The organism is Halobacteriovorax sp. RT-2-4, from assembly GCF_047085445.1.
In the GTDB taxonomy this organism is placed as follows: domain Bacteria; phylum Bdellovibrionota; class Bacteriovoracia; order Bacteriovoracales; family Bacteriovoracaceae; genus Halobacteriovorax_A.
This window is the reverse complement of record NZ_JBKIXY010000001.1, coordinates 1623135-1679014: the sequence shown is the minus strand read 5'-3', so window position 1 is coordinate 1679014 and position 55880 is coordinate 1623135. Positions and strand designations below refer to the sequence as shown.

The 55880-nt window shown below is 34.2% G+C and carries 65 protein-coding genes and 1 tRNA gene (2 of these 66 cut by a window edge); 47 read left to right on the top strand and 19 right to left on the bottom strand.

Annotated features, from left to right (window positions below):
- Both ACMAYL_RS07980 and ACMAYL_RS07975 read left to right on the top strand, forming a co-directional pair.
- On the top strand, nucleotides 1-905 hold the end of the coding sequence (locus ACMAYL_RS07980) for a hypothetical protein (RefSeq protein WP_412470015.1). It extends 1282 nt beyond the left edge of the window; 905 of the gene's 2187 nt are visible here — the last part of the coding sequence; its start codon lies beyond the left edge, outside the window; it ends in the stop codon at nucleotides 903-905.
- A gap of 164 nt (nucleotides 906-1069) precedes the next feature.
- A complete protein-coding gene (locus ACMAYL_RS07975) occupies nucleotides 1070-1789 on the top strand; it encodes a hypothetical protein (RefSeq protein ID WP_412470971.1) in 720 nt (239 codons plus the stop codon).
- Here ACMAYL_RS07975 and ACMAYL_RS07970 read toward each other — a convergent pair.
- The gene (locus tag ACMAYL_RS07970) at nucleotides 1755-2129 is read right to left on the bottom strand and encodes a hypothetical protein (RefSeq protein WP_146037897.1); all 375 of its coding nucleotides are present in this window, start codon (nucleotides 2127-2129) and stop codon (nucleotides 1755-1757) included. The genes ACMAYL_RS07975 and ACMAYL_RS07970 overlap by 35 nt on opposite strands.
- Nucleotides 2130-2189: 60 nt before the next feature.
- On the opposite strand from ACMAYL_RS07970, the gene ACMAYL_RS07965 reads away from it, so the two are divergent.
- The 17 genes from ACMAYL_RS07965 to ACMAYL_RS07885 all read left to right on the top strand — a co-directional run bounded on the left by ACMAYL_RS07965 (nucleotide 2190) and on the right by ACMAYL_RS07885 (nucleotide 16600).
- Nucleotides 2190-2849, top strand: coding sequence for a hypothetical protein (locus tag ACMAYL_RS07965; protein WP_103218759.1), 660 nt, complete (start codon nucleotides 2190-2192; stop codon nucleotides 2847-2849).
- Nucleotides 2850-2862: 13 nt separating this feature from the next.
- Nucleotides 2863-3867, top strand: a complete 1005-nt coding sequence (locus ACMAYL_RS07960) for a radical SAM protein (protein ID WP_103218760.1) — start codon at nucleotides 2863-2865, stop codon at nucleotides 3865-3867.
- Nucleotides 3857-4072, top strand: a complete 216-nt coding sequence (locus ACMAYL_RS07955) for a hypothetical protein (RefSeq protein ID WP_103218761.1) — start codon at nucleotides 3857-3859, stop codon at nucleotides 4070-4072. The genes ACMAYL_RS07960 and ACMAYL_RS07955 overlap by 11 nt, the downstream gene beginning before the upstream one ends.
- Nucleotides 4072-5292 (top strand): radical SAM protein, encoded by a 1221-nt coding sequence (locus ACMAYL_RS07950; RefSeq protein WP_103218762.1) that lies wholly within the window; start codon nucleotides 4072-4074, stop codon nucleotides 5290-5292. Before ACMAYL_RS07955 ends, ACMAYL_RS07950 begins: the two co-directional genes overlap by 1 nt.
- On the top strand, nucleotides 5282-5845 hold the full coding sequence (locus ACMAYL_RS07945; RefSeq protein WP_103218763.1) for a hypothetical protein: 564 nt from the start codon (nucleotides 5282-5284) through the stop codon (nucleotides 5843-5845). The genes ACMAYL_RS07950 and ACMAYL_RS07945 overlap by 11 nt, the downstream gene beginning before the upstream one ends.
- A gap of 18 nt (nucleotides 5846-5863) precedes the next feature.
- A complete protein-coding gene (locus ACMAYL_RS07940; RefSeq protein WP_103218764.1) occupies nucleotides 5864-6472 on the top strand; it encodes a hypothetical protein in 609 nt (202 codons plus the stop codon).
- A 97-nt stretch (nucleotides 6473-6569) separates the two neighbouring features.
- On the top strand, nucleotides 6570-7259 hold the full coding sequence (locus ACMAYL_RS07935; protein ID WP_103218765.1) for a hypothetical protein: 690 nt from the start codon (nucleotides 6570-6572) through the stop codon (nucleotides 7257-7259).
- A 1-nt stretch (nucleotide 7260) separates the two neighbouring features.
- Nucleotides 7261-8181, top strand: a complete 921-nt coding sequence (locus tag ACMAYL_RS07930) for a hypothetical protein (protein WP_412470012.1) — start codon at nucleotides 7261-7263, stop codon at nucleotides 8179-8181.
- Entirely contained in the window at nucleotides 8171-9202 is a 1032-nt protein-coding gene (locus tag ACMAYL_RS07925) for a radical SAM protein (RefSeq protein WP_412470970.1), read from the top strand. The genes ACMAYL_RS07930 and ACMAYL_RS07925 overlap by 11 nt, the downstream gene beginning before the upstream one ends.
- A gap of 7 nt (nucleotides 9203-9209) precedes the next feature.
- Nucleotides 9210-10151: a radical SAM protein gene (locus tag ACMAYL_RS07920; RefSeq protein ID WP_103218768.1), complete on the top strand. Its 942-nt coding sequence runs from the start codon at nucleotides 9210-9212 to the stop codon at nucleotides 10149-10151.
- Nucleotides 10151-11089, top strand: a complete 939-nt coding sequence (locus ACMAYL_RS07915; RefSeq protein WP_412470969.1) for a radical SAM protein — start codon at nucleotides 10151-10153, stop codon at nucleotides 11087-11089. The genes ACMAYL_RS07920 and ACMAYL_RS07915 overlap by 1 nt, the downstream gene beginning before the upstream one ends.
- Complete coding sequence (locus ACMAYL_RS07910; protein WP_392990557.1) at nucleotides 11079-12008, top strand: radical SAM protein; 930 nt, start codon at nucleotides 11079-11081, stop codon at nucleotides 12006-12008. Before ACMAYL_RS07915 ends, ACMAYL_RS07910 begins: the two co-directional genes overlap by 11 nt.
- On the top strand, nucleotides 12008-12913 hold the full coding sequence (locus tag ACMAYL_RS07905; protein WP_412470968.1) for a radical SAM protein: 906 nt from the start codon (nucleotides 12008-12010) through the stop codon (nucleotides 12911-12913). Before ACMAYL_RS07910 ends, ACMAYL_RS07905 begins: the two co-directional genes overlap by 1 nt.
- Nucleotides 12910-14004: a hypothetical protein gene (locus tag ACMAYL_RS07900; protein WP_103218772.1), complete on the top strand. Its 1095-nt coding sequence runs from the start codon at nucleotides 12910-12912 to the stop codon at nucleotides 14002-14004. Before ACMAYL_RS07905 ends, ACMAYL_RS07900 begins: the two co-directional genes overlap by 4 nt.
- A 5-nt stretch (nucleotides 14005-14009) precedes the next feature.
- Nucleotides 14010-14849 (top strand): hypothetical protein, encoded by an 840-nt coding sequence (locus ACMAYL_RS07895; RefSeq protein WP_412470967.1) that lies wholly within the window; start codon nucleotides 14010-14012, stop codon nucleotides 14847-14849.
- Nucleotides 14850-15527, top strand: coding sequence for a hypothetical protein (locus ACMAYL_RS07890; protein WP_103218774.1), 678 nt, complete (start codon nucleotides 14850-14852; stop codon nucleotides 15525-15527). It abuts the gene before it with no gap.
- Nucleotides 15527-16600, top strand: a complete 1074-nt coding sequence (locus ACMAYL_RS07885; protein WP_412470966.1) for a DegT/DnrJ/EryC1/StrS family aminotransferase — start codon at nucleotides 15527-15529, stop codon at nucleotides 16598-16600. Before ACMAYL_RS07890 ends, ACMAYL_RS07885 begins: the two co-directional genes overlap by 1 nt.
- Here the strand turns inward: ACMAYL_RS07885 and ACMAYL_RS07880 are convergent.
- From ACMAYL_RS07880 to ACMAYL_RS07865, 4 genes are read right to left on the bottom strand one after another with little or no spacing between them, the layout of a single operon-like run.
- Entirely contained in the window at nucleotides 16593-17255 is a 663-nt protein-coding gene (locus ACMAYL_RS07880; RefSeq protein WP_412470965.1) for a PIG-L deacetylase family protein, read from the bottom strand. The two genes, ACMAYL_RS07885 and ACMAYL_RS07880, sit on opposite strands and share 8 nt — an antisense overlap.
- Nucleotides 17252-18163: a radical SAM protein gene (locus ACMAYL_RS07875; protein WP_412470007.1), complete on the bottom strand. Its 912-nt coding sequence runs from the start codon at nucleotides 18161-18163 to the stop codon at nucleotides 17252-17254. Before ACMAYL_RS07875 ends, ACMAYL_RS07880 begins: the two co-directional genes overlap by 4 nt.
- Entirely contained in the window at nucleotides 18153-18695 is a 543-nt protein-coding gene (locus tag ACMAYL_RS07870; protein WP_412470964.1) for a polysaccharide deacetylase family protein, read from the bottom strand. Before ACMAYL_RS07870 ends, ACMAYL_RS07875 begins: the two co-directional genes overlap by 11 nt.
- Before the next feature lie 19 nt (nucleotides 18696-18714).
- Nucleotides 18715-19674: an NAD-dependent epimerase/dehydratase family protein gene (locus tag ACMAYL_RS07865; protein ID WP_412470963.1), complete on the bottom strand. Its 960-nt coding sequence runs from the start codon at nucleotides 19672-19674 to the stop codon at nucleotides 18715-18717.
- A 117-nt stretch (nucleotides 19675-19791) separates the two neighbouring features.
- On the opposite strand from ACMAYL_RS07865, the gene ACMAYL_RS07860 reads away from it, so the two are divergent.
- Nucleotides 19792-21345: a tail fiber domain-containing protein gene (locus tag ACMAYL_RS07860; protein WP_412470005.1), complete on the top strand. Its 1554-nt coding sequence runs from the start codon at nucleotides 19792-19794 to the stop codon at nucleotides 21343-21345.
- Nucleotides 21346-21349: 4 nt separating this feature from the next.
- Nucleotides 21350-22540, top strand: a complete 1191-nt coding sequence (locus tag ACMAYL_RS07855) for a nucleotide sugar dehydrogenase (protein ID WP_412470004.1) — start codon at nucleotides 21350-21352, stop codon at nucleotides 22538-22540.
- Here the strand turns inward: ACMAYL_RS07855 and ACMAYL_RS07850 are convergent.
- Nucleotides 22537-23139, bottom strand: a complete 603-nt coding sequence (locus ACMAYL_RS07850) for a radical SAM protein (protein ID WP_103218781.1) — start codon at nucleotides 23137-23139, stop codon at nucleotides 22537-22539. The genes ACMAYL_RS07855 and ACMAYL_RS07850 overlap by 4 nt on opposite strands.
- A 124-nt stretch (nucleotides 23140-23263) precedes the next feature.
- Between ACMAYL_RS07850 and ACMAYL_RS07845 the strand changes: the two genes are divergently transcribed.
- The gene (locus ACMAYL_RS07845) at nucleotides 23264-24808 is read left to right on the top strand and encodes a carbon-nitrogen hydrolase family protein (protein ID WP_392990580.1); all 1545 of its coding nucleotides are present in this window, start codon (nucleotides 23264-23266) and stop codon (nucleotides 24806-24808) included.
- A 25-nt stretch (nucleotides 24809-24833) separates the two neighbouring features.
- Here the strand turns inward: ACMAYL_RS07845 and ACMAYL_RS07840 are convergent, their stop codons facing one another.
- Complete coding sequence (locus ACMAYL_RS07840) at nucleotides 24834-26426, bottom strand: GMC oxidoreductase (protein WP_412470962.1); 1593 nt, start codon at nucleotides 26424-26426, stop codon at nucleotides 24834-24836.
- A gap of 175 nt (nucleotides 26427-26601) precedes the next feature.
- Between ACMAYL_RS07840 and ACMAYL_RS07835 the strand changes: the two genes are divergently transcribed.
- The 6 genes from ACMAYL_RS07835 to ACMAYL_RS07810 all read left to right on the top strand — a co-directional run bounded on the left by ACMAYL_RS07835 (nucleotide 26602) and on the right by ACMAYL_RS07810 (nucleotide 29860).
- The gene (locus ACMAYL_RS07835; RefSeq protein ID WP_412470002.1) at nucleotides 26602-26886 is read left to right on the top strand and encodes a hypothetical protein; all 285 of its coding nucleotides are present in this window, start codon (nucleotides 26602-26604) and stop codon (nucleotides 26884-26886) included.
- Between the two features lie 160 nt (nucleotides 26887-27046).
- On the top strand, nucleotides 27047-27745 hold the full coding sequence (locus ACMAYL_RS07830; RefSeq protein WP_412470001.1) for a type II CAAX prenyl endopeptidase Rce1 family protein: 699 nt from the start codon (nucleotides 27047-27049) through the stop codon (nucleotides 27743-27745).
- Nucleotides 27746-27785: 40 nt separating this feature from the next.
- Nucleotides 27786-28151 (top strand): cupin domain-containing protein, encoded by a 366-nt coding sequence (locus ACMAYL_RS07825; RefSeq protein WP_412470961.1) that lies wholly within the window; start codon nucleotides 27786-27788, stop codon nucleotides 28149-28151.
- 48 nt (nucleotides 28152-28199) lie between these two features.
- Entirely contained in the window at nucleotides 28200-28997 is a 798-nt protein-coding gene (locus tag ACMAYL_RS07820; RefSeq protein ID WP_412469999.1) for a hypothetical protein, read from the top strand.
- A gap of 34 nt (nucleotides 28998-29031) precedes the next feature.
- A complete protein-coding gene (locus tag ACMAYL_RS07815) occupies nucleotides 29032-29460 on the top strand; it encodes a hypothetical protein (RefSeq protein WP_412470960.1) in 429 nt (142 codons plus the stop codon).
- Nucleotides 29461-29584: 124 nt separating this feature from the next.
- The gene (locus ACMAYL_RS07810; RefSeq protein ID WP_392990588.1) at nucleotides 29585-29860 is read left to right on the top strand and encodes a DUF4242 domain-containing protein; all 276 of its coding nucleotides are present in this window, start codon (nucleotides 29585-29587) and stop codon (nucleotides 29858-29860) included.
- 392 nt (nucleotides 29861-30252) lie between these two features.
- On the opposite strand, the gene ACMAYL_RS07805 is transcribed toward ACMAYL_RS07810, so the two are convergent.
- Nucleotides 30253-30329, bottom strand: a tRNA-Ile gene (locus ACMAYL_RS07805).
- 132 nt (nucleotides 30330-30461) lie between these two features.
- Between ACMAYL_RS07805 and dapF the strand changes: the two genes are divergently transcribed.
- The 4 genes from dapF to ACMAYL_RS07785 are packed head-to-tail and all read left to right on the top strand — an operon-like array spanning nucleotide 30462 to nucleotide 32949.
- Entirely contained in the window at nucleotides 30462-31250 is a 789-nt protein-coding gene (gene dapF / locus ACMAYL_RS07800; protein WP_392990592.1) for a diaminopimelate epimerase, read from the top strand.
- Complete coding sequence (locus ACMAYL_RS07795) at nucleotides 31243-31632, top strand: hypothetical protein (RefSeq protein WP_103218791.1); 390 nt, start codon at nucleotides 31243-31245, stop codon at nucleotides 31630-31632. The genes dapF and ACMAYL_RS07795 overlap by 8 nt, the downstream gene beginning before the upstream one ends.
- The gene (locus tag ACMAYL_RS07790; protein WP_103218792.1) at nucleotides 31632-32417 is read left to right on the top strand and encodes a TlyA family RNA methyltransferase; all 786 of its coding nucleotides are present in this window, start codon (nucleotides 31632-31634) and stop codon (nucleotides 32415-32417) included. The genes ACMAYL_RS07795 and ACMAYL_RS07790 overlap by 1 nt, the downstream gene beginning before the upstream one ends.
- Before the next feature lies 1 nt (nucleotide 32418).
- Entirely contained in the window at nucleotides 32419-32949 is a 531-nt protein-coding gene (locus ACMAYL_RS07785; RefSeq protein WP_103218793.1) for a TIGR00730 family Rossman fold protein, read from the top strand.
- 16 nt (nucleotides 32950-32965) lie between these two features.
- Here the strand turns inward: ACMAYL_RS07785 and ACMAYL_RS07780 are convergent, their stop codons facing one another.
- Nucleotides 32966-33808 carry a hypothetical protein gene (locus tag ACMAYL_RS07780; protein ID WP_412470959.1) on the bottom strand — a complete coding sequence of 281 codons (843 nt, stop codon included), beginning with the start codon at nucleotides 33806-33808 and terminating at the stop codon, nucleotides 32966-32968.
- A 205-nt stretch (nucleotides 33809-34013) separates the two neighbouring features.
- Between ACMAYL_RS07780 and ACMAYL_RS07775 the strand changes: the two genes are divergently transcribed.
- Both ACMAYL_RS07775 and ACMAYL_RS07770 read left to right on the top strand, forming a co-directional pair.
- Nucleotides 34014-34808, top strand: coding sequence for a biosynthetic peptidoglycan transglycosylase (locus tag ACMAYL_RS07775; protein ID WP_103218795.1), 795 nt, complete (start codon nucleotides 34014-34016; stop codon nucleotides 34806-34808).
- Nucleotides 34798-35394, top strand: coding sequence for a hypothetical protein (locus ACMAYL_RS07770; protein WP_412470958.1), 597 nt, complete (start codon nucleotides 34798-34800; stop codon nucleotides 35392-35394). The genes ACMAYL_RS07775 and ACMAYL_RS07770 overlap by 11 nt, the downstream gene beginning before the upstream one ends.
- On the opposite strand, the gene ACMAYL_RS07765 is transcribed toward ACMAYL_RS07770, so the two are convergent.
- The 4 genes from ACMAYL_RS07765 to ACMAYL_RS07750 all read right to left on the bottom strand — a co-directional run bounded on the left by ACMAYL_RS07765 (nucleotide 35391) and on the right by ACMAYL_RS07750 (nucleotide 38891).
- Entirely contained in the window at nucleotides 35391-35963 is a 573-nt protein-coding gene (locus tag ACMAYL_RS07765; protein ID WP_392990601.1) for a hypothetical protein, read from the bottom strand. The genes ACMAYL_RS07770 and ACMAYL_RS07765 overlap by 4 nt on opposite strands.
- A gap of 7 nt (nucleotides 35964-35970) precedes the next feature.
- Nucleotides 35971-36543, bottom strand: coding sequence for a hypothetical protein (locus ACMAYL_RS07760; protein WP_412463049.1), 573 nt, complete (start codon nucleotides 36541-36543; stop codon nucleotides 35971-35973).
- 73 nt (nucleotides 36544-36616) lie between these two features.
- Nucleotides 36617-36961 carry a hypothetical protein gene (locus tag ACMAYL_RS07755; RefSeq protein WP_392990605.1) on the bottom strand — a complete coding sequence of 115 codons (345 nt, stop codon included), beginning with the start codon at nucleotides 36959-36961 and terminating at the stop codon, nucleotides 36617-36619.
- A gap of 340 nt (nucleotides 36962-37301) precedes the next feature.
- A complete protein-coding gene (locus ACMAYL_RS07750; RefSeq protein ID WP_412469995.1) occupies nucleotides 37302-38891 on the bottom strand; it encodes a methyl-accepting chemotaxis protein in 1590 nt (529 codons plus the stop codon).
- Between the two features lie 176 nt (nucleotides 38892-39067).
- On the opposite strand from ACMAYL_RS07750, the gene ACMAYL_RS07745 reads away from it, so the two are divergent.
- Nucleotides 39068-39253 (top strand): hypothetical protein, encoded by a 186-nt coding sequence (locus ACMAYL_RS07745; RefSeq protein ID WP_412463047.1) that lies wholly within the window; start codon nucleotides 39068-39070, stop codon nucleotides 39251-39253.
- Between the two features lie 51 nt (nucleotides 39254-39304).
- A complete protein-coding gene (locus tag ACMAYL_RS07740) occupies nucleotides 39305-40048 on the top strand; it encodes a hypothetical protein (RefSeq protein WP_412463046.1) in 744 nt (247 codons plus the stop codon).
- Nucleotides 40049-40053: 5 nt separating this feature from the next.
- Here ACMAYL_RS07740 and ACMAYL_RS07735 read toward each other — a convergent pair whose 3' ends face one another.
- From ACMAYL_RS07735 to ACMAYL_RS07725, 3 genes are all read right to left on the bottom strand, one after another.
- Nucleotides 40054-40296 carry a DUF6868 family protein gene (locus ACMAYL_RS07735; RefSeq protein WP_412463045.1) on the bottom strand — a complete coding sequence of 81 codons (243 nt, stop codon included), beginning with the start codon at nucleotides 40294-40296 and terminating at the stop codon, nucleotides 40054-40056.
- Nucleotides 40297-40306: 10 nt separating this feature from the next.
- Nucleotides 40307-41056 (bottom strand): hypothetical protein, encoded by a 750-nt coding sequence (locus ACMAYL_RS07730; RefSeq protein ID WP_412463044.1) that lies wholly within the window; start codon nucleotides 41054-41056, stop codon nucleotides 40307-40309.
- Nucleotides 41057-41293: 237 nt separating this feature from the next.
- Nucleotides 41294-41668, bottom strand: coding sequence for a VOC family protein (locus ACMAYL_RS07725; protein WP_392990625.1), 375 nt, complete (start codon nucleotides 41666-41668; stop codon nucleotides 41294-41296).
- A 131-nt stretch (nucleotides 41669-41799) separates the two neighbouring features.
- Between ACMAYL_RS07725 and ACMAYL_RS07720 the strand changes: the two genes are divergently transcribed.
- From ACMAYL_RS07720 to ACMAYL_RS07680, 9 genes are all read left to right on the top strand, one after another.
- Nucleotides 41800-43194 (top strand): hypothetical protein, encoded by a 1395-nt coding sequence (locus ACMAYL_RS07720; RefSeq protein WP_392990627.1) that lies wholly within the window; start codon nucleotides 41800-41802, stop codon nucleotides 43192-43194.
- Between the two features lie 3 nt (nucleotides 43195-43197).
- Nucleotides 43198-44547 carry a hypothetical protein gene (locus ACMAYL_RS07715; protein ID WP_412470957.1) on the top strand — a complete coding sequence of 450 codons (1350 nt, stop codon included), beginning with the start codon at nucleotides 43198-43200 and terminating at the stop codon, nucleotides 44545-44547.
- 68 nt (nucleotides 44548-44615) lie between these two features.
- A complete protein-coding gene (locus tag ACMAYL_RS07710; protein ID WP_392990630.1) occupies nucleotides 44616-44783 on the top strand; it encodes a DUF4266 domain-containing protein in 168 nt (55 codons plus the stop codon).
- Nucleotides 44770-45933, top strand: coding sequence for a DUF3570 domain-containing protein (locus ACMAYL_RS07705; RefSeq protein ID WP_412470956.1), 1164 nt, complete (start codon nucleotides 44770-44772; stop codon nucleotides 45931-45933). Before ACMAYL_RS07710 ends, ACMAYL_RS07705 begins: the two co-directional genes overlap by 14 nt.
- 49 nt (nucleotides 45934-45982) lie before the next feature.
- The gene (locus ACMAYL_RS07700; protein WP_412470955.1) at nucleotides 45983-46387 is read left to right on the top strand and encodes a TlpA family protein disulfide reductase; all 405 of its coding nucleotides are present in this window, start codon (nucleotides 45983-45985) and stop codon (nucleotides 46385-46387) included.
- On the top strand, nucleotides 46384-47343 hold the full coding sequence (locus ACMAYL_RS07695; RefSeq protein ID WP_412470954.1) for an FAD:protein FMN transferase: 960 nt from the start codon (nucleotides 46384-46386) through the stop codon (nucleotides 47341-47343). Before ACMAYL_RS07700 ends, ACMAYL_RS07695 begins: the two co-directional genes overlap by 4 nt.
- Before the next feature lie 169 nt (nucleotides 47344-47512).
- Complete coding sequence (locus ACMAYL_RS07690) at nucleotides 47513-49183, top strand: methyl-accepting chemotaxis protein (RefSeq protein WP_412470953.1); 1671 nt, start codon at nucleotides 47513-47515, stop codon at nucleotides 49181-49183.
- Nucleotides 49184-49343: 160 nt separating this feature from the next.
- Nucleotides 49344-50276 carry a hypothetical protein gene (locus tag ACMAYL_RS07685; protein WP_412470952.1) on the top strand — a complete coding sequence of 311 codons (933 nt, stop codon included), beginning with the start codon at nucleotides 49344-49346 and terminating at the stop codon, nucleotides 50274-50276.
- Between the two features lie 4 nt (nucleotides 50277-50280).
- On the top strand, nucleotides 50281-51057 hold the full coding sequence (locus ACMAYL_RS07680) for an MBL fold metallo-hydrolase (RefSeq protein WP_412470951.1): 777 nt from the start codon (nucleotides 50281-50283) through the stop codon (nucleotides 51055-51057).
- Between the two features lie 26 nt (nucleotides 51058-51083).
- Here ACMAYL_RS07680 and ACMAYL_RS07675 read toward each other — a convergent pair whose 3' ends face one another.
- The 3 genes from ACMAYL_RS07675 to ACMAYL_RS07665 all read right to left on the bottom strand — a co-directional run bounded on the left by ACMAYL_RS07675 (nucleotide 51084) and on the right by ACMAYL_RS07665 (nucleotide 54207).
- A complete protein-coding gene (locus ACMAYL_RS07675; protein ID WP_412470950.1) occupies nucleotides 51084-52655 on the bottom strand; it encodes a flotillin family protein in 1572 nt (523 codons plus the stop codon).
- 19 nt (nucleotides 52656-52674) lie between these two features.
- Nucleotides 52675-53235, bottom strand: a complete 561-nt coding sequence (locus ACMAYL_RS07670; protein WP_392990644.1) for a hypothetical protein — start codon at nucleotides 53233-53235, stop codon at nucleotides 52675-52677.
- Between the two features lie 441 nt (nucleotides 53236-53676).
- Nucleotides 53677-54207, bottom strand: a complete 531-nt coding sequence (locus ACMAYL_RS07665; RefSeq protein ID WP_412470949.1) for a hypothetical protein — start codon at nucleotides 54205-54207, stop codon at nucleotides 53677-53679.
- 570 nt (nucleotides 54208-54777) lie between these two features.
- Here ACMAYL_RS07665 and ACMAYL_RS07660 point away from each other — a divergent pair.
- Nucleotides 54778-55524, top strand: coding sequence for a TIGR02147 family protein (locus ACMAYL_RS07660; RefSeq protein ID WP_412470948.1), 747 nt, complete (start codon nucleotides 54778-54780; stop codon nucleotides 55522-55524).
- Nucleotides 55517-55880 carry the beginning of a hypothetical protein gene (locus ACMAYL_RS07655; protein WP_412470947.1) on the top strand. 1217 nt of this gene lie beyond the right edge of the window, so only the first 364 of its 1581 coding nucleotides appear in the window; its start codon is at nucleotides 55517-55519; its stop codon lies off the right edge, out of view. Before ACMAYL_RS07660 ends, ACMAYL_RS07655 begins: the two co-directional genes overlap by 8 nt.

Sequence of the window (55880 nt, the reverse complement as noted above, 5' to 3'; positions counted from 1 at the left end):
TTCCACTTCTTGCACTTGGAAAAAATAAATATAGCCTTATTCCAAGTGAAAAAATGTTTGAAAGACCCATGGATGAATTAGTAAGTGTCTTAGATGATCTTGATGCAGTTGTAACACGTGATGAAAAAACATGGTTTCAAATCCAAGGTCCAATAAGTATTTCTAGAGGAGTCTATGAAGTTGACTGTAGTCGATCAACGCAGTTTGCTACAGGTCTTGCTATGGCCTTATCTCCACGTGATATTGATGTTGAGCCAGTTAACTTAACAACGAGTCGCCCATATTGGGACATGACTCTAAATTTAATTGAACGATTTAAAAATGGTGAGCAAGTCTTTGAGGTTCCTGTGGACTTTAGTTCTCTTGGTTATCCATTAGCTTATGGGTGTTTAACAGGCCCTGTGCTCGTTGAAAATTGTAAAGGTATCGACCGTTTTCAAGCAGATAGTAAGTTTATTGGTTTACTAGAGGAGCTTGGAGGTCAATTTGACTTCACATCAAATGGTTTACTCTTTAATGGAATGGATAATCTAAATGGATTTGAGATCGATTGTCGTGATTGTCCGGATCTTATACCGACATTATGTTTCCTTGCTTCATATGCTAATGGAGCAACAATTATTAGAAGTGTTGAAGTCTTAATTCATAAAGAATCAGATCGCTTAAGTGCTGTAATGGACTTAATGGAACTTTACGATATCGAACATCACTATAATGAAGCAGAAGATTTTCTAGAGATTATAGGTACCAAGCCAGATGGACGAATTGTTGATATTGTACCACCTCGTGATCATCGTATGGTTATGGTTTCTTACCTCTACCAATTGGTTAACGGCGGTGGAAATCTTGAAAATAAGGATTGTGTCGAGAAGTCGTTTCCTGATTTCTTTGAGGTAATCGCCTAGTGAAAAAGATTGAAGTCATAATTGTTTCGGCCTTTATTTCGATTTCAATCATTTGCGAAATATTTGGTTATCGTGGAAATATTTATCCATTTTTTAGTTGGAATCTCTTTAGTGTGTCGAGGACTAATTAAATGATTAGTAGTTTCTCTCAGATATTCTACTTAATGACATTTTCAATTATCAGCATGTTTTTATATGAGAGTTTTCCATCTCAAAAACAAACAAATTGGATATCTTCATTTCTTCCAGTAAGTTTTCTTTTTCCAATTTTATGCTTATGGACTATCTCTACATTTGGGGCCATAAGTGATTGTTGTCGAAAATATTTTCGTATTCTCTATTCAATATTACTCTTTTTAATAATAGGAATGACAAATGGTGCTGATATCGACCACGATTTATTCTTATGGCTTTATATTTCGATAATTCTGATTTTTGAAAATAATAATAAAGATCCAAGTTATGATGTTCTAAATTTATCTAAACTTCTAACTGTTCTAGTATATTTTATGTCTGGGTTTTGGAAGGTTTTTTATTCTCTCACAAGTTTCTTTTCCGAAGGACAAGGCTATCTTCATTTAAATGGCTTACATAAAATTATATATAATTATAATTCTAGTATTGGTTATAGCTGGCCAGTTTTAGATCAAGTACCAACGTTTATATTCTTTATTTTTGGATTACTTATCGTTTTCTTAGAACTGAGTGGTCTAATCTTATACTTTAAGAAAAAGTCGGCTTTATACATTTGGGCGCTGTTAATAATTGCCTTTCATTTACTGACTGTTGCAGTTATGAAGATTGAGTTTGTATCAAATATAATTCTTCTAGGCTTAATTTTTTGCTTTCCTAAGAAAAAAGAATCCAGCCAATCTTCTCGTTAATATACTGAAGTGTAAAAAAACGTGACTTATCAAGATCTACATTCTTATCAATAACAAATTGGCCCGTATTATTGGCAATCATATGTTTATTACTACTTACTGTTGGCGTTTGTGATAATTTACTTTTAACGACCTTAAAGTGAATACAAGATTTTACGCTCGTTGGATTCTCAGGAAGTTTATAATTCATTCCCGATTTTAAAGTTACACATGTACCAAAATCATTGGAAATTAGGATGTTACCTGAGTCAATTACTTTGGAACGCGAAAATGCGTGTACAATTGATTTGTAGGTAAATAGCGAGAAAATTGTAGATAAAATAAAATTTCTTCGTTTCATGATACTATTATATAATAGATTTATAAAAATACAGAAAATTATTTATTAGAGGATACGGTTATGACTTTAAGAAATGGTACGTTAACAAATTTTAATACGGCGACATTTTCGACAGCTAGTGTAACAGGACCTGACCTTTACTATTCAGGTGGAAGTTTTGTTGCTTATAATCACCTAGTTGCAAGATTGGATATTCGTGCTGCTCGTAACTTAAGTGTAGGTTCAAATATTAATGCAGGTGGAAATATCACAAATGGTGGCTCTATTACAGCAACAGGTGATGTAAGAGGTGCCAGAGTATGGAATGCTGTTTGGAATGATGTTGCAGATTATCAGCTTCTTAATGATGAATTAATCCCTGGAAAGTGTTATTACGATACTATTGAAGGTGCACGTATATGCTCTGAAAGATGCCAATTAAGTGTTATTGGTATTGCGTCAGATACTTTTGGTTTTGGTGTTGGAAAAGGTAATGCAGGTCTTGAAGTCCCTATAGCCATTGGAGGTTGGGTTCTTGCTTATGTTGACGATGAGTACCCGTGTGGAACACCATTAACAAATGATGAAAATGGAAACTTAACGGAAATGTCTCTTGAAGAGAAACGTGATTATCCTGAAAGATTAGTTGCTATTTATAAGAAAAAAGAACACAAAGATACATTCGGTGATGGTAATATTGAGATTCAAGTTGATGGCCGTCATTGGGTAAAAGTTAAGTAATAAAAGGTCTACTATGATAGTCTTATCAATTGCTTTTTCGGAAGCTTGTAACTTAAGTTGTAGTTACTGCAATGTTGATAAGCTTTCCAAGAAATCAATCAATACAGATTTATTTTTTGAATCATATAAGAAGGTTCGCGCTGAAAATCCTGATGAGTTAATTCAGGTTGATTTCTACGGTGGCGAACCTCTTCTTCATTGGGATAAGATTGTTCGAGTAACTGAAGAATTAAAAAATGAAGATAATATTCAATTCTATATGCCAACGAACGGTCTGCTATTAGATCAAGAGAAAGTCGATTTTTTAAATGAAAATAACATTCGAGTTTCTCTTTCATATGATGGACTATGGCAAGATATCAATCGTAAACAGCATGATAATCGCGCAACAAGTTACTTATATGAAAAGAAGCTTCCGCTTATTAAACAACTTAATGATTTAAGCTGTCACACCATGATTTATGCAGGAAATAGTAATCTTCTTGAGAATCATCTCTTTATCAAAAAAGTTTTAAATCTAAATCCTGATCTTACTCTCATTAGAGATGTTGATGTTTGGACCTATGAGAGTGCAAATGATGTAAACAAAGGATTTAGTGAGCTTGTTGATTGGTATATTGAAAATGTTGATGATGTCGAGATGCCACAAATAATTCTCACTTACTTAAGACACATTCTTCGCTATACGGCCAAAGATATAACGATTGATTATTGCGGAGCAGGAGACACTCATTTATCTTTTTCAGAAGATAAGCTAATTGCCTGTAATCGCTTCAAAGATGACGACCTTTATTTAAAAATCCCAGAATATAAGAATATGGCCGCTTGTGAGAGCTGTAGTGTAAAAAAATTCTGTAGAAAAGGTTGTTTATATGAGAACATTAAGAACGAAGGACCTATTGAAAATATTTGCATAATGTATCGCCATTTTTATAAGGAAATACAACGCATGATTTCTGAAATTAGGTCTAATGAATATTTTACTAGAATCTTGAAAAGAGAAGTGTATGAATCTTAAAGCTCTAAATCGCAGTATGTTTTTGGCGGCTGAACATTTATTTGAAGCGGGTAAACATTTGATGCCAATTTCACCAGAATATGGTGAAAGGCTAATGCTCGAAGCAGATGAAATTCTTTCAATGATAAAGCCAGAAGTTGAGAAAGTATCAGATGAAAAGTTGGACGGAATTCTAGATGAAATCCTTAACGTGGAGATAGAATAATGGTCGCTTATAATTTTGAAAATCCAGCAAAAGCTAAAAAAAGATATGCAAAGAATTTCTTTACTTTAGAAATTACAACGTCGGCACTTTGTGACTTAAATTGTACTTATTGTTTCGAAGGTGAAAAAGTCGATAAGGCTCGTCTTGATAATGAGCTTCCTGTTATCTTTAAAAGAATTGATAGTATCCTTGCGGATAAAAATTGGTTCCAAGAAAAATATGATGGTTTAAACATATCTCTTTGGGGTGGAGAGCCAACTCTTAACCCTAATTTCATTATTGAGTTGATGAACAATTATCGTGACCACGATAATGTTGACTTTCACCTTTATACTAATGCTTTCAATATTCACAATATGAGAAAGATTATTGAAAATGTAGATACAAGCAAACTTCATGTACAGGTTTCCTATGATGGCCGTGCCGTTAATGACAGCTATCGTTTAATGAAGAATAAAAAGCCTTCGAGTAATCATGTTATTAATAACCTTTATGAGCTTGCTAATCTTGGGATTAATGTAAGTATGAAGGCAACTCTTCCTATTGATAGTATGGAGAATCTTTATTCATGTTGGGAAGATTATCATGACATTCAAAAGCTTCTTTGGAAGGTATCAAAAGATATTAATATTAGTTATTCTCCAACGATTGACTATATTACAAAATTTTCTCTTGATGAGAAAAAAGATGCCATCAAGGTTTTTAGGGCAGAGTTTTTAAAAATAGCAAAAAGAGAAATCGAGTTCTATAAAGAAAATGGTCGCTACCTATGTTCTTGGTTTGGTGGTGAAGATAACCGCAAGCATTGTTCTGCAGGTTATAATATGGCCGCTATTGATCAACGTGGAAATCTCTATGCTTGTCACGGAGCGATTTATTCAAAACATAAGGAAGAGTTAGCTTATAGCGATATCAATGATGATGCATTTGTTGAAAAAATAAGTGCATATACGCAAAAATTTGAAGAACCACTTAAGAAGATTCACAAAGATTGTCAGGATTGTGTTGCAACTACTTGTATGATTTGTCCTGTGGCAAGTCACGAGAAGAGTGAAAAAACAGACTTTTTTGAAAAATGGACTGATAATTGGGTTAACGAATTATGTGGTTTCTTTAAAACTTTTGGTGAGATTGATCGAGCTGTACAGAAGCATATATACTCTGTTGGTGTAATGACTACAGAAGAGTATATTGAAAAGGAGGTCACAAATGGCATGTAGTGGTGGACACTGTACCTTTCACAATACAGGAACAGCTACTTGTTCAGGGCACCGAGGTGTTTGTACGTCAAATAGAGGTGTAACCCTAAGTACTGGAGTTGCGACGGGTAATAAAGTTTTAAGTAGTCATATAACTAACTTAAGAAATAATATAGCTGCGGAGTTAGCACGATATCGTGTACACCCTTTTTATAATCCAGGAACTCCTTCGGCGTCACTTGGTGTTGGTGTTAGAATTACAAATGCCGCATCAGCATCAATGAATAACGAGATTAATGACCTTTCTCCTAATAATGATTCAACTGTAAGTTATACGCCAGCACCAACAGGTGTTTCTCCGGCCGATAATAGACCTCGTACCGCGGATGATCCTACTGCTGGTGGTTCATCGGGAGCGAGAACATGGAATAAGTATGGACAAAAAGTTGTTAGATCACATGTACAAGAATTATTGAATTACTATAATACAATTAGAGCAGATTGTATTTGTAACTCTGATTGTAATTGTAATGCTGTATGTTCATGTCACAATAATTGTGGATGTCACTATTAGATTTAAAAGGAATTAATTATGATGTTATATGATGTAGCTTCTGTAGAGGATCGTGGATCGCACTGGTATGTAACGAATGTTTATCCTCATACCCTTGATCCTATTGAAAGACATGAGAAGTTATTAAATCTTTCAGCAGTATCTGCTTCTCTTATCAAAAGGGCCTTAGAAGAAGGCTATGAAGTAAGAATTGCAAAGCCAATTGAATTTAATGAAGTAATGCCTCATGAAATCAAAATTATCGAAGGTGATGCTAACGATTATAATTTTGCAAGAGAGTCCGCAATTAAAAAGGCCCGTATGGTCGTAACGCAGGATCTTGCTTCTGTAAGTGGTTATACTTTTTATAGCTATATGTGTTTAAATAATGAGCTTTGCGATAAGGGCTACTTTATTACTGCTGAAAACCGCGAGTCAAAATATTTAGAAATCTTAGAAACAGGTAATGAAGAACTTATTCAAAAATTAGAAGATTACCTGAATATGCGCGATCAGATTGAAAGAATCAGTGCTCTTAATAAGAAATTTGATCACTTTAGAAAAATCGTTAACGAAGAAGAGTGTACTGATAAAATCGACGAGCTTACAAATAAGTTCTTAGAGGATTATTATTCAACATTCTTCTAGAATTATTCTCTATTCGCAAAAAGATCACCGTAAAGTAAATGGAACATTATTTTACTGCTTCGAGTATTTCTTATTCTCAAGAGCTCGAAGCAGTGATGTGAAATTTGTCCTCTATAACTGCACCCAAGAAGAAAGAATCAACTGGATTAGTGTTTTCAAAGAAAGATACCATTTTCCGGATGAATATATTTCTGACTTTCTCGTTACTAATAGTGTTTATGATATTTTTAAATTAAAGCCTAAGCGTTGTATGATTCTTGATATTCATACGCTTAAACTTCTTGGAGAAACAATTCCATGTGACCTGGTGGTTTTTTCAAATGAAGGCCATGAAATGCGACGTTATGGGATGAAAAAGGTCAAGTATTACGGATTCTATGAATATCAAAATTTTGATGAGCAAGAACTTTTAAAATTCTCGTTTGGAAATTATAAAGATCTTAATACAGTTGATAACTATGTCTTTGTTAATACGCCATCTCTAGACTATACAAATGTTGTGATACCTGAGCTCTACAGGGATCGAAAACTAATTTATAAAATCGCTAATAAGCATCACGAAAATTTACACGAGAAATTTGATACAATGTTGTATTACCAATCTGGTAAAGTTGATACAAATAATCGTCTTGTTCCCGAAAGCCTTTATTATAAGAAGAAGGTCGAAATCTTTAAGAGTGTTATTCAAGACTCCGTAAATATGCGATATAATGATATCTTATTAAATGGATTTGAAGCTTATCACTTAACGGATGAAGATAAGTTAATTCAAGACTTTTTGGATTAATATGATTCTTAGATTAGATAAAGAAAATTATGATCTCTGGTTAACATATAGCTGGAGTGCAAATAATCATGGCCTATGTGGACATACATACGAGGTTATTGATTACTATCTTTTTTTGAAAGATTATATGCGAGTTGGAATTCTTCTTTGTGAAGATATTGATTGGCCTACATTTAGAGATTCTGTTGTTGGTAAATACATCATTTCAAATGAAGAGCTGTTGCAACTTGAAAAAGATACAATATTTGTTAATCGTCCTAATTTAGTACACGCTAATAATATTCTCTTTACTGATGGTGGTGCTAAATCACTTATGGGAAAACATATTCTTGCACAAAAGATCTTTCACTTCGCCTGTGGTGATAAAGAACTTCAAGATAACGATAAAGATAATGTTTATATCTTACAAGATGCCCGTATTTATCGTGATTGTAAGAATGCTATTGATTACAAAAAACGTATCAATTTTGATCGTCTTAAAAAGCCTGCAAAATCAAATCGTTGTAACTTGTTGTATGGCACAAAAAATTGTCGAAATATTCCGGATCAGATGTACTTGGAGCTCCTTGAGCAATTTGATGGTGATTTCATATGCTTAACTAATAGGGAAAATCGACCTGAAGGACGTTTAGAAGGCCTTTCTGAGCGTTTTGACTTCCCGGAAATGCCAATTCCAGACTTATTTGAAAAGTTTGATAGATATATCTATACGCCCGTCCCACGTAAGTTTGATTGCAGTCCTCGCATGATTGCAGAATGTAAATTTTTTGAAAAAGAGGTTGTGTATTATAATATAGACTACTGGGATGAAGATAAAGGCCTCTACTGGAGAAAGTGGGATATCGACAATGACTTTGAATCGATATTCTTAAAAGAGGGAGATCCCATACTAGAAATCTTGGGAGCACATATTGGATTATAATATTTTTAGCCATTCAGGTTTGAGGCTAATAAATGACAAATTCAATAAAAGAGCAAAGCTCGATACGGGAACATTCTGTAATTATGAATGTTACTTTTGCTATTATCTTGATGATCTCGATAAAGTGACTCCATTAGAAACTATTAAAAAAAGAGCACAAAAAATCTATAACTGTGGAATGCGAGAAATTGATCTTAGTGGTGGAGAAAGTTCAGTCCACCGAGATTGGTTTGCCATCTTGGATTATTGTAATGAGCTTGGTTTTACAAATATTTCAGCACTTACTAATGGTGCGAAGTTTGCAAATTTAGAATTCTGTAAAAAATCGCAAGAACATGGGTTAACGGAATTACTTTTTAGTCTTCACGGAGTTAATGAAGAAAATCATGATTCAATTGTTGGAAGAAAGGGTGCCTTTCGAAAAATGCTAAAGGCCATTTCAAATTGCCAAGAAATAGGCATTAGGGTTCGTATAAACTGTACTGTAACTGATAAGAATGCAGAACTACTCAATGAATATGTCGAATTAATCAATAAGATCATGCCTTATCAATTAAACTTCCTTCCTCTTAATTATTGGGAAGATGCTGATCGACTTGAGTCACAAAGTTATGAACATCTAAGTAAATATATTAAAAAGGCCATTGATAGTCTCAACAATAGTATTCAAATTAATGTCCGCTATATCCCATTTTGTTTTATGCAGGGGTATGAGAAATATGTCGTTGGTGTTTATCAGCATATTTATGATCGTAATGACTGGAATATTTATGCTTACGATGTGGAGAAAATTGAAGAGAAGGTTCTCGATACAAAAGAATATTTCGAAGTTGCCGCTCAAAAGAGAAAGCACACGTACACAAAAGGTAAGGAGTGTTTTAATTGTATGTACTTTTTTGTATGTGATGGCGTAGAAAAGAAAATTTCAAATGTACAAAAGGTCTATCCTGTTGATGGTGATAAAATTGATGATGTACAACATTATCGTCGTGGCCATTATCCAGAGTGTGACTATAAGTAGGTAAGTTATGGAAAAATTACCAAATTCATTAGCAAAAGAAGATATTCTTGAAATAGAACTCGAGTTGACAGGAACATGTAATCTCGACTGTCCACTTTGTTCACGAAGTTATTCAAATGCTAAGCATTTAGTTAAATATAATGAAAGACCAGCAAGTGAGATTATTGCTCAACTTGATGAATACCCAAATATTAAGATGTGCTGTATGGCCGGAATGATTTCTGAGCCAACACTCCATAAAGAATTCTTCACGATAATGGAATATTTAATTGGTCGTGAAATTGAAGTCGAGCTTTATTCGAATGCTTCTCTACATACGACAGATTGGTGGCGAAAGCTTGGTTCGATGATGAGTCCTAGAGATCACGTATTCTTTACAATTTGTGGATCAACTCAAGAACTACATGAAAAATATCGTGTTCGTTCTAATCTTCAACAAGTGTTAGACAATCATGCAGCTTTTAAAGAAGGATGTAAGTACGATATCGATTATCTACAGCACATCATGTTTGAATATAATGCTAAAGATTTTGAAAGTGATGCGATGAAAGAGATTCGCTCTCGCTTTAGTCGTGAGTATAATATTAATACTCTTCCATACAATGAAAGATTTGGTTTTATTAAAGATGAAAATAATGACATTGCATTAACTGCAGATTTGGCAAAAAGTTATAACCTAATTTCTCGTCATGCTAAGAGACGTTACGAACGAAATAAATCTGGTGAAATTAAATGTCAGATGCGTTGTAAAAGTCTTGAAGAGAAATTTGTGGCCATTGATCAATGGGGTGAAATCTTTCCATGCTTTCTCTATCGTATCTATAATGTTGGTGAGAAATTTAATTTAGATTATTCAAAAATTAATCAATTTAAATATGACTTCTGCTATGAGTGTGAAGCCATGACGACAAAAATGCTAGAAGATATAGGTTTAGAGAGGATGGGGTAATGAGCTGTAAACAGACGACATTACATCGTAGTGAAATCTTAGAGCTTGAAATGGATCTAACGGGTACTTGTAATCTACGCTGTCCTCTGTGTACAAGAAACTACGCACATGCGGGTCATTTATTAAAACGTAATGTACGAAGCTATGAGCAAATAAAAGAACAATTAGATACCTTCACTAATCTTGAAGTTTTTTACATGGCCGGAAATATATCTGAGCCAACACTTCATCCTGAAGTTAAAGATATTTGTCGATACTTAGTCGAACGTGGTGTTGCTATCGAACTATTTACAAATGGTAGTACTCATAATCCCAAATGGTGGGCCGAACTAGGAGAGATACTATCATCAAATGATCGCATTTATTTTACTATTTGTGGCTCAACACAAGAGCTACACGAAAAATATCGTGTAGGTAGTAAACTTCAAGATATCTTGGATAATCATCAAGGATTTATTTCGACAAATAAAGAAGGGATCGATCATATACAGCATATTATGTTCAAATATAATCGTGAAGATTATGAAAGCGAGGCGATGAAGAACATAATTGCCCGCTTTAGTAAAACTTTTAATGTCGACACTGAAGGACAGCGAACATTTAATGAGTATGTAAAATCCTTTGATAAGGATTTAATACGTCCTGAAGATGAAAGAAAAAGAGCGATTGATGCTTTATTTAATATAAAACCATCACCAGGTGAGAGTGAGGATATTGAAATAAAATGCATGAGTCTTAGAGATCGTAAAATTTATATTGATCAATTTGGACAAATATCACCTTGTTATGGCCATGCTGAATATGAGGAACCACAACATTTTTCTGGAGAAGTATTTGATTATGGTGAAGTATTAAGTTTTAAATTTAAAGACTGTTTTAAATGTGAAAGAAGAATTCAAAAATTAATTGATGTAATGGAGTTAGACTTTGTCTGCTAGTAATGATGCCCTTATTCGTAGTGAGAGAATTGAAATTGATCTCACAGGTACTTGTAATGCAAAGTGTCCTTTGTGTGCTCGTAACTATAAGCATATTGAAGTTAAATATAATGAGAGACACTTGAATGAGATTACTAATCAATTAGATCAGTTTCCAAATGCAAAGTATGTACATTTGGTAGGTGCTTTCTCTGAACCAACATTATATCGCTCTATTTTTGATCTTTGTCGTTATTTAAGAAAAAGAGATATCGCAATCGAAATATGTACAAATGGTGACACTCACAATCCTGAATGGTGGGCCGAGTTAGGTACGATATTAGGTCCTGATGATAGTGTCTACTTTACAGTTTGTGGTTCAACACAAGAGCTTCACGAAATCTATCGAGTTAATACTAGTCTTGCTAATATTAGGGCCAATGCGAAGGCCTTTCGTGAAACAAATCCCTATGGAATTGATTATATCCAACATATCTTATTCGATTACAATGCTGAAGATCTTGAAAATGGAAGTATGGATGAACTTTTAAATGAGTTTAGTAATATCAATTTGACGCAAACATTGTATCGCCGAGAAACAGAGGTATATAAGAACCCTTTTAATCTCGATAAAATGCTTATTACGCCTGAACTTAAGAGAAAGTATGATGTCATTATAAACTCGGCCAAGAAGAAATGGGGCGAGAAAGTTAGTGGTAGTAAAGATTATGATATCGATTGTCGCTCATTTCACAATAAAAGTATTCATATTGATCAGCATGGTACAGTCTTTCCATGTTATGTATGGCTTGAAGAAAGTCGCTTAGAAAAGTGGGATCTTGATTATAAAAAAATTCAAAATTTCGAATATGAATGTTGTCAAATTTGTGAAAAGAACTGCAAGCGACTAATGGATATGTGGGAGCTTGAGATTCTATAATGCAATATAATAAGTTTGTTGAATTCATAGAACTTAGTTTAAATAATAGCTGTAATTTACAGTGCCAGGGTTGTCCAAGCCTTAATCCTGGTCATAAAAATAGAAGAGAGCTCGATTTTTCAAAAGTCCTGCCTATAATCAAAAAATTTAACCCTAAAGAAGTTTTTGTCTGTGGTAATGATGGTGAACCATTAGAGCATAGTGATATTAATAATATCCTCATTTCATTGGGGGAAAATTTCTCACAAGATATCCTTATTGCAACTAATGGGGAAAACCTACTCAGTCTCGATGTGGATAAACTAAAAAAATATAAAAACATGGTCTTTCAGGTTGCCATTGACGGACCAAGACAAGAGATACATGAACTAACACGTTGTGGAAGTAGTTTTACTAAAGTTTTAAGTAATATTGAACAAACAAAAAACTTTTTAAATATTGAACCAATTTTTTCTAGGCATGAACTTAACGAAGAATATGCAATTGAAACTGCGGAATTAATAAATAAAAAATTTGGCCTGGATTTATTATTTAGAGATACTACATTAGTTACGAGAAAAATTAAGCCTCCAAGAAAGAGAAGTGTTAAAGGGAATATGGATTTTCTTTATGATAAGAAGTATTCAAAGCCTGTTATGCCCTGGTTTAAAAGAATTTATATCAACTCTGATGGAAGTTGTTATCCGTGCGTTTCTTTTATTTATGCAAGTACAGAAGTAAAACCAGTAAATATCTATTCATATGAGAGTACTTTTGAGTTTTTTTCTGATTTTATAAAATTTTCAAAAGAATTTTGTAACTGCTATCAAGCTCTAGGAAATACCACGCAGTGTAAACTCAATTGTGATTTTTATATGAATGATTTTGAATATGATGATTTAGAAAGTATTAAGGATATTTCGTGATTAAAAGTAATACCTCATTTGGTAAGTTAAACTCTATAATTGTTGGACGAGAACTTGAGATTAGTAAGCGTATCGCTGATTTTACTTTCCAGCACTTCTACGGAGAAAATTTAACACATGCAGTATATGACAGGCTAGAACATGCAGGTCAAGAATACTATGTGAATCATGATCTTTTATTAAAACGAAACAAACAGCTCGATGATTTGGCAAACACTTTTGAGAGACTTGGTATTGAAGTATATCGTCCTGAGCGATTGGGGCAGGTCGTAACAATTAAAACGCCTGATTATAAAACAGAGCTTTCAAGTGCCAGTAATGTACGTGATGTATCTTTGGTATATCGTGACTATATTATCGAAACTCCAACTTATGTAAGAAATCGATTTTTTGAAAATACCCTTTTGTATAATGTGTACAACGGATTATTTGATGGGGGACGCGGTGGAAAATGGATTCGCTCACCACACAATAAGTTAATTGAAGAAACTATGGATTTAAGTCCTTGGGATTCAGTAAGAGATTATGAAAATTTTGATCGTTCTAAATATACAATGGCCATTGATGGAGCACAATTTCTACGTATTGGGAAAGATGTCATTGTGAATGTTAATTCTTATAATCACTATCTAGGACTTGAGTGGGTGAAGTCATTTTTTCCCGAGAGTGATTTCCATATTGTTAATGTAGCGGATAATCATATTGATGGTGTTCTCGTTTGCCTTAAGCCTGGTACATTTTTAGTAAATCCTAAGTATCGAAATATAAAAGATTTCTTGCCTGATAAATTTAAAAATTGGGATTGTTTATTTCCTGATGACTATAAGGCAGAGCCAGTTATTGAATCCGGTAAAACGGATATCGATATTCAACTTGCAAGTACACGTGGGATGGATATCAATATAGTAAGTGTTGATGAAGAAAATGTTTTAGTAAGTGAAAGTGCTGTAAATGTCATTGAACTTTTAGATAAGCATGGTTTTAAACCTCATCCTGTTAGATTAGAGAATTGTGAAATATTTGGTGGTGGGATACATTGCTCTACCCTAGATATAAATAGAGACGATGAATATATCGATTATACAAAGTAGTACATATGAAGATTGCACTTATAACAATGATTGAAAGTAATGGCCAAAGTACTAACGATGAGAAGGGGATTACTTTTGAAAATCAAAGACATTATGAAGATGAGGCGATTCTTTGTTTTGAGAATTGGCGAACTAACGCTGGTGAATTGAAGGATATTCCAATATATACTTATTGCCCAACTCACAATACTGTTTCGCAAAAGACTAAAGAGAAATTCAAGGAACTAGATGTTACCTATATAGAAAAGTATCACGAAGAAACAAAGCATTTTGAATCAGGTTTTGTGAATGTTCCTTTTTGTGGAATGCTTCTTGAACAGGAATTAGAGGAAGATATTCTAATTCATATTGATCTCGATATGAATTTAATTAAACCAATTGATCAAAATTTATTTGATGTCGTTTACAATGAAAATAAGATTGTTGTAGGGCAGTACGATGATATTTCTAAGAAAGACCAACGTTTTATCGGAGAAGATTGGGATAATCCTCTCGATACTGGATTTATCATTTCTCGCCGCGAAAGTGGATTTTATAAATTTTTCTTTGAAGAGCTTATGAAGCTTTATGAAACTAATGGTGATGAACGTTGGCAAAAAAATTGTCAAAATGTAGAGAAGTACTTCTTGGAAGAATATGTAATAGAGAAGGCTTATAATGAAGGCCGACTAGATGTTTTTCCAATTCAGTATTATCAAGTAGGTGAAGGATATGCATCTATTTCTACTTTCCCTAAAGAAAAATTGAAGAATATCTACTTTTGGCATGAGCATCTTTATCCTAGCTCAAAGTATGATAAAGTTAGAGAGCGTATTGCCTACTTCAAAAGGATGAAGGAAGTCTAGATGGATATTGAACATATCATGCGAGAAAAAAAGATTGAATTTCTTTATGCAGCTCAAAAAAAGCTAAAAGAGGAATTTGATATCGATGTACCAGTCGGTACAGGATTTGGTAAGAGTAAAAGCTTTTATTTTATACCTGTAGGTAATCGTAAATATGTTTTTAAGCCGGCGCTTAAGTATCTTGTTACTGATGCTCCAGATATCGATCGTAAACTGAATTTTACTTTTGATGATCTCTTGAATAAATATCGTAAAGTAATGAATAAAAAAACAATTCTACCTACGCTTCTAGAAGAATCTGAGAGTTTTCTTGTTTTTGAATATTATCGCGAAGAAGATGGTTGGTTCAAGATGGATGATCTTAAAAAAAGCGATTGTGAAACAGTTGTAACCTTAACAAGAAATTTATGGGGAAGTGATCGAAATGTGCTTTTCCCTTTCTATAATCAACTCTATTCTAAAGTGTATAAGCATTTAGACAGCGGTGAAATTAAAATTGTCGATCTAAAATATGTTGAAATTCAAAAACGTCGACCAATTTTTATGTATATCTGCGATTATAATATAAATACAATATTTTATTTTGAAAAAAATCTCAATCCATTCTACGACTTAAAGGATATCTTGTCGCGAGAGTACCCTGTGTATGAAGCCCAAGAGAAAATTTTATATAAATAATGAAAATACCTCTTTTTCGTCCATATTCTAGTAGCTCATTACCAATGGAAATTAAAAGGGTGATTGAATCAGGTCACTGGACTGGTGGACGTGAAGTTAGCGAGGTTGAGAATATATTAGCTGAAACATTTAATTTTCCCAATTTTACTTGTACAAGTAGCGCTACTTCAGCCTTTGAAATTTTAATAGATGCATTTTATCCTGACTCAAAGGTCAATATCGTTGTTCCAGTGAATACATTCGCAGCTACTGCAGAAGTACCTCGAAGATTAGGGCATAAGGTTATTTTCTGTGATGTAGATGTAAAAACAGGAATGATTGATATAGCGTCTCTAAAATTGATATTAAATTCTCATAAAGTTGATTGTGTTATTCCCGTATCAATTGGCGGGCATCTTTATGACAGAGAGAAGCTTAAAGAATTAAAACAAAGCTATGGATTTGATATTATTGAAGATTTAGCTCAACTTATTTATAAAGATTGTTTCGATCATTTTGTTGATGCAGCATTCTTTAGTTTTTATCCTAATAAAATACTATCATCGCCTGATGGAGGTGGTTTTGTTCTATCTGATGAGAGTAAATTAGAAGATTTACGTAAGGTTCGCTTGCATGGAATTAAGCGTATTTCTCCGATAGAATATGATATTGAATGTCTTGGCCGAAAAGCAAATATGACTGATCTTAGTGCAGTTATTTTGAAAGATCAGATATATGCACTTGATGAAAAAATAAAACGTCGAGAATCAAGAGTTGCTCGATATCAGAATCTTCTGAAGGATATTCCACAAATTTCTTGTTTAGATCATAGTGAAAATATTATTTCCTCTCTTTTTGTCATACATGCTGAAAATAGAAAAGAGCTTCAAATTCATTTGGCTGATAATGGAGTCCAAACTTCTATTCACTTTAAACCTCTTCATTTACATTCATATTGGAAAAAAGATGAGTTAGTGTTTTCAGGTGCTGAAAGCTATTACTCTACATCTTTAAGCTTACCTTTTTACGAAACTCTCGAAGATAATGAAATAAGTTACATCGTGGAGCTTATAGCTAAATTTTATTCTAATTAATAATACGCTCGATGTAGAAGGACTCAGCTAATAATTTCCCGCACTTTGTGCCTTCTGTTTTTGCGAGAACTTCTAAATTTTCAATCGAACGAGGATGAGGGAAGGCATGCAATTCACTTTCGTAAGCGCACATGGCCTTAATCTTTATTTTCAAGTCCTCACTATCTATTGAATTGAAATAGTTTTTTCTTGTTTGTTGATATTGCGAAGATTGAAATTCAATACTTGAAGGTATATCAAAAGAAAGAATATGGGTGGTTAAATTCTCTGGTAGTGCTCTAAAAGCAGTTAATACTGCTTTATTGGTGATTTGATGATCAATATTCAAATCATTAGATGAGTGTGTGTAGACAATATTGGGACAAAATTCTTTTTTAACAGATTCTATCTTCTGTATTATGTCGATGAGCTCATGGCCATCTAGGCGATTGTCTTTAAAATCTAACTTTTTAAATCTTTCTACTCCCAGGATATTCATGGCCTTTAGGAATTCTTGATGACGGTTTTCTATATCTTTCCCTTGTGCAGAAGTACTGTCCGTTAGGACTAGTATGAATACTTCATCACCACAATTAATATGTTTATTAATTGTTGCTCCACAGCCTAGTACTTCATCATCTGCATGGGCAACTACTACTAATACTTTGTTTTTCATGGCGCTACCTTTTCAAAACTCCAATAATCATCACACTGGCAGACTTCAAAAGGGCATGTGATTGCTGTCGTTTTAAAGTCACAAGTTAGAATGTGTTTTTTCGTGTTTTTACAAGCATAGGATACTTGAGCATCATAATGAATGATAAATGCCCTAATGTCACACCTCCAACCTTTAAGCCTATTATAACCATGATTTAAAAAATCTGATTTAGAAAGGTGGTGAATCGAGTTTTTTAATTTTATTAAGGTTGTTTCTTTATTTTCTAGTAGAGTTATTTTAGCTTCACATTCTTTTATAAAGGATTCGATTACTTCTTGATATGCTTCATATGAAACTTGTTGTTGTGTCTCATTGTGTAGTCTTATGCAATTTAAAGTTAATTTTTTATTTGAAGCTAGTCGGTATAAATCATCAAATATATTCTTATATTGATTATACTCATCTATTTTATTAGTGAATAGAAAGGCAATATCAATTTTATACTGGCCAGATAGAATATCCGCTTTTTTTACAAAATCTTTGTTTGGGTATTCAGGGTGAAAACTTGCAGTGATTTTGATTTTGTTATTCTTAGGTATTTTAGACCAAAAATTCTCAGGTTTTACAAAATTTGTAACTATTCTAATTTCTCTTAATTTTTCAATCTTAATTAATTCTTCAATTATTTCTAGGAAATTTGGGTGTAGAGTGGGTTCACCACCAATTAAATTAATGATGAAGTCTTCTTCTATTGCCTTGAGTTTCTTTAAAACGATTTTACTTAATGTTGTATAATTAGTGTCACTTGTAAAAGGTCTGTAATAGCAATAACTACAGTCAAATTGACAATGAGATACCATCTCCCAATTTATGTTTAGAGGGGATCCTTCTCCAATAGCAATAATGTCTTGATTGTTATATTGCATTTTTGAGTTCCTCAATTGCGATTCGTCCGCTCCCATATATATTAGTAATACCTTTTTGTTTTAAGACTTCTTTATATAATGGCGCTTCGTAATTATATGGAAAACAAAAGTCTTTGATTTGAATTCCTTTCTTCTCGAATTCACTTATCATCGTGTCGGTATCATTTTTTAAGTGACTATGTAGTTCTTTTAAACTTATATTTTTTCTTAGATCTTTATGTTTATGAGAGTGGCCACCTATATAGCAATTTGCTGTATTTGCTATTTCTTTAATTTGGCTCCATTTCATATAATTATTTGTTACTTTATTCTTAAAGAAAAGCTCATGTGCTCTTGCACATGGAATTGTCTCTTTATTTTGAATTTCGTCTTCTGGAGAAATTATATTTGTAGAAATAAAAAAGATTTTTGGTGTGTTAAATTTTAAGAAATGCTCTAAGTATTTGTACTGAGAATAAAGACCATCATCAAATGTAATGATATATTCTGAAAGATCCAAATTAAGCATCCATTCATATACTTCATGAATCATTAATATAGGTTTATCCAATTTATTCATCATAACCTTGCACTATGTCTTTAATTATTTCTTGAAGTGTAACTTTAGGAGTATAGAAGCTTTTTAGTTTTTCAATATTTGGAGATCTCTTCAAAATATCTTTTGAATTCTTACTATACTCATGGTTAAAAGGTATCTTTTCTATTTTTATACTTTTATCTAATGTTAACTTGATTTGAGTTGCTAATTCTTCGATCGTGACTCGATTTTTATCATTTCCAATATTAATTGTCTGATTATCAAATCGATCTTCGTTGATAAGATATTTCATTGCGCTGATAAGGTCCTTAACGTGGCAAAACGCCCTCGTTTGTTTTCCGTCTCCAAATATTTGTATTCTTCCATCTCTTTTAGCATCCCTAACCATTTTAGGAATAACCATGCCATACTCAGGTGATTGTCCTGGTCCTGTTACATTAAATAGTCTTAAAATAATATGTGGAATTTCGTGACTCTTGATTAAGAACTCTGTCATAAGCTTGTTGCAGGCATATCCCCATCTAAGTGTATCGGGAGAGCCTATTTGTAGATTTTGCTCTTCTTTACAATCCTCTCGGTTACCGTAAACCTCAGAACTTGATGCAAAGATTAACCTTGTTTTGAATTTGGCCAAAAGTGGTAGTAGATCGTGATTTATCTTGTTCTCATTAATGATTGCATCTCTGGGTGATTGATCAATTTTTTTTACTCCTACAGCGGCAGCAAAGTGACAAAAAATTGTGGTGTCTTTTAGTTCAGTATTAAGCCAGATTTTATCCTCTTCAGACATATTGGCCAAGTCCATATTTTTGTACGAGATTTCACCACATATACGTGCTAAATCGTCTATTGTAAGGACGTTTGTCGATAAATTGTCGATTATCGTGATGTCGAATTCTTGAAAGAAATTCTTGGCGATTTCGCTACCAAGGAAGCCAAGGCCACCACTTACTATCATTTTACGTCTGGTCATAAATTCAGCCACTTGCAGTAATTTTATCTATTGGTAAAATTATTTAGTTAATAATAATGCATCAAATTTTAATTACACTTATAATTATAGCATATTGCATGTTTCTGGGGTGTCTCAATGAAGAAGAAAAATAACTCAAATCAATTTGGTTTTACTCTCGCTGAAGTAATGGTTGCGGCCGGTCTTATCGGTGTACTATCGCTTGCGGTTGTTAATATGATGAGTAATATTAACAGAACTTCTAAGCGTGCATCTCAAGTCTTTAATGTTCAGCAAGAAACACAAAGAATTACGGGGATTTTATCTAATGGAGATGCCTGTAAGAATACGTTACAAGGAATAGATATCGGTAATGCTCCTAATTATTCAACTACTCAAAATGTACCAGCGATTAAAGATGCAAATGACGATAATATCTATACAATAGGTAAGGAATTAGGTGCAGGTCCAGATACTGTAAACGTTAATTCAATGCAGGTAAGAAGATACTTTGATCCTAAGACAGGTACTTATGGTTCTCTTCAAAATTATACAGTTGGAGCAGTCCCTTTTACAAAGTTAGAAGCACAACTACTCATCACATTTAGAAAGGGAACAGTTGGAACAAGTGATGATGTTATTAAGAAGAGTTCTGTTGGTAGTATCGATATTACAAAGCGAATCAGCATGATGGTCGTTGTAAATGCTGCAGGACAAATACAGTCTTGTTATAGTACAGCGGATGAGTTCCTTGATAGTGCTTGTCGAAATCTAGGTGGAACAATTGATGGAGTCGATGGTGGTTGTAAAGACGTTAAGCTAACAACTCTTAAAACTACGCCAGATACTTCAATTACTAATGCTGTAACTATTGGTAGTAGTGATTCTGCTGCAATTGGTGATGCTGGTGCCGCCAATGCTCCTTTACGAGTAAAACTAGGAAGTGCAAGTCGATACTTATCTGTTGATGATAGTTCTATACAAACGAATGGTGGTCCACTTGAATTAAACCCATTTGGCCGTGTCCAAGTTGGTGGTGGTGCAGGATCTTCAGAGATTAGTAATGGAACAACAGCACCTGCGAATGCGCCTCTTAAAGTTATGGGAGCAGGTTCAACTTTTATGGCCTTTGATGAAAATGAGATTCAGGTGTCAAATGGTACATCAACTGGAGGCTTACATTTAAATCCATATGGACCAAGTGTGACAATTGGTAAATCACAAGAAGTAGCGCATTTGAATTTATATGGTAATTTGAATATAGGTGATCCAAGTTCGACAATTACCACTACTAGAGTTATTAATTTATATGACGGTTCGTACATTAACTTCCTTTCAGACGAAAGTGTTAAAGATGATGTAGCAGTATTAGATGGGGTACTAGATAAACTTGAAAGAGTAAAAGGTGTTTCATTTGTGTGGAAGGATACTGGAAGAAAAGATATTGGTTATATCGCACAAGATTTAGAAAAGGTATTTCCTGAAGTTGTTGAGAGAGATCCTGAAACTGGTTTACTGAATGTACAATATACAAAAATGCCAGCAGTAAACACTGCCGCCATTAAAGAGCTTAAGCGTGAAAACGATGAACTCAAGTTTAGAGTAAATCTACTAATGAATGCTCTTTGTAATGGTGAAGATGCACATAAGTATGAAGAGGTTTGCTCTATTCCTATAGCACCTTTAGAATAAAAAAATGAATAAGACAAAAATCGCCATTATCGGTGTCGGATATGTGGGAATCAACTTAGCTGTTAGATTCCCACAATTCTTTGAAACAATTGCATATGATATTGATGAAGAAAAGATCAACCTTCTAAAGGAAGGTGTCGATCCGTCTAATCAGTTCTCTAAAAATGACATTCTTGAATGTGGCTGTAATTTCAGCTCTGATGTATCTGCTTTAAAGGCCGTTGATTTCTATCTAATTACGGTTCCTACTCCTATAGACTCTAATCAACAACCAAACCAGGATCTTGTTATTAAGGCCATAGAGGGGCTTAGAGATTACCTGAACCCTGGAGATACGATAGTTATCGAATCAACTGTCGTACCTGGTACTACAAACGCGCTTAAAGAGTATCTTGGTAGGGATGATGTGAACTTTGCTTTTTCTCCTGAAAGAATTAGTCCCAGTGATAATACTGTAGCGTTTGAAGACATTGTTAAGGTTGTAGCCTGTGAGTCTAGTGAGAAGCTTGAAGAACTTGTTGGAATTTATAATAAGATATTTAAGCAAGTTGAGAGAAGCTATGACATCATTGCAAGTGAATTTGCTAAGCTTCTAGAAAATACGTCTAGAGATATCAATATCGCCATGATGAATGAATTCTATCTTGGTGCAATAAGCAAAGGTATCGATTTCAATGAGGCCCTAAGGCTTGCACGAACAAAGTGGAATTTCCCAAATGTTAATAAGGGCCTTGTCGGTGGACACTGTATTAGTGTTGATCCGCACTACCTTTCTAAGTTCCTAGATAACTCTTCAGATTCTATAATACTTCACTCACGCCGTATAAATGATTCTATGGTTGAGTCTATTGTAAGTAGGGTTATTTCCTTAACTAAGAATAATGATAAAATTCTCGTACTAGGTCTTACGTATAAAAAGAATTGTAATGACTTTAGAGACTCTAGAGCGATGCAAGTCTATGAAGAACTCAAGAATATAAGTGATCGAGTTGTCGAAGCTTATGATCCTTATCGTGATCATAAAAAAGATAAAAACAGCGGCTTTGATTTTGTTCTAACACTCGTTGCTCATAATGAATTTGTCGAAATGACTGCGAATGATTGGTTAAATCTTGTTAATCAAAGCGGTGCTATTTTAGACTTTGCTCAAGTTCTAAGAGACGAGTTAAGTAGTTCGATCAAGGTCTATTATTAGATAAGGTTACAATCACAGTGATAGCGGAAGAGAGTTTCAAAACTATCTTCGCTAATTCTATGCTTATTTCTCATAAATAGCTTAAAGGCATCACCACGGTTCAGGGTTTGGCCATGTTTCGAGTTACAGGCCAGTTTGAATGAAATATGAGGGTAGCGATCAAGGAAGTCATCAACTTGATGATGATTATCATTTGTTACAATAATTACGTAGGTGACTTGTTCTTCATCTAAGTCAGGAAATTCGATTTCGTGATCTAGATACTCAACACAGTGATAAAGGACTTCATCAATATGTTTTAAATACTTATCACCGTATCTTTTGATAAAAAGACCATTTGTAAAAACATCAATAGTACAATTCAGTTTTACTAAATGATCAAAAACCTTTTCCATTGTTTTGGGATCGATAAGGCCTGGCTCACCCCCGCTTAAGCTTACTTGTGCACCTTCTGTAACAGAGTAAACTTTGTCGAGCAGCATCTCCTTGCTAATTGGATTCTTTTTATTGCGCTCATGAGTATCAATTATGCAGTAAGTACAATCCCAATTGCAGTTGAATGTAGTAATGATAGTGAATTCATCACGCTTTGCTGTCATATGTTAATTGTAACATGGTCCAAAATTGTAAAAAAGCTTTATTTTCTCTAAAGATTTTAAATACTTAAGTGAGCCTTGAAAGCAGCGATTTTATTGATAAAATAGATTTATCAAGGATGATGAAATGACGATAAAAGCAAAAGATGTGAAGCTTGAAGTAAGGCTTTCTAATTTAAAAGATATTGATGGAATTCATGATTTAGTGGCCCGTTCTTATACTGGGTTTCCTGATGATTATACAAAGGGAATGATTCGCGGTCAGATTACAAATTATCCAGAAGGAAACTTTGTTGCTACACTAAATGGTAAAATTGTTGGCTACTCGGCAAGTATACTACTTCCTGAAAAAACAGTATTTAAAAAACACACATGGGCCAGTATTACAGGAAGGGGATATGGCTCGACTCATGACGAAGATGGTGATTATCTCTATGGTTATGAAACTTGTGTCGACCCATCAATTCGTGGTCATCGAATAGGTCAAAGATTATATAATGCTAGAAAAAGACTTGTTAAGTATGAGCGATTAAAAGGTATCGTATTTGTCGGTCGTATTCCAAGTTTACATCGACGTATCAAACAAGTTGAAAGTGTTGAAGATTATATTGAAAAAGTAAAAGAGAAAAAAATTAGAGATACAACTCTTGGCTTCCAACTTCGAAATGGTTTTGAAGTTTTAGGTGTTCTTGAAAAATATCTTCCTACTGATAAAGAGTCGATGGGATATGGAGTTCACTTGATTTGGGAGAACCCTGAATATCAAGCGCAAGAGAGTAAGAAAGATCGCCCTGTTCAGCAAAATTCAGTTCGAGTCGTTAGTGTTCAGTATCAACAACGAGGTATTTCTAGCTTCAAGGAGTTTGAAGATCTTGTTGAATACTATGTTGATGTAACGGCAGACTATCGTGCTGACTTCGTTCTATTTCCAGAATTGTTTACGATGCAGCTACTTTCAATCAAAAATGAAGAAGTTGAGGCCAATGTTGCAATTGAGCATATGACTGCTTACACAGAAGATGTAAAAGCGCTCTTTCAGCGCCTCGCTGTAAAGTATAACGTCAATATTATCGCTGGTTCTCATCCAACAAAAGTTGGGGATCGTGTCCATAATATTAGCTATATTTGCCTTCGTGATGGACAGATTCACGAACAAGCAAAAATCCACCCAACGCCAGATGAACAATATTGGTGGAATATTGAAGGGGGAGATGAGGTTAAGGTTATTGATACTGACTGTGGCCCGATTGGTGTTTTAATCTGTTACGATAGTGAGTTTCCAGAGCTCACAAGACACCTCGCCAATCAAGGGATAAACATTCTCTTTGTTCCATTCTTAACTGATAACCGACAAGCCTATTGTCGTGTGAAGTTTTGTTGTCAGGCCCGTGCCATTGAAAATCAAATCTATGTGGCCATGGCCGGAAATGTTGGAAACCTTCCTCGTGTAAACAATGTCGATATCCAATACGCTCAAAGTTGTATTCTAACTCCATGTGACTTTCCTTTTGCAAAAGATGGAATTGCTGCAGATACAACGCCAAATGTTGAGATGGTCGCAATTGCAGACTTAAGAATTGATACACTTTTAGAAGCAAGACAAAATGGAGCTGTGAAAAATTTAAAAGATCGCAGACATGATTTATATTCTGTCGTCTGGCATGGGAAGTAGGTGGCCTTAAGTGGCCACCAGTATCTTAATTGCTCTTAGCTGGTATTTTACTCATTCCATATTCAGTAATTGCAGTAATCGATAATGAAGGATTAACTCCAGGATTCGCTGAGATCATTGATCCGTCAAAGACATACATATTTTCGTAATTGAATACTTTATTGTCTTTGTCGATAACACCTTCTTTTTCACTTTCTCCCATACATGCTCCTCCCAGAATATGTGCCGTCGAAGGAATCCCTGTTAAGGTTTCAGTAAACATAACCATTGGCTTTCCATCAATGATTTTACAGTACTCTTTGGCCATTTGATGTGCTGTTTTAATAAACGCAGTAGGGGCCTCTCCTTTTGAGAGAACTGACTTCATTCCAAAAATACCCTTTGTGAATTTTAGAGTACTATCAAGGTGCTGCATAAATAGATGGATATTTGTTTGTTTTGCGAAATCTTTTACTGTTAAAACTTTAAACCACTTAATAGGATCTCTTAATGGCTCTATCGCAAGCTTAATCATTCTTAAAAAGAAATTAGGCTCTGAAATCATTGGAACCATAAGCACACGCCAGAATCCCGATCCTTTGCCGTAACGAGTTGGCTCAAGATGAGAGTGCTCATCAATGTCGATAATTGAACCAATAGCAACTCCCTTGGTCATATCAATATCTTTCCTATAGGTCGTATTGAGAATAAGCGCTTCATTATTTGTTCTGATAGTATCACCGAGAGCTGGTGATAATTTTGGAAGCGTTGTCTTTTTTAAATCAAGTAGTAAGTTAATAGTTCCTAGAACACCTGCACTAAAGATAACCCCATTGGCCTTCAGGTTTCTTTTTTTTCCAAAGTACCTTGTCGATTCTTTTAAAGTAACTTCGTAACCTGTCTTTCCATTAGCACCATCGAGAGGTGAAACTTTTACTGCTTTATTTTCAGCAAGAATATCAACTCCAAGTTGTCGTGCAAGATAGAGGTAATTCTTATCAAGAGTATTCTTTGCATTATGACGACAACCTGTCATGCAGGCACCGCATGAGATACAGCCAGAGCGTGTTGGCCCTTTTCCCTCAAAATATGGATCAGCTACTTCTACACCTTCTTTACCTTCTTCTCCAAAATAGACAGAGACCTTTGTTGAATCAAAGTAATCTTCTCGTCCAATATTTTTAGCAAGTTCGAGCATTGTGTGATCTGCATCACCATAGTGTCTTGTCTTTTCTGCACCAAGCATTTTCCAAGCAAGATCGTAATATGGAGAGAGCTCTTCTTCCCAATTATTTAAATCTTTCCAAGGGCCGTGATTAAAGAATTGTGACTTAGGCTTTGGAAGTGTATTAGCGTAGACAAGAGATCCGCCACCGACACCAACACCACTTAGAACTGAGATATGCTTAAAGAAGGTCAATTGCTGGATACCAAAGAACTTCAACTGAGGAAGCCACATCCACCTTGGAAGATTCCAATTAGTTTTTGGAAACTTCGTTGTATCAGAGAAGTCTTTCCCTTTTTCAACGACTAAGACACTATATCCTTTTTCAGCAAGTCTTAGTGCTGAAACCGAACCGCCGAAACCTGATCCAATAATAATATAGTCGTAACTTTCTCTGATTGTTGTATTTGGCATTTATCCCTCAAAACTTTCGATCACTCATAATTATACATAAGGATTTCAATATGTTGAGTGTTTGAATATTAATTATTGATTAAAGTAATCTTGAAAATTCTCGTATTTTTAATGGTTTAACAAAAGCAGGAGCTTCCTTATTTGATGTTATAATAAAGGAGATTTTGGAGGAATTATGAAAGCAACAATCACATTCTTAGTATTGGCCATGACGACGTCTTCTATCTTCGCCAAAGGAAGACCACTTCTTAGATGCCCAAAGCAAGGTAACAAGATTATTATCTGTCACGTGCCTCCAGGAAATCCAGATAAGGCCAAGGAAATCACAATCAACAAAAACGCAGTTCAAGATCACTTAGACCACGGTGACTATGCTGGCTACTGTGAAAACACACAGTATGCTGATAAGAAAGAGATGTGCGGAATTTGCGACGTGGATATCGATCCTACTTGTAGCTAATCATCGTTTTTATGGCGCGTACGGTATAGTTTAGTTAGACTTGTATGTTTTTCAGACAGTATTCTGTAATGATTCCAATTATGACCTCAATTCTATTAATTCTGTCATTATATTGAAAATGATATATGCACCTATGAAATAGACGATTATATGAGAATAAATGAAAGTAGAGGTTATGAATTCTAATTTAAATGAAAAATTATACTATGAAGATTGCGAACTTTTAAAAAGAGTGGCCGTATTTATCATGGCCATAACTATTTATTATGTAAGTTGGTACTATGGGAAAGATATTTTAATGAATCTTTTCTATGGTTATATTAAAAACGGAGTTTTAAAACCAAAGCTTTTTTTTAGTCACTTGCTTATTTATGGATCAATATTTAGCGCGATTTGCTCATATATTATGATTTTTATTGCTTACAAATTAGGCGTAATAAGACTCCCAAAGTATTTAGTTAATATAAAGGCGGCCCTCTTATATGGTATCGTAAGTGCTCTTGTTTTATCTGTGCTTTTTATTATTTATTGGTTAATCCGCGGATATGATTTTCAATTTCTAATTAACTCTCAAAGTATTCTTGGGAATATTTTCTCTAATTATTATGAAGAAATAAGTTATAGGGCCCTACTTGTTGGTGTTTCTCTAGCATTATTCCGCAATAAATGGATTGCGATAGTTATTCCATCATTGATTATGGTTAGTACACATACTCAATATCCATTTGAGTTTAAATGTCTTGTGTTCTTAGGGTCTTGTTTTTTTAGCTATGTTTATATCAGAACATCTAATTTAGTTTCATCTTGGTCATCACATCAAGTATCAGATATCGTCTTAGATACGATTCTAAAAGTTTAAGAAAAAGATACGCGCCACCTTATAAATTATTGGAGATTTGATGAAAATTATCGACTCAGTAAAAGATGTTAATTTTAAAACTTTTCCAGGTGGAGATATGTTCAGCGTACTTGTTGGAAGGCATGACTCAACAGGTGCAAGCGAGCACCATACAGTTGCAATTGTAAAACTTCCTGCAGGTACAAAATCAGACGAGCATTATCATAAAGAAAGAGAAGAGTCATACTTTGTAATTAGCGGTACAGGAAGGGCAATTATTGATGGAGTTGAGAAGCACATTAAGGCCGGAAGTTTGGTCTATACGAAACCGAATGAAAAGCATGCCTTTATAAATGATGGTAATGACGAATTTATTTATTTAATTATTACAGCACCCTATTGGGTACCTGAAGATTCACACCACTAACTAAAGACAGACTAATTCGTGGAGAGAGTTATAAAATTATTCAAAAAATTGATAAAGGTTTTTATTATCGCAATCATAGCTATTGTCATCGTAAGCTATATGATTTTCTTAGGAACGACAGTCTATGTTGTTAAGGGCATTAAAGTCGCAGACCCCCAAGTAATTAAAGTTAATAATAAAAAATCTAAGAAGCATGATAATAAAGAAGTACATAGTTCTGATGAAGAAAATGTTATCCCTGATGCTGCTCTTGTAGAATCAAACGATAAAAATAATGAGAAGAATAATAAAGAGGTCTCGCGAGTAGAGAAAATGCGAGAGATGACAAATGCCGCTACTAGCGCACGAATTATTGTCGATGATTTTTTAAAAGCTAACTCGATAAAGTCTTTTTGTTCTAATATTTGCTCTCAAAGTAATTATAAGAAAATTTCACCAACATTATTTGCACAATATCTTAATACAAATCCAAGCAGTGTCTTAAATGATTCCATTGGAATTGAGAAGGCCCTAGGATTAGCTCTCTTTTCAAATATGTTGCCTCCTAGGCTTATGGATATTGTTATCGAAGTTGCTCATGATCATGAGAGAGGCATACTTTATAATATTTCTGCTTCACTTAAGATTCAAAAAGAGATGCTCTCTCTAAAGTCCTTTTTTGAGAGAACGACTAGTGATGAGTTTAAGGAACTACGACGATCTGCTGCTCGAAGTTTAGACTCTTATAATGTTGTTCGAAAAGAGTGTTCAGAGACAAATATTTCTGAAAATGACGCTATTGATAGATGCGAAGAGATATTTTCTTCTTTTGAGACCTCTTATAAGAAAATATCTGAAATTAAGTAAGGGAATATTGTTTAAAATAAGAGATGATAAATGTATGAAAAATTTAATTATAACTTTAATAAGCATGAGTGCTTTTGCAAATGATCCAATTTTGACTCCAGCTACAAAAGAAAGCTCTGGTTGTAATGTTAAGCATTCTCTCGGACTTGCAGATAAAAAAGACTTTTTGAAATTTCACAACAAGTTAGTTGGCGATATTAAAGAAGATAAAAAAACAGAACTTGCCAGTATAATTAACTATCCTCTGAGGCTTTCTGAGAAAAAAGTTGTGAAAAGCAAAAGTGAATTTATACAAAATTACGATTCTATTATTAATAAAAAAATTAAAAGAATAATTCTAAAACAAGATCAAGATTCCTTTTTCTGTAAGTCAACGGGGCTTATGTATGGAAGAGGGGAAATTTGGGTGAATAATTTCAATAAAAAATCAGAGTTGAGAATAATTAGTATTTTTTCAAAATAACTTTTCCTCGGTGTTGTTGATCTAAATGGTTTAAACACTATTATACTTTCTACTATTAATTTTGATAGTTGGTTAACACTTTAGGTGTAGAGTCATCGTACATAATCTAAACTAAGGAGTTATCATGCCAAAATACATCATTGAAAGGGAGCTTGCTGGTGCTGGTAAATTATCGCAAAAGGATCTACAAGGTCTCTCTCAGAAATCTTGTGATGTTTTAGAGGAAATGGGACCAAGTATTCAGTGGGTACAAAGCTATGTAACAAATGATAAGATCTATTGTGAGTACATTGCTCCTAATGAAGATCTTATTAGGGAACACGCACATAAGGGTGATTTTCCTATTACTAGTATTGCTAAGGTTGGAACTATTATTGATCCCACCACAGCTGAGTCTTAAATTTATTTTTAAAAATAAGGGCCTTCTCTATAGAAGGCTTTTTTGTTGTTAAGTCATGCAGACTCGAATTTGTTCGGCTTCATTTTTAGAATTGGTTTCGTGGTGTGAGAGGGATGCTCTCTCGCCCTTCCCTGATCAGTACGCGCCACCTTTTGAGTATTTCAATTCTTTAGCAGTTAATTATTTTTGTTTTTCCCAAAATTTGATTGGAGTATAAGTTTGTTCTTACGTTTGATGTCATGCTGTATTAGCGATATTTATAAAATGTTAAATAATCCATTAATAGAAGCTAAAAAAGTCATTTTAAATTTGTAAGTCGTTGTAATCTTCAAAAGGTGGCGCGTACCGCTGGTGGAAAATAAAAAAACCACCGCAAGGGTGGTTTTTATATTTGGTGGGCCATGCAAGACTTGAACTTGCGACCACCCGGTTATGAGCCGGGGGCTCTAACCAACTGAGCTAATGGCCCTCAATTGGAATTTTGAAACTTAAATTTATCCAAGTTTTGGTAATCTGGCTACAAAATTTTGCTATGTGGCAGTGGTGCGATGTGTAATTGGCGGGAGTAGTCAAATACGCAAAATAATGAAATGATTAATTTATGACAAAGTTTAGTAAGTATAGCTCTAATGGAAATGACTTCATTCTCATTGATAATCGCGATGGGAAGCAAGACGTTGGCAACACACAAAAATGGCAGCAACTATGTCAGCGCTGCTTTGGCATTGGTGCCGATGGTGTGGTTTTTCTGGAAAGTAGTGACAAGTATGACTTTCATATGCGCTACCTCAATGCCGATGGCAATGAAGAGAGTATGTGTGGAAACGCAACTCGCGCCATTACTGACTTCTATCGCCGTACGACGCAAACAAAGAATACTGACTTTAAATTTACCACGGGAAGTGGGCTCTACTCTTCGGGTATTGAAGGTGATGTGATCTGGGTTCACATGGCCGTCATTAAAGATGCTGACCTATACGATCTCTCTAGCAAATATGAAGATGCTCAAGATTCGTACTATATTAATACTGGTGTTGAACACAGTGTATTTATGGTCTATGACGCGCAAGAAGTTGATGTTGATTCTGTTGGCAGACGCATTCGCTTTGATGAAGATTTCCCTCGAGGCTCAAATGCTAACTTCATTAATCAAATTGATGAAGGTGAGTGGCGTATTCGAACATATGAGCGTGGGGTCGAAGCCGAGACCTTTGCTTGTGGGACGGGGAATGTCGCAGCGGCATGTATGCTGTGGGATAAGGAATATGAACATAGAGACGAAATAGAATTTCTCACAAATGGTGGTATACTATTTGTTAAAAGAGTCGATGGCTTCATCTATCTAGGGGGCCAGACAAAACTTGTCTATACTGGTGAATTTAATGATTAAAAAGTTTTTATTACTTCTCCTTCTATGTCTAAACACATATGCCACAATTTTTGTGGAAGTTGTGATGACTCATGAAAAGGACTTCGAAGGGCAAACGATTCTCATGAGTGAACTTCACTTCATAGAAAATATTCAGCCAGAAAAGATGAGTCGATTTGTGATGAAGAGTAAGATCGATCTTCTCTTAAGTGGTCAATTTGTTGATAGCGGTGAAATCTATGGCCCAGGTGCTATGGTTAGAATTGAAGGGAGAGTTCTTTCCAAAACGCTCTCAAAGAGTTTTGAACTGAGTCTTAATTTAGGAACTGAAGGTGATGTTGTTTTCAGTGAACCTGAGCTTGGTCAAAAAACAAAAATTAAAATCAAACCAGTAGTTCATTAATGTCTGAAGAAAATTTTGAAAGATTAGATAAGAAACTCGTCGAGCTTGGCCTTGTTGCTACTCGCAGTCGTGCCCAACAGGTAATAGGTGATGGTAAAGTCACTGTTGCGGGTAAAGTTGTCACTAAAACGTCATATAAAGTTTCAAGTAGCGATGACGTTCAACTTAATGAAAGTAGCGAAGAAGTTGGCCGTGGCTTTCATAAAATTGCCGGTGCCCTCGAAGCATTTGATGTTATTATTGAGAATAAATTAGTCGCAGATGTTGGTGCCAGCACTGGTGGTTTTACGCAATTTTGCCTAAATCATGGAGCCTCTAAAGTCTTTGCCATTGACGTTGGGCATGGACAACTTGCACCAAGTCTTGTTAGTGATGCTAGAGTGGTAAACCTCGAAGGAACAAATATAAGGGAGCTTCATAAGTTAGACAAAGCTGTTGATCTTTGTGTTGTTGACCTTTCATTTATTTCCCTGAACTTGATTTGGAAAAATTTAGTTGATATCAGTAATGACGATGCTGAAATGATCGTTCTTTTTAAACCTCAATTTGAAGTTGGAAGAGATGGTATTGGTAAGAAGGGAATTGTAAAAGATAATAGTTATGTTCTAAGGGCCGTTGAAGAAATGAAGATTCAATGTGAGGCCATGGGACTTGGGATTCTTGGATTTAAGCCTTGTGTAATTAAAGGACGTAAGAGTGGAAATCAAGAATACTTTTTATATTTAAAGAAGAACGCTAAATCTCTTCTTTCGCTAGAAGATTTGAATAAAGAAGTTGGAGAATAAAATGAGAGTATGTGTATTTTGTGGATCATCAAGTGGAAAGGGTGAAACGTATCTAAATTATGCCAAGGACTTAGGTGAGAAGCTTGTCGGTAATGGCCACTACCTCGTTTATGGTGGTGCCTCTATTGGTGTAATGGGAAAGATTGCAGATACAATGCTGGCTAAAGACGGACACGTTATTGGTGTTATGCCAAAGTCTCTTATTGATTGGGAAGTAGGGCATCAAGGTCTAACTGAGTTTATAGAAGTGGATACAATGCATACTCGTAAAGAAAGAATGTATGAGCTTTCAGATGTCTTCGTGACTTATCCTGGTGGGTTTGGAACACTTGATGAATTATTTGAAATTACAACATGGGCACAGCTTCAATATCACAAGAAGCCAATCTATTTAGTTAATGTAAACGGCTACTTTGATCATTTAATTAAACATATTGAAAATTCAGTTGCTGAGGGATTTATCTCGAAAGAGCACTTTGAGTTGATTACGATTTTAAATTCAAATGAAGAATTAATGGAGAGGATCAATTAAGATCCTCTCATATATTTTATTCTTGTAGAATAATATAAATATTTGGCTCGTCGATTTCGATTTTATCATTTTCAAATCTTTCTAATTCTTTGAAAATTGTACGACGAACATTAAATAGTCCAGCTTTTGCCTTATCAATTCTAATATTAACAATTTTATTTCCAAGGTCGTAAGATGCACGTCCTTCAAACTTAACTTTTACACCTTTAGAAACATTTCCTTTAAGGTGGCCATCAAACTTTCCACCACGAATATTAAGTTTTAAGTCATCAATTTCGACAGCACTTCCAAGAGTTTCATATTCATTTGTTAGATTGTAGAAACTTCTCTCGCTACTTTGAAAAAATGCACTACCAACATTTAGACTAAGATAATTAAAACAGTTTTGTAGAAGCTGCTCGTATTCATTACCTTCACGGCTTTGCTTTTGACACTCTAAGCTTGTTCCGGATAGACGAGTTGAAAATCCTTCTCCACTAGCTTGTACTTGGTTTAAGTTCAATCCAATATTAGTGTCGCCGTTAATGTAATTAATATTTGAGATTCCAATTTTATCGGCATCGTTGATTTGAAGTGATGAAAGGTCTAACTCAAAAGATTCGTTATCAATAGAAAAGATTAATGTTCCACCATAGTTTTCAACTTCTAGATTTGGATTGATAAAGTCTCCAAAGCCCTTAATTGAAATTTCTTTACTTGTTCCCGTCCCTTTAGGACTTGTATAATTAGCATTCAGTTGGTTGATTTTTCCAATAGGAAATGCTGGTTTCTCATTAAGATCATTGGCATAGGCCGTGGAAATATTGGTGAAAATTAGGCAATAGGATGCCGCTATCATTTGACATGACTTCTTCAACATAAACAACTCCGTTTGATTGTGTGTGGTTACAAACAAAATCGGGATAAAGTCATGCTTTACGTAGAATTTGATGAGCTCTTAGAAAAAAGGGTAAATAATGCCGCTTTAGTTGAGTCTAAGTTGTTAAATTTACATTCGTTGATACAGTAGTTGTTCACTTTGATAGACTATTCAAGAATCGAGTTTTTGTGTTAAAGTGCGAGAAATGTTCAAGAAAATTACGTTCCTATTTATCCTCTTTCTATTTGTCTTAGCAGGCTATGTATTATCACGTGTGCCCGTTCTAAACATTAATAGACTGGCCAGTGGTTATGTTAAAACGACTGTAAAGAATGAAGATGTGTCTTATCTTGTAACAAGTAAGAGACCTCGCAATTGGGCCTATATCAATACTATGCCGAAGCATGTTTACTATGCCTTCATTGTTAGTGAAGATTGGTCATTTTATGAGCACCAAGGTGTCGACTTTAGACAAATCTATCATGCTGTTACTGATCACTTAAAAGGTGAGAAGTTGAGAGGTGCAAGTACAATTTCTCAGCAGCTTGCAAAGAATCTTTATACTAAGAGTGAAAGAAGTCTTGAACGAAAAGTCTTTGAACTTTTTACGACAATGTATTTAGAAGAAAAGTTATCAAAGAATCGTATTCTTGAAACCTATTTGAATGTCATTGAATTTGGAAAAGGCTTGTATGGAATAAAAGACGCAAGTTGGTACTATTTTAAAAAGCGCCCTGCTGATTTAAATCCAAAAGAATCTGCTTTTTTAGCAATGTTACTTCCTAATCCAAAAATTTATTCACAATCGTTTAGAGACAAGAAGCTAACTGAGTATGCAACGACAACAGTTAACTCAATCCTTCGAAAAATGAAAGTTACTAAGGCTATATCGGAAGAAGAGATGTTAGCCTATCAAAAGGAAGCCCTTTCATTTGAGCAGGTAACTGTTAAAGAAAGTGGAAGTAAGCAAATACTAGAAGAGGAATTCTTTGAGCTTTAAAAGTGCCTTGGAGCAAGTATATTCAAATACATCATTGAAACCAGCAAAGAAGCGTCGAGAACTTCTTGTCGAGCAAATGTTTACTAATGAAGCTTCTGGTCTTGATTGTCTTAAGTGTACTGGCCGATGTTGTACGTATGAAGCAAATTCGATGCAAATGACTTCAATTGAGGCTCTAGAGGCTATGGCCGTTCTTGAAGAGAAGAATCTTCTTAATGATGAAACTAAGAAAAGACTTGAAGATTGTATTTCAGAGTTTCGCCTAGATAAGTATATTCAAATAGGCCCTGGAGAGTTTTTTAGAAAGTCATATACATGCCCTTTCTATTTTTATCCAAGTTTTGGTTGTGGACTAGGTGTTGATCATAAACCTTACGGATGTATTGCATTTAATCCATGTGAAGCGAATCAAGAGGATGGTGGGAACTGTCAAAGTGATCTATCAATTCAAGAAGAACGCAATGATTTGTATGAAAGCGCAGAGGATAGAGCTAATAAGTATCTTTATGAGCAATATAAGATATCACAACTTAAGGAGCCTATTCCAATAAAGCTCCTAGAGTTGTGGGATAAGTTTAAGTCTTAAAATACGATAAAGCGAAAACCAGCTACAATATTTGAATGATATTTTTTTTCATCATTGGCACTCGAATATAAAAACATCATTTCTATATCATAATGATATCCAGCATAGAGAGCAAAGCGTTCGTTGAATTTATATTCAACATCAAGGCCTATAACAAAGAATAAGGTTCTTTCAAATGAACTTTGATTACTACTTTCAAAATCATTTTTTATAAGTCTTACTCCTGCAAGTGGTTGAAGCCATTTATAAGGAAAACTATATGTGAGTTCAAAGCCATTCTCATTGTATTTCGCAATCTGGTCAGTGCCATTTTCGTCAATTAACTTGTCTTTATATGAGCTTTTAAAGTAACTAAATTTCCCAATGAAAATATCGTTTTCAAAAGACATGCCGATAAAGTATGTATCTGATTTATTCTTATAATCAATTTCATAAGATTCAAATCCCATCGAGTAATCCCAAGAAGTCGTTTCATAATATACTGTCGACTTTTGGGCACCACCGATAATTCCATACTTTTCAGCACAAGATGTTAAAATAAATAAAAGTGAAATTAATACTAGTTTCATTAATTACTTACTTTGAAAAATTGTATCTTAGGCCAACAACATAATTGTAGTGATAGTAATCAACTTCTGTTGTGATGTTAGTCTTATAGCCTTTTTCGTAATGATAACCTGTATAAACATAGAAGCGATCAGAGATAGGCACTTCAAAGTCGAGTCCAAAAATAAATGAAGCATATGTTCCTTCATTGCTATTTGTTTCGCCTGTATACTCTGAATTATAAAATTTCACACCGAAAAGTGGTTGAAACCACCAAAGTTTAAATGCTGTACTAATTTCGATTCCACTTTCTTCAATTGAATAATCTTCAGTTACGCTTTCATATGTATATGACTTCTTGTCATAGCTATTAGCAAAATAAGTAATTTTAGTAAGTAGAATATCTGTTTCTTCTGAGATACCAATATGATAACCAAACCCACTATTTTTGAAACGAGGAAGAGTTGTACTTGTTCCACTCATGAGATCGTTGATTGTTGCTTCTTCTTCATATGATGGCATTTGTGCACCAGCAACTATTCCATATTTTGCTGCACATGAAGTTAATAAAAATAGAATTAAAATTGGAAATAAAACTTTCATATCTCTCCCTTAAATAAATATTAAACTCATTGTTAAGTATTATTAAAATTTATTTAAGAGAGAAAAAAGTTCTTTATATGTTGTTTGAAATAAGCTCTGAGAGCGGTTTTGGAAGGATATTGTTAGGTACTTTCATAATAATATGGCCACCTTCTTTGTTTTGAAATTTACCAAAACTATCATCAAAACGAAATTCCGCATTTTCAAAAGTACGCACATTAATTTCATTGCCATTGACCTGATCTACAAATGAAGATTCAAACTTAAGTTTATCTAAAGAGAGTTCTTCGTTCAAAATAAAAAACCAGTGATAGATTTCTGACTTTGGAGCGTCATCAGCTAATCCCAACTTTTTTACTTCGATAATCGATACATTCTCATTCATAAAATAGAATAATGTTTCAAATTTTTTTTCCATATAAATATTTTACGTTGGAAAATACTAAAGAGTAAAGAAAACGACTGGGATATTTGAGTTAAGAATAATATTAGGAAATTTATATGGTCAGATGTGTATTTGGGAATGTTCAAAAAGATATATAAGAATGAATTGCTATAAAAAAGAAAGTAGAAGTGATTAAAGTATACTGAAACACATCATCTAACCGATATAAATCCTAAATCTGTAACTATAATAACATCTTGGTCGCTAATGTCAAATAAAAGTTTGATGTATAAAACAAGTTGAATTGAAAATTATAAATACTTGAAAATAGGGAGTGAGTAGGGAGGGGCCCTACTCACTAGGTTATTTATGGTTAGGCGGCCTTATCACCACCGACGAGATCTATTACTAGCCTTACAATGTCGTCTAGATTGTCTGCTTGGCCTTTAAGGTTGGCCGCTGAGCGTGAGGCTTCTTGTGCTGAATTGTTGTTTTGTATTGTAGTTTCATCAATTAATCTGATTGCATTTGTAATTTCATTTACACCTTGTGTTTGTTCGTTACATGCACTTGCAATCTCTGTGATTTTTCCATTTACGTTTTGTACATTGAATACAATCTTATCTAGTACTTCCTTGCATTGTCCTGCTTTCTGGCGACCAGCTTCGACTGTCTTTGAGCTACTTTGAATAACTTCATTCACCATTGTTGTTGTACCAGAAACAATTGCTTCTACATTCTTGATTGATTCATCAATTAAAACTTTTATTTCATCTGATGCTGCTCCCGACATTGAAGCGAGTGAGCCAATTTCTTCTGCAACAACTGCAAATCCTTTTCCACTTTCTCCCGATCTTGCAGCTTCAACAGAAGCGTTGAAAGAGAGCAGCTTTGTTTGAAAAACAATATCATTAATTACTTTTGTTTTATCTTCAATTTCTTTAATGATATTCAAGATCTCTTGTACTTGCCCGTTACTGCTTTCCATTTTCTTCATAGCGTCAGTATTACTATTAGAAATATTCTCAATTGCATAAAGCATTTCATCAATCGTGCGTTTACCATTTTGTACTTCCATTTCTGAAAGCTCACCCGATTTTTTTGAATCCTCTGCAAACTCAGTGTTTCGACGAATCATTGATGATATTTCATCAACTGAGGCAACAGTTTCTTGAAGTGAAGCTGCTTGTTCATTTGTTGCAGCCGATAATTGTGTTGAAGTGTTGTAAGTAATTTTAGAACCATTAGCAACTTGAAGAGATGTTTCTTTAAGTTGATTTGCCATCGTTAGAAGAGGGTTAGAAACACTTGTTTTTAATACGTAAGTAAAAAGTGCGCCGATGATTAGTAGTCCTACAAAACCAAACATGGCCTGATTGAGAAATACACTAAAGATATAATCATTTACATCATCAACATAAATTCCTGTACCAAGTACCCAGCCCCAAGGCTTATATAACTCAACGTAAGAATACTTTTCAACAAACTTATTACTATCTGTTTTACTATTCCAGATATAGTTAACGAAACCTTTATCTTGTTTTTTTACAAGTGCAACAACGTCATTAAAAAGTGGTTTCCCCGCTTTATCAACAAATGTCTTAACACTTTTTCCTTGAAGGCTATTACTAGGGTGAACGATCATTCTTGGCTCAAGGTCGTTAATCCAAACATAATCATCCATATCTCGTCCATAACGAATTGATGCTATGTAATGCTTAGTAATTTCTTGGGCTTCCTTTAGCGAATATTCTCCGGCCTTAACTTTCTCATCCATTGATTCAAGAAAATGATAAGCAGTCTTAGTAACGTCTTCAATTTGATTCTTCTTCTCTTGTAAGAGAGCAGCTTTTGTTGAGCTATAAGAATAGGCAATGAAGATTGAGGTAAAGATAAAGAATGGTATGAGGGCCATTAAAATTATCTTAGTATTTAAACTTAGACTTTTCACAAACGTTTTCATAATACTCCTGATTTTCTATACAATTTCTAAAGATTCTTGCTATAACTTCGGTAAAAGAAATGTATTTGTTAGTGATGTTAATCAGTTTTTATGTTCGAAGAGCTAACAATTTTGTAAGTTTGAAATTAAGTTTGTTACAATTTATCTGAGTAAAACTAATATTGGTGAGAAAATAAATGAAGTTACTTTCAAACAAAATATTTCCATTCATAGGTTTGATTATTTCTGTGATTTATCTTTTAAATCCCACTGCAGGAATAATTGAAATAATCCCAGATAATATTCCATATGTTGGCAATCTCGATGAGGCAGGTGCTGTCCTATTATTAATAGCTTGTATTAAGAAGCTAAAAGAAAAGTAACATTCATTAAATATACTCAAGTAAAATGCTCGGGTTGTCGATAAGAACCCTATGAATATAAAAGACTTAAAGTACGGGGTGGCCGTACTAGCAATTGGTGCATCTACTTTTTACTTTACTGAAAACTATATTGAACAATCAAGAACAATCCAGCGATCAATCGCAAGTGAAGGACTTATTAAAAATTGTATGAGCGCAATTAGCTCTTTCCTAGGCCCTAAAGTTATTGAGCCTTATGCGAAAGTTAATCTTGTGCTTAAAGATAATGAAAGAAAGGTTAACGGGAAAATTGTTGCTTATGCACGTGGTGGTATCGAAATTAGAGGTTACGGTAGCCACCAGTTAATTTCATATGATGAAATATCAACAATTAACGGAAAAGAGCTTAACTCAGTTGAAATATATCGTTTACTTCTTGCTGCTGAAATTAATAAAACAAGTGCAGATCATATAATAGTTCGAGTTCTAAATAATTTAGAGTTTGAGGATATAAAAGGTCAAAATTTTAAAACAGATGGTGAGACAATTAGTTTTCAAAATTTACAAGGGGTGAAATATCAGATTCCTTTAGAAGAGGTTTATCATTTCTCTTCATTTGATCCTTCTGCTGCTGCGAGAAAAGAAGTACAAACCTATGAAGGTGAATTTGTATCTGTACGACTTAACAATGGTGAAGTTGAAGATGGTGTAATCGTGCTATCTGAGGATAGGAAATTTGCAGAACTTACAAGTGTTCATGACGCAACAGAAGTTGTGCAAATTCCTCTCGAAGAGATTGAATTAGTTTTCCAGTAATAGCTTTATAAAATAAACTTTAGAACTAGATATGGTGTAATATTAAAGACAATCACTAGTAATTTGAAGTTTGCTAAATATTTAAAATACATCTTAGGGAGCTTCTTTTCTTTAATACCAAACATACTTGAATGTATCTCAATGACTTGTTTTTTTAATACTAAAATCATAAAAGTTGATAGTAGTAAAAAGCTCATATTTATAATAGAACAATACCCTAGGAATGATGTGAATGTTTCGAAATTCATTGTTATAACCTTAGTCTTTTTGAGGAAGATTTTCAGCAAATCCTTTGAATGCATAAGATAAAATATCTCGATCAACAGGTGCTTTAGGGAACGGATACTTCTTGTTCATACTCTCAGCATTTTTTGATGAAAATGCTTCAACAAGATCAATGATCTGATCAACACCGTTTCTTTTTCTAATAGTGTATTCTAAATCATTACGATCTGTTTTTTTTATAACACCATTCCAGGCAAGATATTTATTTCTAATATCGTAAACAGAGAAATTGATATCCATGCTTCTTTTTGTTGTTGTCGTAAGACTTTTATCACCGGTTTCTTTTCCTTCTGAATTCGTTAGTGCCGTTTCAGTTCTATCATTTTCAACAATATCACTTTCTACTCTTCCAAATACTATATAGCGACGATTCGTTACATTTTGAGAAAGTATTGTAAGTGAGTTTTCACTAAGGATTCCATCTTCTTCTACTTCTCTTAGTAGTTCTCGATATAACCCTCTGCCAATCTTTTTAATTAAAGGTCCAGCGTTATCGACAACTAGATCTCTTCTTTTTTCTTGTAATTCAACTCGAAATTGATTTGCTGTTGTTATCTGTTTTTTATAATCCCAATTCTCACTTGTATGAACTATTCCAGCAATAGTGAGGCGTCCATTTTGTACATTTGAATATGTAAAATCTGCGGTTTTTCTAAGTCCATGTACCTTAGTTGCACAAGAAGTAATCAGTAACGTACTTAAAAGTACTAGGGATTTTAACATTTAAGCCTCCAATTTAGATAAATCTATTTTATTAGACCAAAGCATACTTAACAATAGGTTAGTTTTTACGTGCTTATGATTTGGAAAAATTAAGATGAAATTAAATGTATGAACCTGTTTTTCTGCTATTATGAAGATGGTAGGAATCCTTTCTGGATGACTGCTCAGCTCGCAGCTACTGTCTGTGGGCATCGAAAGAGGTCCTCGCATTTATGCGAGGGCCTTTTTTTTTGATTTTTAAAGTTGAGCAAATATGTCAATTTGATTACCATCTGGATCTCTCACTGATGCATATCTTTGACCCCAGAAAGCATCCCAGGGTTTCTTCTCTTTCTGATATCCAGCTTTGATGATTTTATCAAAAATTTGATCAACATCATTCGATGACTCTTGTTCAAAGCAAAGAGTGATTCCTGGAGTAACAGGTTCTTTCCATTCGTTATTTATTTCTTTTAATAATTCATGCGAATCGAGCATAATTCTGATTCCTTGCTGTGTTTTCGCTTCATAGTGTCCTTCACCAAACTTTTCAAATTTTAATCCAAGAAGTTCGTAAAACCTGAGAGAGTTTTCAATTTTTTTACATGCAATACCTATTGCTTTCATGCTCATAAAGACTCCGTGTTTTGAGTTAGTTTTAATTGTCTTGTTTTAACCTTAGCTTAATTTGACATGATTTACTCACTGGCATTTATTTAATATACAAATTTTTTTCGGGACTGAACAATATCATAGGAGGATATGTGAAAAAGTTAACAAATATGGCAGTTGCCTTGGCCGTTATCTCAACGGTCGCAACGTCTGTTTCTGCTTCATCGAGAGTAATTCGTGACAACCGTTTAAAAGATTTAGGAATTGCGCCAGTACTTGGCAGGGGATATTCAATAGCTACAAATACATATCAAAGTACTTGTTTGAGTAAGATCGAAACTACACAACCATCTTATGACTTAAAATATCGATACATTGAAATTGAACAAGATTGGGAAACACAATATCGCCGTTCATTTGAAACGAAGAATACATTTAAATTTTTATTCCTTAAAAATAATGTAAATGTCTTTTCAGAAGTAGAAGGCAATACTACCTATCACTACCACTATATATTTGCAGACATTGATGTTGATAGTTACTACCATTCTTTATCAGAAGGAAATAGTGATTTAAGCGAGAGTGCTGCAAGTCTCTTAACTAAAGGGGATGTGGTTGGTTTCTTTGATTCCTGTGGGCCATATTATGTTCGCTCGATTGGGAGACACTCTAGCTTTCTTGGTCTTCTACGCTACCGTACGACTTCAGTTGAAAGAGATGTCAATTTTGAGTTAGAGTTAAAATCTAAAATGCGAGGGTTCTTCTCTGGTGGATCCACTGATACAACGATATCAACTGAGTTTAGAACTGAAACTCAAACAAAACGACTTGAAATCAATATTTGGGCATATGGGCTTGGTAAAGGCGAACTAGCGGATATTATTCCTACTGACATAGACAGCTTTAAAGATTCTGTACGTGATGTTGTAAAAACAATGCAAGATCCAAACGCTGGTCGTATAACGACAATGGAAGTAGCACCTTGGATTGAAAATACTCAATTTCAAGATCTCTTAGAACTTGAAGATGAAGAAGATAAGTTACTATTTGAGAAAAAGAAGAATTTAGAAGCAAATGCTGAAATCATAAGCGAGCTAGATCGTATTGATAGAGCTCAAGTAGATCAATATTTTAAAGCAAGTAATTGTCGACGAATTTTAGAAGATGAGTATTTGAATATTGATGACGACTTTGGAGGAGGGTACGAACCAGAGAACACATTCTTCTCAAATCTTTCTCAACCGAATAGTCAGAGTTCCGAAATTTCATTAGAGGCGTTTGATGCTGTTCTTTCAACTGATAAGGTGGAGGAATACTTAATCGCAAATTATATTTTCAATTATGGTCAAGCTGAGCCTACACCTGAGCCAGAAACTGGAGCCTTGGCCTGTATTAAGGCAATCCATGAGCAGGGTATTGATCAAGTACATTTTAGAAATATTCCTGCGTGTGTTGAAGCAAGACTTACGGGGGTTCCTGTTTCACCACTTTTAGATAACTACTGTATGCCAGAGTTGGCCAGAGTGATAATTCCTGATGATGCATAATATATGAAAAGAATATTAGAAATATTTTTAGTGATTTTCCTAGGCGGGGCCAGTTCAATGGCCCTTCCTCTACAAAATACAATAAATGAAGAAAACTTTCACTCATCAATCTACATTGATGATCCTCGCGTGACACAAATTAATGGTCATCTTAAGTTACTGGATGGTTTTTCAAGAAAACTATTTAAACAATCAAATACATGTTTCAATCTCGAGAACTTTAAAGGCACACAGCAATCTAACATTCAACTTGATTTTCATCAAAAAGTGATTGGAACAAACCTATTTAATCCATTCTTCAGTAAATATTATAATAATATTTATAGTAGTCATGTTGATAAAATACTTAAGGCACAAGATCAAAAAATAACGAATGCATTCCAAATCGCACTACATAAAACTACATATGCACGGGAGCGTGATACTGATTATGTCGACATAAATACACGATATAATCAATTAATTGTGAATGGTGATTTTTTTGGCTTTAGTGAGTTATGTAGTAGTGGCTATGTGAATTCTTTTAATAAATATGCAGGTGCTTGGTTCACAATTGTATTCAATCGAAGTGCAGATGGTGATGACACAGTCTTCACAAATTTGTTTGAAGCCTATATTCGTTTATTTGATTCAGCGGCCGAGCCAAAGCTAAGAGCACAATTGAATAGAGAATTAGCTAATCGTGCAGTTGTTCTCTATGCAGAATTTCGTGGGGTTAATCCACTTTCTGTGCCAATTCAAAACCTTCGAGATATTGAAGAATTTAGAATTCTCGTATCAAAAATAAAATCTACAATGCTTTCGTCAGATGCTGGTCTTTATATGGCAATGGAATACACTCCTTGGGGTTATAACGATCAATTTCAAACTTCATTTTATAATTATCTTGTACGTAGTTCAAAGCAGCCCATACCTGTTGAGCCATCTCGTGCACATTGGTTTAACTTCTATCAAAATATGGAAGTCGCACGACTAATGAGTGATGCAATTGCTTATGAAGCAAGTATCGTAGAACGTTTCGAAGTTTGTCGCAATCAAATGCTAAGGGATTGGCCCCTTCGTGGTAATGAGAAGAAATTATTTGTAAATCATCTCGACTCTGACGGAGCTGGAATTGCACTTGCAACTATCTACCAAATTCTTACAGAAGAAGCTTTAAAAAGTTTAAAAGATAAATTAACAAATTTACAAAGTGGTGAGGAGAACTCTGTTTCACTCTGTAGTAAAAAATTAAATGGTCAAATATTTCTTTCAAATCATTATAGAGATCTGTCAGAGTGTAAATGGTTTGATGATTTTACTAAGTCACCTTCGTTAGTGCTAGATGCACTTTGTCCTTTGACTCCAAAATAGCTTAGGTGATGTGAGTGTGAAAAAGGATACCCATGAAAATCTATATATTTATATTTTTACTAATATTTATGTCTTGCGCTAATGTCGATCAAATTGATCGTGGACTATTATCAAAACAAATTATGCAACTAGATCCCCATCCTGAAGAAAGTATTTTTCAAAATGAAGTACGTGCTTTTAGAGAAGGTGCTGTTGGCGGTACAAATGCTGTTGGGGGTGGATGTGGATGTAACTAATCTCAACAAAGTATTGTTTGGAAGTATCTTGTTATTTCTTGCAACAAAAAATACATTTGCTGAAATGATGGAAAGTGGAAAAACCAAATTTAAACTACTTTTTAATATTTATCATCAAAATGGTGATGAAGGTAATCAAGTTTATGATGACTCCGGAAAGGAAGAAGCAAATGTTATTGAGCCTATGATCTTTATAGAACATCAAATAACAGAAAGTACTGCTATTAATGCACATTTTGTTTTTGATTTTTGGACTGCTGCTTCTGATACAAAGCTTGATGGAGCGACAGGGGCCAGTGGAGCAGGTCGTAAAGAGCAATCTCGATTCTCAGGTAATATTGGTGTGCGCAAAGAAGTTAGTGATTGGGAAACAAGTGCATCAATTGGATTCTCTTCTGAGTACGACTATCGATCCTTTAATGCAAGTTTAGGCGTTCAGAGGTCAATGGCCAAGGACAATTTTACATTAGGGTTAAATCTTCAATACTATAATGATGAGGTAATGTTATTTGAGGACTTAAGCTCTCCTCCTACGGCCAAAATCTCAGATTTCCTGCCACGTGATATCTTTGCAGCGAGTTTGACAGTGTCGCAAATATTAACAAGACAAGACATTATGCAAATGGACTTTACATTTGTACATGCCAGTAAGTATTTAGAGTCAACTGCCAGTTCAGTCTCTGTTGGTGGTATAAGGCAAGTAGAGAAATTACCTGAAACTCGAAGTCGCTACGCAATCTCTTCTAAATGGGTTCATGGTTATAGTGATGAAGTCGCTACAAATATCTCATATCGTTATTACTTTGATCAATGGGATTTGAGGGCACACACTTTAAGACTTGCTTTGCTTAAAGAAATTAATGATGATGAAGATTTTATCGAGCTTGCGCTTCGTTATCATAATCAAACAAGTGTTAAGTACTACCAAGACTCATTTGTGACTGCTAAGGATTTTATGACAAGTGACTCCGATCTCGCGGACTTTTCATCCTATGAGCTAAGTGCTTTTCTCTCTAGTAATTACGATTCTAAAAATATTTATGGTACTGAATTTGAAGATATTATCTGGAATAATGGGGCCACATTTGCCAAACGCTCAAATGGCCTAATATATGCATATATTCAATCCTCTATTGGATTTCTATTCTAGGGAGGCAATGATGAAGTCCATACTTTTAATTATATGTTTTTTCATAAAAATGAATATTTTTGCGAACAAAATTGATAATTTTACACTTCCTATTTACGACACAAAAGAAGAATTTAATCTAGCTCATTATTCTAAAAACTATCAAAGAGTTTATTTAAACTTTTGGGCATCTTGGTGTAGCGCATGTATCCAGGAAATCGATGAGCTAGAAGGTCTAAAGTCTAAATATGTAGATAAAAAAATACTTTTCATTGCAATCAATGCTGGAGAGAAAAGAAAAAAGATAAAAAGATTTTTAACAAAGAATAAATTCTCTTACCTTATCCTTGAAGATAGTGACCGAAGAGTTTCAAAACAACTAGGAGTAACTGAGCTGCCACGCTCTATTATTATCGATAAAAATCGAAATATTTTATACAGCTCAGATCGGCCACCAAAGGAAATATCGTTTTGATTCATAACGAAAATCAACTAACTTGTGAATATAGGTTTTCTGCCATGGGCGGAGAATTTCAACTTCTTTGCTTTCCACAAAGCTTTCTATCTCGTGAGGATGTATTAAAAATTTTTCATAAAGCAGAAAAGGAAGTCCTTCGTATTCAGTCGAAATTTACAGACTTTGAAGAGAGTCCATTTAATGAAATAAATAAGTATGCAGGAATTAGACCAGTTAAGGTTGATGATGAGATTTGGAATATTATTAAGATCGCAAATAGGATATCAAGAGAATCTAATGGTGTATTTGATATTTCATTTGCAACAATCGGCCATTTATGGCGTGAAGCTAAAGAGAATGGTAGAACACTAAGTCTACTTGAGCGAACACAGATGAAAGCTTTTATTGATTATCGCAATATTCAGATGAATTATTTTTCTAAATGCATTTTTCTTCCTTTCAAACAAATGCGAATTGGACTTGGTGGTATTGGTAAAGGTTATGCGATTGATATGGTTTATGAGCTATTATTAAAAGAAGGTATTTCAAACTTCTATATAAATGGTTCAGGTGATATTCGTGTACACTCGCTACCAAGCGCACCAAGAGCCTGGCGTATCGGTATTAAAAATCCTTTTTCAGCAGATTCATCAAAGTCCATCGGAGTATTACAAGTTTCGACAGGAAGTATTGCTTCTTCTGGCGGTTATATTCACTTCAATCCTTACAGTGAGGGGATGAGTGATCATCATATTGTGAATCCAAGAAGTGGTTTTAGTAATGATGAAATAATAGCTTGTACTGTTATTGCAGAACATACAGTTGAAGCCGATACTACGGCCACTATTCTAATGAATTTAGATGTCATTGAAGCAATTAGATATTTAGATAATAAGAAACTTATTGGTTTTGTGATTGATAGAAACGGCAAAACTCATCTTTCGGTTAGAGCACTTTCTTCTTTTGGACTATAAATCAATAAATCCCAAGTAGCTGAATTTTCAATTTACTTGATCAATATGCCTTGTTTACTTGGCGTGATCGAAAGTTTTTTTATTTATTATCTAAATAAAAATACAGGAGGTGACGAAGTGTTCTTAAGTATTTAGAGAATTCAATAAATTATCTTCGTAAATACTGTGTATGGAATCTAGAGTAAAGAGTGGGGCGTTAAGCATTCATCGGAGAGTAAAAAAAATGTTCAGAGCAAGTTTTAAAAAGAAATTATTACTATTGTGTTTTTTCATGTCATCAGTAAGTTTGATTATTGGTGGTGTTGCTTTATTTGGCTTCAAAAAGTTTATTGAAGTTTCAGATGAAGTTAATCAAAGTGTTATTCCTAGAACAACATTATTAAATAGGATGGATGTAAATTATCAAAAAACGAGAATTCAAGTTAGAACTCTTGGTTTAGATAATTTGAGTAAAGAGGATCGTTTTGCGGCCATTGAAGGAGCTCTAAAAGTAGTTGGCCAATATGAGGAAGCTGCATCTGAACTTAAAACTATGATTAAAACAAAAGAAGAACTTGAGTTATATAATAAGTTAGGTGCACAATGGGCCAGCTTTAAGAAAGTTGGTGTTGAAGCAATCAATCTAGCAAAAGTATATGATGTTCAGTCTCGTGCAAAACTATTAGATATATTTTTAGTTCATTGCCCAAAAGCAGCAGCAGACTTTCAATATGCACTAGATCAATATAATCAGAGTATTCGAGATGAAATTACTAAAGCCGCTAAATTATCTGAAGAGACTTCTAAAACAATCGCATTTATTAATAAATTACTAATCATCTTAACAATATCAGGTATTTCAAGTTGTCTTGTAATCGGAATTATCTTTGCTAATAAGATCTCAACATCAATTAGAAATACTTTAGACATACTATCAAATAGCTCTAACTTTCTTACTGCCAGTGCAGATAATATCTCATCTTCATCTCAAAAACTTTCAGCTTCAAGTGAAAATCAAGACTCTTCATTACATGAATCTAGTGCTTCTCTAGAAGAGATAAGCTCAATGGTTAGAATGACAGCAGAAAATGCAAAGAGATCAAATGAGCTAGCGACAGAGAGTTTAGATAAAGCTTCTAAGGGGAAGGACATTGTAGGAGATATGAATATCTCAATGGATTCAATTAATGGAAGTATTGATACTATTGTTAAAGAACTCGATATCAACAATGATAAAATGAAAGAGATTGCTACACTAATAAACAGCATTGATGAAAAGACTCAAATTATTAATGACATTGTTTTTCAAACTAAACTTCTATCTTTTAATGCTTCAGTAGAAGCGGCAAGAGCAGGAGAAGCCGGTAAAGGATTTGCAGTTGTAGCTGAGGAAGTTGGGAAACTTGCACAGATGAGTGGTGTAGCTGCAGTTGAGATCACTGATATGCTCTCTTCAAGTGTTGATCAAGTAAATCATATTGTAAGTGAATCACAGGAAAGGATTACAAGTGTCGTCGAATCAGCAAGAAGCAATGTAACAAGTGGTACAAATATCGCAAAAGAGTGTGAAGATATTCTTGAAAATATTGTTACAAGTGTTGCAGGTGTTTCATCTTCTATCGCTGAAATCTCATCAGCGACTCAAGAACAGTCTAGTGGTATTTCTCAACTACAAAGTTCAATTTCTAGAGTTGATGTACTTTCTAAGTCGAATACAGGTATTGCTAGAGAAACGTCTGGAATTGCACAACAATTGCAACAACAGGTCGGATCTGTAAATGGATCAATCGTAAATATCCAAAAACTTATTCTTGGTGAAGAAAATTCCTCGGAGTCATCTCCTAACAAGATGGCCGCTTAAATAACCCCAAATGCACTTAAGCTTATGATTTAAGCTTAAGTGTATTTTAGAGATATATCTATCTTGACATTAATTTCTCACCGTTTTGTCTCTGCGAGTCAGTTAAAAATAGATTTCAAATATGCCCTTTTAATGATCAAATTATACAAAGGGTAAATAAATGAATTTAAATAAAAATGATGTGCATTCTTTTGCACAGGCGCAATTAGATACTTTTAATCTAAGCGAATTTAAAATTGATGCTGATTTAGCACTTGATAACATAAGCGCTGAAATCAAAGAAGAATTTGAAGAGCTAAATTCTTATGAAGTAATGCAAGAGCGGCATACTTATTTTTCAATCGATGGAGTTTCTGTCGAGGAATACAGTGAAAGGGTGATTCAGTTTAATGATGATAGAAAGCTAATCTATGGAATTCGTCATATGGGTGGTAATGTTGATATACCATTTATCCAATTTCTTGCTAATTTCAATTTAACGACAAATGAAGCACTCAGTTTATACGAGAATATTAAACATGAGTTTGTTAAATTTAAGCCGCTTTATATCTGCTTTCATTCATCGGGTGAATTGAAAGATGTCGACATGATTTCTGCAACTCATTTAGTAACGACTACTAGTGGAATGAAGTCACTTAAGCCTTGGCCTTTAGAGCAAGATTTGAGTTTTAAGGTTATTAAAGATGACTCTTATTACGAGTGGTATAAAAGTGGTTATGAAGAATTTAATCGTGAAGTACCAGAGCTTTCTAAGAAAGTGTGTGTAAACACTCATGAGTCGATGGAGGAGTCTATGAAGCAAGGGCTCCTACAACTAGTTTTCTTAGGTGATGAACAAATTGGCTTAATCTCTGCTGAACGCTCTGCGTTTTTAGGTCATGATGGTATTTATTTCCATGAAATATTCATTGATAAAAAGTGGAAGGGGAAGGGACTTGCTAAAGCAATTCAGAGAAAATTTGTTGTAGAAAATACAAATGATGCTGATTATGTTTGGGGAACAATTGATTACTCCAATTTAAGTTCATTTAAAACTGCATTATCTAATGGACGCAAACCTGTGCGCTATGAGAATTTTGTGAGTATAATATAATTCAATGAATTATAAATTACATCAACTTAAAGGTTATATTCAAACGATCTATATAGTGGAAGAGAACGGCTCTCTTCTGCTATTAGATGGTTGTTGTCGTCCTGATGTGGCCATTATTAATGACTATATCGAAAACCAACTTGGAAAAACTCTTAAGGATCTTAAACTCGTGATCTCAACACATGCACATCCGGATCATGTTGGCGGACTTAGTTACTTTAAAAAACTTGGTGTTACTGTTGCTGGACCTCAAGGATTAAATGATTGGTATAGCGGTATAACTGGACTCTTCACTTACTGTGTCGATATATTTCTTACTTATATGGTTGCAGTTAACAAAAAGAGAGGGTTTAAAAATGTTCTCTTTCCAAGGCAAACTGATCTTGATCTTGTCTTGAGAGAAGGTATGAGAGTTCCTGGGTTTGAATCGTGGGAGATTCTTGAGACTTCTGGGCATACCGATATTGATTTAACTATTTATCACAGTGATACAAAGCTTGCTTATGTTGCAGATAACTTCATAGGTTCACCAAAATTTACAGCAAGGCCATACCCACTCTTTAATCCTTCAGAATATAAAAAATCACTTAAGCGCTATATTGATTTAGAAATTTCAGATTTTTTAATTGCACATTATGGACGTGTTACAATTCCTAAAGAGCGTATTCAGAGATTAATCGATTCGACGCCACAAAGGCCACGAAGACATATTACAACTCTTCCTTCTATTTTATTAATGTTAGCAAGAACTGCTATTAAAAAAATAACAAGGCCCTCTTAGTAATTACTACTAAGAAGGCCATTATTTTATTGATTGTGACTTGTTGGAGGGACACTCTCAATGGCTTTGTTTTCTGTTGGTGTTAGCTGACCAAGAAATTCTGGTAGCTCAACACCTGCTTGCTTGGCTAGATCGTGTACTGCTGGAAGTGAATTGATTAGCCCACTTAGAAAGTTTGACGTAGCACTCTTTCCATTGTGACTATTTCCGCCACCGTCCCATACAGTAACTTTATCAATTTTAAGATCTTGCACGGCCTTAACTTGTTGTGCGATGATTTCTGGAAGTTGTTCTACCATAAGTAGGGTAGGAACAAGCCTCTTATCATCACCAACAATTTCAACTAGTTTGTGATAACCTTGTGCCTTGGCCTCAAGAACTTTTTGAATACCTTGTGCCTCAGCTTCATATTTCGCTAAAATTGCATCCGCTTCACCTTTTGCAATTCTTCTTTGTCTTTCGGCTTCTGCTTCTGCTGTAATTTCTACTTTTCTCTTATTAATCTCTTCTTGTGCAAGCTCTGTTTTTTCAAGTCTTGCAATCTCTTCTAGTTTTTGTGCTTCTAGAACAGCTTTTTGTGCTTGAGCGAGAGCAACTTCACCACGCTTTGCCGCATCGGCTTGCTTTTCTTTTAGGGTTGCATCGTATTCTGCAATATTTGCTTTTGACTCATTCTCACCCTTAACAGACTCTGCTTCTTGGATTGCAACGAAGACTCTTTGCTCTTTTAAAGCTTCTTTTTTTCCTTGCTCTGTAATCGCTCTTTGCTTTGCTTGTGCAACTTCCTGCTCTCTCAATGCAGCAGCTTCACCTGTAACACCTTCTGCTTCGTATTTTGCAATACGAATTCTCTTATTTCTCTCAGCTTCTTTTTGTCCAGCTTCTGATTCAGCAACTTGGTTGGCAACTTGAACTTCTTTTTCTTTATTAGCGTTTGCTTCACCAATAGCACCATCTTTATCTTGCTCAGCAACTTCTACTTTCGCTTTATTGATTGCTTCTGCGGCAGCTTTCTTACCAATGGCCTCAATATATCCTGATTCATCTGTAATATCTCGAATGTTTACGTTAATTACATCTAGACCTATTTTATTAAGCTCAAGATTTACGTTCTTATTAACAAGATCTAAGAATTTCTCTCTATCTTGGTTGATCTCTTCAATAGCAAGAGTTGCAATAACAAGACGCATTTGTCCAAGGATAATATCTTGAGCCTGATTTGATATCTCTCCTGTCGAAAGACCTAGAAGTCTTTCTGCCGCATTCGTCATGATATTTGACGTCGTCGAAATACCAACTGTAAATGTTGACGGAACATTTACTCGAATATTCTTTTTAGAAAGTGCACTTCTTAAATCAATTTCAATTGTAAGCGGCTCAAGTGACAGATATGTATAATCTTGTAGAAGAGGAATAACAAAGGATCCTCCACCGTGAATACACTTCGCCGATTGCCCTGTACCAACACTACCGTAGATAACTAAGATTTGGTTTGAGGGACATCTCTTGTATTGTTTTGATAAAAAGATTGCCGCAAAAAGAAGGATTAAAACAGGAACAACAATTATTCCCATTATTCCGAAAGTACTAAATAGCATGAGTAATCTCCCTTAAATATTATGCTTTCTTAACGATTAAATTTCCTGAGTCATCAACATAGTGAACTTTGATGCTCTCAAATGCATTAATCGCTTCACCCTTGCTACTTGCTTGTAGAATCTGTTGTTTATTTCCAATTGTTATTTCAACTTGGCCAATACCTTCACCTTTTGCAGGTATATTTGTATATGCACGTCCTGTTCTTCCAATTGCTTCTTTGATATTTACTTTTGGAATATTATTAAATTTTTTAATTTGAAAAGTTATAAAAGAACTGAAAAGCATCATCACAAAACCAAAAACACCGGCCGCAATTACTCCATACATATCTGACATTTCCCATTCTTGTTTTGCTGCAAGTCCAATCCACCCAGCGCCCATAAAGAAAGCAAGTATTGATTGAGTCGAAACAAGAGTGAAAGCTTCGCCACCATCTGTATGTTCAATGTCAACGTCACCATCGAAGTCCGTGTCTCCATCACCCGTTACAAAAAGAAGAAGCATTTTTAAAACAAATAGCAGTGTTCCCGCAAATGCCATGACTGCATAAACTGGGTTTTGAGAAAATATCTCTTTCATCCAATCTCCAAAAATTAAATATTGTTCATTTTTAAGTATATGGAAAAAAGAATTAGTAGTTAGGGGGTAAAAATGTCTAGAGTGGCTCTGGGAGAGGGGATTGGTGATTTTTGTTCTTTATTTTAAATATAGGTTTGTTTTGTAAGTGTTCGATTTTATATTGTGGAGGTTTCAGTTGTTTTGGAGCACTAAAAGTGATCATTTTTGTTTTTTATCATTTTCTTTGATTAAATTTTTTTAAAAAAAATAGAGAGCAAGTATATGAGAAGCTTATGATTTTAAATCAAATTTTTTAAAACGTATTATAAATATTGTTTCAAGGAATGGATTTAGAAAAAAGAATAATAGGAGATAAGATGGTAAAGTTACAAGTAAATATTGTTGTAGGTACTATTTCGTTGTCAACGCGTAATTAAATTAATCCATTGTGATAGATATTTATCATTCCATATATTTTGAAAAATATTCTGTAATTCCATAGTAGATAATAATTGGCGTCATTACTGTTAAAGGAAAAGCGATAAAAATATAAAAAAGCCATTTTATAAAAGGCCTTACTATTACTTGTGGTTCTATGTTCTTAGGTAAAGACTCTGGATGACCACAATTAAAACAAACCTTAGAAAATTTAGTACTTAATGTTGAAAGATCCTGTAGAAATATACTCTTTTTACAGTTAGGACATTTGAAAAAGATAATTAGAATAAAGATTAGTGTAATAATAATTGGTAGAGAGAAAAAAACTAACTCAAATCTTTGTGAGAAAGCACCCAGCATTGGAAATGTGAAAAATAATAAGAAAATAAAATAAAGAAAGCGATATATTGTTTTTTTTCTTGGAGAACTTTCCCATAACTCTTTCTTTGTCAGAAGAATTTTATTTAAGTCTGGCTGTATCTTACAATTTTTATTTCTTTGTTTGAGGATTTTTATAACGATAAGCCAAATTAAAAATGTAATTAAGTAGTTCATCTAGACTTATCGCTTTATTAGTTGGTTATAAGTATAGTAAATGCTGAAGCCTGTAATAATTGTGATGCTAACAGATATAAAAACGTCATACCATTTTTTTTCATTTTGTGTATGAAAGTCGTTGAATGAAGCTCTTCTTCCTGAAAATATCCATCTAACGAATGAACCGATGTAATGCAAAATGTTTACGAATAATTCGTAAAAGATGTCTGTGATAAACTCTCTCATTTGTTAATTATATACTAAATTCAGATTATATTTAGATATTGAGTTGTTCTTTAGATTTTTGAAATAAGTTATTGTTCTTATAAAGGTTTTGAAATAACGCAGAGTTGGTGACCCCGCTTTGCGGCCGTCGTGGCCTCGTGGGGGACCCTCATCGTTAGGGCCACCCACTACTTTGTCGTTTACGGCCAAAACCTTCCCGAGCGTAGCGTCACATCCGGCTGTGGCAAGGAATAATGTGTAATGGAAAATGATTGAACAATACTTCTGTGTTCTAAAAATGAAACAGAACACTTTGTTCTAAAATCTGTTGTTGTTCTAGTTTTTATCTGCAAAAATCTTCTTATGCAAAACGAGATAATAGAAAGACTTTCAAATGAATTTGCAAATGCAAGGGCAAAAAATCCATCTTATTCACTGAGGGCATATTCTAATAGGTTAGGCATTCAAGTTTCAGCTTTATCTGAGATATTGAATGGAAAAAGAGCTATTACAAAAAAAATGGGACACAAAATTTTGTCTGGTCTTGGAGTTAATCCTATCGAGTCGGAGAAAATATTGTCAGGTTCGAAAGCTAAAGAAGAACCTAATTTGTCATTGGATTATTTTAAGGCCATTTCAGATTGGTATTACTTTGCGATTCTATCATTGGCCGAAATTCCAAACTTTAAAGCACAGCCTGAATGGATATCCAAGAGATTAAATATTTCACGGAGAGAAGCAAAGCTCGCTCTAGATAGGCTTATAAAACTTGAGATGTTAGTGGAAAACAAAGATGGAAGCTATGAAGCATCAGGCGTCCAATATAAAACACCTACAGATATCTTAAATGTTTCATTAAAGAATCATACAGTTCAAACTCTAGAACTCGCTATGAATTCCGTTCTCAATGATCCAATTGAAGAGAGGGATTTCTCAACTGTTACAATGGCCATCGACCCCTCTAAAATCGATGAAGCAAAAAAGATGATTAAGTCGTTTAGAAAGCGATTGTCTAAGAAACTCGAAACTGGAAGTAAAAAAGAAGTTTATAAATTGTCAGTTCAATTATTCCCTTTAAGTAGGAAGCGTAAGGAGATCGAAAATGAATAGAAAGATTTTATTATTATTTTTATCTATTATCACATCAAGAGCGGTGTATGCAGGACATGAGACAGGAAATGGTGGAGATGGTGTACTGTGCACTAAGGCAGATGGAAAGACCTATGTGCAATTTTATGACCTATATGAGGCTAAAGCTGTTTATGGATTAAATATTGATCTTGGAGCCGAGACATTAAGTGTTGAAAATAAAGTTGAGCTAGCAATAAATCGACTTGAAGATATAAATCCGAGCCGAAAAAAATTGTACCGAAATTGGTTTAACTCATTTTACTCTGAAACCGAATTCACTTTAGATAATTTAATTGATGTTCCTGACACTATTGATGGTCGAATACCTGCCTCAT

What these genes read in the sequence shown, in the direction of transcription:
- ACMAYL_RS07920 (WP_103218768.1), top strand. Translation starts at nt 9,210, where the DNA reads ATGGAAAAATTACCAAATTCATTAGCAAAAGAAGATATTCTTGAAATA.
- ACMAYL_RS07760 (WP_412463049.1), bottom strand. Translation starts at nt 36,543, where the DNA reads ATGAAAGTTTTATTTCCAATTTTAATTCTATTTTTATTAACTTCATGT.
- ACMAYL_RS07885 (WP_412470966.1), top strand. Translation starts at nt 15,527, where the DNA reads ATGAAAATACCTCTTTTTCGTCCATATTCTAGTAGCTCATTACCAATG.
- ACMAYL_RS07975 (WP_412470971.1), top strand. Translation starts at nt 1,070, where the DNA reads ATGACATTTTCAATTATCAGCATGTTTTTATATGAGAGTTTTCCATCT.
- ACMAYL_RS07730 (WP_412463044.1), bottom strand. Translation starts at nt 41,056, where the DNA reads ATGTTAAAATCCCTAGTACTTTTAAGTACGTTACTGATTACTTCTTGT.
- ACMAYL_RS07690 (WP_412470953.1), top strand. Translation starts at nt 47,513, where the DNA reads ATGGAATCTAGAGTAAAGAGTGGGGCGTTAAGCATTCATCGGAGAGTA.
- ACMAYL_RS07765 (WP_392990601.1), bottom strand. Translation starts at nt 35,963, where the DNA reads ATGAAACTAGTATTAATTTCACTTTTATTTATTTTAACATCTTGTGCT.
- ACMAYL_RS07675 (WP_412470950.1), bottom strand. Translation starts at nt 52,655, where the DNA reads ATGCTATTTAGTACTTTCGGAATAATGGGAATAATTGTTGTTCCTGTT.
- ACMAYL_RS07750 (WP_412469995.1), bottom strand. Translation starts at nt 38,891, where the DNA reads ATGAAAACGTTTGTGAAAAGTCTAAGTTTAAATACTAAGATAATTTTA.
- ACMAYL_RS07940 (WP_103218764.1), top strand. Translation starts at nt 5,864, where the DNA reads ATGATGTTATATGATGTAGCTTCTGTAGAGGATCGTGGATCGCACTGG.
- ACMAYL_RS07755 (WP_392990605.1), bottom strand. Translation starts at nt 36,961, where the DNA reads ATGGAAAAAAAATTTGAAACATTATTCTATTTTATGAATGAGAATGTA.
- ACMAYL_RS07815 (WP_412470960.1), top strand. Translation starts at nt 29,032, where the DNA reads ATGAAAAATTTAATTATAACTTTAATAAGCATGAGTGCTTTTGCAAAT.
- ACMAYL_RS07840 (WP_412470962.1), bottom strand. Translation starts at nt 26,426, where the DNA reads ATGCCAAATACAACAATCAGAGAAAGTTACGACTATATTATTATTGGA.
- ACMAYL_RS07745 (WP_412463047.1), top strand. Translation starts at nt 39,068, where the DNA reads ATGAAGTTACTTTCAAACAAAATATTTCCATTCATAGGTTTGATTATT.
- dapF (WP_392990592.1), top strand. Translation starts at nt 30,462, where the DNA reads ATGACAAAGTTTAGTAAGTATAGCTCTAATGGAAATGACTTCATTCTC.
- ACMAYL_RS07685 (WP_412470952.1), top strand. Translation starts at nt 49,344, where the DNA reads ATGAATTTAAATAAAAATGATGTGCATTCTTTTGCACAGGCGCAATTA.
- ACMAYL_RS07725 (WP_392990625.1), bottom strand. Translation starts at nt 41,668, where the DNA reads ATGAGCATGAAAGCAATAGGTATTGCATGTAAAAAAATTGAAAACTCT.
- ACMAYL_RS07865 (WP_412470963.1), bottom strand. Translation starts at nt 19,674, where the DNA reads ATGACCAGACGTAAAATGATAGTAAGTGGTGGCCTTGGCTTCCTTGGT.
- ACMAYL_RS07945 (WP_103218763.1), top strand. Translation starts at nt 5,282, where the DNA reads ATGGCATGTAGTGGTGGACACTGTACCTTTCACAATACAGGAACAGCT.
- ACMAYL_RS07955 (WP_103218761.1), top strand. Translation starts at nt 3,857, where the DNA reads ATGAATCTTAAAGCTCTAAATCGCAGTATGTTTTTGGCGGCTGAACAT.
- ACMAYL_RS07895 (WP_412470967.1), top strand. Translation starts at nt 14,010, where the DNA reads ATGAAGATTGCACTTATAACAATGATTGAAAGTAATGGCCAAAGTACT.
- ACMAYL_RS07965 (WP_103218759.1), top strand. Translation starts at nt 2,190, where the DNA reads ATGACTTTAAGAAATGGTACGTTAACAAATTTTAATACGGCGACATTT.
- ACMAYL_RS07740 (WP_412463046.1), top strand. Translation starts at nt 39,305, where the DNA reads ATGAATATAAAAGACTTAAAGTACGGGGTGGCCGTACTAGCAATTGGT.
- ACMAYL_RS07795 (WP_103218791.1), top strand. Translation starts at nt 31,243, where the DNA reads ATGATTAAAAAGTTTTTATTACTTCTCCTTCTATGTCTAAACACATAT.
- ACMAYL_RS07835 (WP_412470002.1), top strand. Translation starts at nt 26,602, where the DNA reads ATGAAAGCAACAATCACATTCTTAGTATTGGCCATGACGACGTCTTCT.
- ACMAYL_RS07860 (WP_412470005.1), top strand. Translation starts at nt 19,792, where the DNA reads ATGAAGAAGAAAAATAACTCAAATCAATTTGGTTTTACTCTCGCTGAA.
- ACMAYL_RS07665 (WP_412470949.1), bottom strand. Translation starts at nt 54,207, where the DNA reads ATGAACTACTTAATTACATTTTTAATTTGGCTTATCGTTATAAAAATC.
- ACMAYL_RS07680 (WP_412470951.1), top strand. Translation starts at nt 50,281, where the DNA reads ATGAATTATAAATTACATCAACTTAAAGGTTATATTCAAACGATCTAT.
- ACMAYL_RS07710 (WP_392990630.1), top strand. Translation starts at nt 44,616, where the DNA reads ATGTCTTGCGCTAATGTCGATCAAATTGATCGTGGACTATTATCAAAA.
- ACMAYL_RS07660 (WP_412470948.1), top strand. Translation starts at nt 54,778, where the DNA reads ATGCAAAACGAGATAATAGAAAGACTTTCAAATGAATTTGCAAATGCA.
- ACMAYL_RS07830 (WP_412470001.1), top strand. Translation starts at nt 27,047, where the DNA reads ATGAAAGTAGAGGTTATGAATTCTAATTTAAATGAAAAATTATACTAT.
- ACMAYL_RS07715 (WP_412470957.1), top strand. Translation starts at nt 43,198, where the DNA reads ATGAAAAGAATATTAGAAATATTTTTAGTGATTTTCCTAGGCGGGGCC.
- ACMAYL_RS07930 (WP_412470012.1), top strand. Translation starts at nt 7,261, where the DNA reads ATGATTCTTAGATTAGATAAAGAAAATTATGATCTCTGGTTAACATAT.
- ACMAYL_RS07875 (WP_412470007.1), bottom strand. Translation starts at nt 18,163, where the DNA reads ATGCAATATAACAATCAAGACATTATTGCTATTGGAGAAGGATCCCCT.
- ACMAYL_RS07780 (WP_412470959.1), bottom strand. Translation starts at nt 33,808, where the DNA reads ATGTTGAAGAAGTCATGTCAAATGATAGCGGCATCCTATTGCCTAATT.
- ACMAYL_RS07670 (WP_392990644.1), bottom strand. Translation starts at nt 53,235, where the DNA reads ATGAAAGAGATATTTTCTCAAAACCCAGTTTATGCAGTCATGGCATTT.
- ACMAYL_RS07735 (WP_412463045.1), bottom strand. Translation starts at nt 40,296, where the DNA reads ATGAATTTCGAAACATTCACATCATTCCTAGGGTATTGTTCTATTATA.
- ACMAYL_RS07810 (WP_392990588.1), top strand. Translation starts at nt 29,585, where the DNA reads ATGCCAAAATACATCATTGAAAGGGAGCTTGCTGGTGCTGGTAAATTA.
- ACMAYL_RS07880 (WP_412470965.1), bottom strand. Translation starts at nt 17,255, where the DNA reads ATGAAAAACAAAGTATTAGTAGTAGTTGCCCATGCAGATGATGAAGTA.
- ACMAYL_RS07970 (WP_146037897.1), bottom strand. Translation starts at nt 2,129, where the DNA reads ATGAAACGAAGAAATTTTATTTTATCTACAATTTTCTCGCTATTTACC.
- ACMAYL_RS07855 (WP_412470004.1), top strand. Translation starts at nt 21,350, where the DNA reads ATGAATAAGACAAAAATCGCCATTATCGGTGTCGGATATGTGGGAATC.
- ACMAYL_RS07825 (WP_412470961.1), top strand. Translation starts at nt 27,786, where the DNA reads ATGAAAATTATCGACTCAGTAAAAGATGTTAATTTTAAAACTTTTCCA.
- ACMAYL_RS07870 (WP_412470964.1), bottom strand. Translation starts at nt 18,695, where the DNA reads ATGATTCATGAAGTATATGAATGGATGCTTAATTTGGATCTTTCAGAA.
- ACMAYL_RS07775 (WP_103218795.1), top strand. Translation starts at nt 34,014, where the DNA reads ATGTTCAAGAAAATTACGTTCCTATTTATCCTCTTTCTATTTGTCTTA.
- ACMAYL_RS07850 (WP_103218781.1), bottom strand. Translation starts at nt 23,139, where the DNA reads ATGACAGCAAAGCGTGATGAATTCACTATCATTACTACATTCAACTGC.
- ACMAYL_RS07785 (WP_103218793.1), top strand. Translation starts at nt 32,419, where the DNA reads ATGAGAGTATGTGTATTTTGTGGATCATCAAGTGGAAAGGGTGAAACG.
- ACMAYL_RS07960 (WP_103218760.1), top strand. Translation starts at nt 2,863, where the DNA reads ATGATAGTCTTATCAATTGCTTTTTCGGAAGCTTGTAACTTAAGTTGT.
- ACMAYL_RS07700 (WP_412470955.1), top strand. Translation starts at nt 45,983, where the DNA reads ATGAATATTTTTGCGAACAAAATTGATAATTTTACACTTCCTATTTAC.
- ACMAYL_RS07915 (WP_412470969.1), top strand. Translation starts at nt 10,151, where the DNA reads ATGAGCTGTAAACAGACGACATTACATCGTAGTGAAATCTTAGAGCTT.
- ACMAYL_RS07790 (WP_103218792.1), top strand. Translation starts at nt 31,632, where the DNA reads ATGTCTGAAGAAAATTTTGAAAGATTAGATAAGAAACTCGTCGAGCTT.
- ACMAYL_RS07845 (WP_392990580.1), top strand. Translation starts at nt 23,264, where the DNA reads ATGACGATAAAAGCAAAAGATGTGAAGCTTGAAGTAAGGCTTTCTAAT.
- ACMAYL_RS07890 (WP_103218774.1), top strand. Translation starts at nt 14,850, where the DNA reads ATGGATATTGAACATATCATGCGAGAAAAAAAGATTGAATTTCTTTAT.
- ACMAYL_RS07905 (WP_412470968.1), top strand. Translation starts at nt 12,008, where the DNA reads ATGCAATATAATAAGTTTGTTGAATTCATAGAACTTAGTTTAAATAAT.
- ACMAYL_RS07950 (WP_103218762.1), top strand. Translation starts at nt 4,072, where the DNA reads ATGGTCGCTTATAATTTTGAAAATCCAGCAAAAGCTAAAAAAAGATAT.